The following is a 56,453-nucleotide window of genomic DNA, read 5'->3' on the forward strand; positions in this document are numbered from 1 at the left end:
CAGACGCGTCAGTCCGACGGGGTCGGCCCGGCCCACCACGACGACGACGTCGGCGACCTGCAGCGCGGTGACGGTGGCCTGGTCGCGACCACCTCCCGGACCGTCGGGCGCCTCCAGGCACGCGGCGACGTCGACGACGACGGCGTCGTGCGTGTCGGCCAGGCGTCGCAGCACGCGCTCGAGGGGCGCCGCCCGCACGTGCACCCACATGTCGGGGCGGGGCAGCCCGGTGAGCACGGCGAGGCCGTCGCGGACGACCTGCAGGTGGTCCTCGACCTGCTCGTCGTGGCCCTGGTTCGCCACCCGGCAAGCCGCCATCAGGCCCGACACCTCGTCGAGCAGCCCGAGCTGCTGAGCCTGGGCACCGCCGCTGGTGTCGGCGTCGACGAGCACGCAGCGCCGACCGGCGCGCGCCATCGCGTCGGCCAGCGCGAGGGCGACGGTGCTGCGCCCGGGCGCGCCCTGCGGCCCCCACACGGCCACGACCAGTCCACCGCGCGGCGGCTCCGTCGCGACGCCCGTCCGGTCCGGCGGCTCGTCCGCGACGGGTCCGTCGTCGGGGCGCAGCCGGACCGTCCGCAGCGCCGAGACCACGTCGTCGCTCGCGCCCACGGCGTCGGCGCCCAGGGCGGACGCACGGTCGGCAGGGCCGAGCCCGACGACCCGCACGCCCGCGGCGCGGACGGCGCGCACGGCCTCGACGTCGAGCCCCGGCACCGACAGGTCGACCGCGGCCACGGCGACGTCGCCCGTCTGCGCCACGGCGATGAGCTCCGCGACGTCGACGCAGCGACGGACGAGCTGCAGGTCAGGCGCAGCCTCGACGGCGCGTACCACCGCCGCCTCCCAGCCCGCGCCCGCGGCCGCCAGCACGACGCGTCGCGTCGGGGAGGGGGTCACGAGCGCCGCACGATCGTCACGTGGCCGGACGTCAGTCGGGCCAGCGTCGCACCGTCGAGGTCGGGTCCGACGTCGACGAGCACGGTCCGCGCGCCGCCGGACGCCCCGACGGCCCCGGCCCGCACGACGGGCACGCCCTCGAGCAGCAGCCGCGCCGGACCGGAGTCGGTCGCGCCGGGGTCGGCGTCGGGCGACGGACCGACCCAGACGTCGACCCGCTCCCCCGCACGCAGGTCGTCGGGCGCGGCTCCGAGCGCGACGGACAGCGGCAGCTCGGCGGTGGCCGTCGCGCCGTCGGCGACCAGGTCGGCCCGGCCGACGAGGGCACCCTCGGCACCGGCCCGCGACCACTGCAGCGTCTCGAGCCGGCCCGGGAGCGCCTGGTCGGTGCGCAGCAGGGCGCCGGCCGCGTCGCCGTCGACCCGGGCGCGGGTCTCGACCAGGTCGCCGCGCCGGACCGGGTCGCCCGCCTCCACGTCACGGCTCAGCGCCCAGTACGGCTGGGTGTCGTCGGCGGCGGCGACCACGGACGCGCCGAGCACCGTCGCGCCGAGCACGAGCAGCACCCCGAGGACCAGCCGCGGGTCCGTCCAGGGCTGCTGCCTCAGCCGCGCGGCGGGCCCTCCCGACGCCCCCGCCGGTACCGCTCCGGTCCTGCTCACGTCGCCACCTCGCCGTGGCCCCCGCCCGATCAGCATGGCCCGTTTCTACTGCGATGGCAGCGATGTCGTCCAGCACGGGGGTGTGGATCGGGACGCCCGTCCACAGCCCCGAGACCGTCACGGCCGGTGACACCAGGCCGTGGGACCATGGGCCCATGTCCGACGCGACTCCTCGGTTCCTCACCCTCGCCGACGTGGCCGAGGTGCTGAACGTGACGGTGCGCCAGGTGTACGCGCTCGTGCGCTCGGGCGAGCTCAAGGGCATCCAGATCGGCGGCCGGAACCAGTGGCGGGTCGAGAACGACCAGCTCGAGGACTACATCCGCCGCCAGTACGCCCGAGCCGAGCAGGCGGTCGCCGAGCTGTCGGACGCCGACCTCGCCGACCAGCCCGACGACGTCACGCGCTGACGCCGGCCAGCCCGGCAGGCTCATCGGCCCAGCGGGTCATCGGTCCAGGGTGACGACGGCCAGGGCCCGCAGGGGGACGAGCAGGTCACGCTCGGCGGTGCGCAGCACGACACCCCCGTCGACGACTCGTGCCACCTGCGCGCGCAGCGTCGCGCCGTCGGTCCGCACCACCCGGACCTCGTCGCCGTCGTCCCGCAGCCGTCGGAGCACGTGCGGCCAGCCCAGCCGGGCGTCGACCGTGGACGGCGCCGGGGCGCGTCCGTCGGTGCGCACCCCGGTGACCGCGTCGACCGCGACCACGTGCTCGACGCCGCCGGCGTCGAGGCGCACGAGCCGGTCGTTCGCGAACCCGACCTCCCCGACCAGCCGACCGGCGCCCAGCAGCTCCAGCTCCACGTGACCCCCGAGGAACGAGCGCCACGGCGTCCGTGACCACTCCTCGTCGCGGAGCTCGGCGACCAGCGCGTCGCGCTCGAGGAGGGCGTCGTCGTCGAGCGACGCCTCGAGCTCGGCGAAGAGACGCTCCCAGCGCATGCCAGCACCGTACCTCCGTCCCATCTCCGGCCTCACCTGTGCACGGGGCCTTGACCATGCCCGTCTAGCGACCTTCGATGTCATCAAACGTCGTCAAACGTCAGGAAAAGACATCATGCGTCTTCGATGGTCCGGTCACCTGTGCTGGCTCGTCTCCGTCCTGGTGCTCCTCGTCCGGGGGCCGTCGATGGAGGGCACCCTCGCGCGACTGGAAGCAGCATCGTTCCCGACGGCCCTCACCTCCCTGCTCGAGCTCGTCCTCCTCGCGGTCGCGGCATGGGCCGCCGTCGCGCTCGGCCTCGGTCTCGTCGGTGGCCGTGCGACGCTCGTCGCGGCGCGGCTGCTGCCCCGTGCCGTCCGGGGCGCGCTGGCGGCCGGCGTCGTCACCACGCTGTCGGTCGGCACTGCGCACGCCACTGCGTCGCCCTCCCCCGACCCAAGGCCCGCCGCGACGACGCTCGACGGCCTCGTGCTCCCCGACCGCCCCACCTCGGGGGTCCACGACGCTCCGCCGACGGGACCACCGACGCGACCGGCCCCCGACGCGGACACGGTGGTGGTGGCGCCGGGCGACTCGCTGTGGAGCATCGCCGCCTCGCACGCGGGACCCCGCGCGAGCGTCGCCGACGTCGCCTCGTCTACCGAGCGGTGGTACCGGGAGAACCGCGACGTGGTCGGCCCCGACCCGGACCTGCTCCAGCCAGGACAACGCCTCACGGCACCGCGGGAGTCGGCATGAGGACGTCGACGGAGCTGCGCTCGCCCGCCCGGTTCGTCACGGACGAGGACGCCCTGCCGGCGCAGCTCCCGCTGCCGCTGCCCGGCTCGCCCACCTCCGTCGTGCCGGTGCCGCAGACCCGTGACGGGGAGGAGCTCGCCCGGCAGCTGCGGGCACCGCTGGCCCGCTTCATGCAGGGCGTGACCGAGGTGCTGTGCGGCGGTCGGCCCGCGCGGCAGCTGTCGGCGTGGATGACGCCCGACGCGCACCGCGCCCTGGTGACGGCGCTCGTGCGGCAGGGTCGCGTCCCCACGCGGCAGGACCGCCGCCCCGCGGGCGGTCGGCTCGCGTCGGTGCACCTGTCGGTCGTGAGCGAGCGGGCCGTCGAGGTCACGGGCCGCATGGTGCACCGAGGACGTTCGCACGCGATCGCCGTCCGCCTCGAGCTCGTCACGTCGCCGCGCGGCCGCCCGGTCTGGACCTGCACCGCGCTCGAGTGGGCCTGATCCGCCCGGACGAGACGATGAAGGGCCCGCACCGTGGAGACGGTGCGGGCCCTTCGACGCGGGCGGTGCCGGTCAGCGGTTGCGCTTGCGCGACTGGCGCGCCGCCTTCGACTTCTGCCGTGCCTTCGACTTCTGGTTGGCCTGACGCTGCTTGTCGCCGGCAGGCTCCTCGGTGTCGCTGTGCACCTCGACGTCACCGTCCTCCGAGGGCGCGGAGTAGGACAGCTTCTGCTCGCCCTTCGGCTCCAGGCCCTTGGCCTGCAGGTGCGGGTGCTCCTCGTCGTCGGTCGGGGTCTCCTCGACCTGGACGTCGAGGTTGAACAGGAAGCCGACGGACTCCTCGGCGATGCCGTCCATCATGGCGCTGAACAGCTCGTAGCCCTCGCGCTGGTACTCCACCAGCGGGTCGCGCTGGGAGTAGGCACGCAGGCCGATGCCCTCGCGCAGGTAGTCCATCTCGTAGAGGTGCTCGCGCCACTTGCGGTCGAGGACGCTGAGCACCACGCGACGCTCCAGCTCGCGGGTCACCGGGGCGCCGAGCTCCTCCTCGCGACGGTCGTACGCCGTGAGCGCGTCGGCGGTGATCGTCTCGACGAGCGACTCGCGCGAGAGCGCCTCACGGCCGCCCGCCTCGTCCTCGACCTCCTCGATCGTGAGCGACACCGGGTAGAGCGTCCGCAGCGCGGTCCACAGCTGCTCGAGGTCCCACTGCTCGGGGAAGCCCTCGGTGGCACCGTTCACGTAGCCCGTGACGGTGTCGGTGATCATCGTGCGCACCTGGTCCTCCAGGTCGGCGCCCTCGAGCACCTTGCGCCGCTCGCCGTAGATGACCTCGCGCTGACGGCTCATCACGTCGTCGTACTTGAGGATGTTCTTGCGGGTCTCGAAGTTCTGCGCCTCGACCTGCGTCTGGGCCGACGCGATGGCGTTGGTGACGCGCTTGTTCTCGATCGGCACGTCGTCCGGGATCTTCATCGTCTGCAGGACCCAGTTGACCCAGTCGGCCTTGAACAGGCGCATGAGGTCGTCCTCGAGCGACAGGTAGAAGCGGGTCTCGCCCGGGTCGCCCTGGCGTCCGGACCGGCCGCGCAGCTGGTTGTCGATGCGTCGGGACTCGTGCCGCTCGGTGCCGATGACGGCGAGGCCGCCGGCGGCCTGCACGGCCTCCTTCTCCTCGGCGACCTGCGCCTCGATGCGCTCCAGCGTGGCCGGCCAGGCGGCCGAGTACTCGTCGGCGTTCTCGAGCGGGTCGAGACCCTGCTTGCGCAGCTCGGCGTCGGCCAGGAACTCGACGCTGCCGCCGAGCATGATGTCGGTGCCTCGACCGGCCATGTTGGTGGCGACGGTGACGGCGCCGCGGTGACCGGCGACGGCGACGATCGCGGCCTCGCGCTCGTGCTGCTTGGCGTTGAGCACCTCGTGCGGGATGCCGCGCTTCTTCAGCAGCTTGGACAGCCGCTCGCTCTTCTCGACGCTCGTGGTGCCGACCAGGATCGGCTGGCCCGTGGCGTGGCGCTCCTCGATGTCGGCGACGACGGCGTCGAACTTCGCGGCCTCCGTGCGGTAGACGAGGTCGGGCTGGTCGATGCGCGCGACCGGCTTGTTGGTCGGGATCGGGACGACGCCGAGCTTGTAGGTCTTGTCGAACTCGCTCGCCTCGGTCATGGCCGTACCGGTCATGCCGCCGAGCTTGTCGTACAGGCGGAAGTAGTTCTGCAGCGTGATCGTGGCGAGGGTCTGGTACTCCTCGCGGATGCGCACGCCCTCCTTGGCCTCGATCGCCTGGTGCAGGCCCTCGTTGTAGCGGCGGCCGTCGAGGATGCGTCCGGTGTGCTCGTCGACGATGATCACGTTGCCGTCGATGACGACGTAGTCCTTGTCGCGCTTGAACAGCTCCTTGGCCTTGATGGCGTTGTTGAGGAAGCTGATCAGCGGGGTGTTCACCGCGTCGTAGAGGTTGTCGATGCCGAGCTGGTCCTCGACCTTGTCGATGCCCTCCTCGGTGACGGAGACGGTGCGCTTCTTCTCGTCGACCTCGTAGTGGGTGTCGATCGTCATGGCGCCGACGATGCGCGCGAACTCGCCGTACCACTTGACCTCGTCCTCGGTGGGGCCCGAGATGATGAGCGGCGTGCGCGCCTCGTCGATGAGGATCGAGTCGACCTCGTCGACGATGGCGAAGTTGTGCCCGCGCTGGACGCAGGCCGCGATGTCGTCGGCCATGTTGTCGCGCAGGTAGTCGAAGCCGAACTCGTTGTTCGTGCCGTAGGTGATGTCGCACGCGTAGGCGTCGCGACGCTCCGGGGGCGTCATGTTCGGCAGGATCATGCCGACGCTGAGGCCGAGGTAGGTGTAGACGCGGCCCATCCACTCCGCGTGGTAGCGCGCCAGGTAGTCGTTGACGGTGATGACGTGGACGCCCTTGCCCGACAGCGCGTTGAGGTAGCTGGGCAGGGTCGCGACGAGGGTCTTGCCCTCACCGGTCTTCATCTCGGCGATGTTGCCGAGGTGCAGCGCGGCGCCGCCCTGGACCTGCACGTCGAAGTGACGCTGTCCGAGCACGCGGCTGGCCGCCTCGCGCACCGTCGCGAACGCCTCGGGCATGAGGTCGTCGAGGGTCTCGCCCTGGTCGAGCCGCTCCCGGAACTCGGCGGTCATGCCGCGGAGCTCGTCCTCGCTCATGGCGCGGAACTCGTCCTCGAGGGCGTTGACCTGCTTCGAGATCGCGGCGAGCTGACGAAGGATCTTGCCTTCGCCGGCGCGGAGGATCTTGTCGATGACCTTGGGCACGGTGGACGCACTCCTGAGTTGGTGAGACGGACCTCTCGCAGTGTATGCCGCGGGACCAGCACGGCGGGCACGGGTGGCGCGCCGACGGCTACACGACCGTGCGGACGTCCGCCGCGAGGTCGCCCCGCTCGCCGACCTCGACGGCGCCGAGGCCCAGCCAGCGCGCCATGGTCCGCAGCTCCTCGGCCAGCTCGACCGCGGTGTCGGCCGGGGCGCCGGGCTCGGACCAGGCCCCGTGGACGACGAGCGTGCCGCGCGCACGGTCCGCCTTGAGGTCGACCCGCGCGACGATCGCGTCGCCGAGCAGGAAGGGCAGCACGTAGTAGCCGTACTCACGCTGCGCCTCGGGCACGTAGATCTCGATGCGGTAGCGGAAGCCGAAGAGGCGCTCGGTGCGCTCGCGCTCGAAGACGAGCGGGTCGAAGGGGCTGAGGAGCGTCCGGGCGCGGACCGCGCGCGGGCGCGTGGCCTCGTGGTGCAGCCACGCCGGTCGGTCCCAGCCCTGCACGTGCACGGGCAGCAGCACACCTGCGTCGGCGAGGTCCTCGACGGCGGCGCGGGTCGGCTCCGGCGCCGACCGGAAGTAGTCGCGCAGGCATGGGAGGGTCGCGACGCCGTGGGCGCGGGCCGCGTGCTCGACCATCACGCGGTGCGCCTCGGCCTCGTCGAGGGCGGGGCGCGCGAGGACGTCGGCCGGGATGACCCGTTCAGGGAGGTCGTACTCGCGCTCGAACTGCGCCGTGCGGCGCGCCGACGTCAGGCGTCCGCCGTGGAACAGGAACTCGAGGGCGTTCTTCGTGGCCGTCCAGTTCCAGCCCCAGTGCGACCGGTCGCGCTCGCGCTCCTGCCCGAGCGCGGCGTCGACCTGGCGCGCGGTGAGCGGACCGTGCTCCGCGACGTGCGCCAGCACGGCCTCGACGAGCTCCGGCTGCTCGCGGGCGATGCGGTCGGGCCCGCCCCACAGCCCGCGCCGTGACGCCATGCGGTGCTGCATGGCGGGCCACAGGTCGACGTCGACGAACGTGGCCACGTGCGCCCAGTACTCGAACATGAGCCGCGGCGACCGGCCGGCCGCCCGGTGGAACAGCTCGAGGTCGTAGGGGCCGCACCGCGAGTACAGCGGGAGGTGGTGGGCCCGCTGGAGCACGTTGACCGAGTCGATCTGGAAGAAGCCGAGCCGGCGCAGCGTGCTGCGCAGGTGGGGTCGTCCGACGGCGGTCGGGCGTGCGCGGGTGAACCCCTGCGCGGCGAGCGCGACCCGACGGGCCTGCAGCGTGGTGAGACGTTCGGTCACGTCGAGCATCCTGCCGGGCGGCACCGACACCGGCGCCGCGGCCCTGCCTGGGACCCCAGGACGGGGCTCGGACCGCGGCTCAGACCGGGTCGTCGAGCAGGTTGCTGCGCACGGCGTACATGGCGGCCTCCATGCGCGACTTCATCTGCAGCTTCTCGAGCATGTTGCGGATGTGGTTCTTGACCGTGTTCTCGCTGATGAACAGCTCCTCGGCGATCTCGCGGTTGCTGAGCCCCTTGGCGACGAGCCGCAGGACCTGCAGCTCGCGGGCGGTCAGCTGCGCGGTGGCGGGAGCCGGGCTGCGCGACATCTGGACGAACTCGTCGAGGAGCTTCGTCGCCATGCTCGGGCTGATCAGCGACTGGCCGGCCGCGACGAGGCGGACGGCCTCGGCGACCTGGTCGTAGGTCGAGCCGTCCTTCAGCAGGTAGCCCGACGCACCGCTGCGGATCGACTCGTAGAGGTCGGACTCCTCGTCGCTCGCGGTGAGCATGATGATGCCCGTCGACGGCGAGATCGACTTGATGGTCTTGCAGACCTCCACGCCGGAGCGCCCCGGCATCCGCACGTCGAGGAGCACCACGTCGGCTGGTGTCTCCTCGACGGCCGCGATGGCCTGGTCGCCGTCACCGACCTCGACGAGCTCGAGGTCGGCATCGGCGCCCAGGACCATCGACACGCCGCGCCGGAAGAGCTCCTGGTCGTCGACGAGCAGCACGCGGATGCGGGGCGCCCGAGAAGTCACCCGTGCATCATGCCACGCACGAGCGGCATCCGTCAGGGGGCGACGTCGCCCGACAGGTCGCCGGACTCGTCGACGTCGAGGTGGATGACTCCGTAGTCGTAGCCCTTGCGGAGGTACACGACGCTGGGTCGCATCGAGTCCTTCTCGAGGAACAGGTAGAAGTCGTGACCGACGAGCTCCATCTCGTACAGCGCCTGCTCGAGGGTCATGGGGACACCCTGGTGCGTCTTCTCGCGCACCACGAGCGGGCAGTCGCCCTGCACCTGCACGCCGGCGATCGTGGTGGTCTCGACGTCGGTGTCGTCGCCGGACCCGTCGAGCAGGCCCGACGGCACCTCCGCGGGCATCTCCGCGATCGAGACGGGCCGGCGCTTGCCGTGGCTGATGCGCTTGCGGTCGGCGGCGCGCCGCAGCCGGGCCTCGAGCTTGTCGATGGCCGCGTCGAGCGCGGAGTGCTGGTCGGTCGAGCTGGCCTCGGCCCGGACCGCCGGGCCTCGTGACCGGAGGGTCATCTCCACGCGCGCGGCCTGCTCGTGCTGCCGCGGGTTCTTCTCGTGGGTGACCTCGACCTCGACACGGTTGATCTTCTGGCGCTGGTCGTACTTCTCGACCCGGTGCAGCTTCTCCTCGACGTGCTGGCGGAACCGGTCGGAGATCTCGCTGTTGCGGCCGTTGACGACGATTTCCATGGGGGCCTCCCTGCGCTCGGTCGTGCGTTGTCTACATGCCACCGAACTTAGACCGACCGGCGCGCGGACACCAGAGGAACACGGAGTTCCTCGACCACCTTCAGGAACCGGCCGCCGTCGGGGCGGGTCGCGCGGCGGCGACGGCAGCCCCGAGGACGCTGGTGCCGTCGGCCGCCAGCACCCGCACCGCCTCGGCAAGGGTCGCGCCGGTGGTGACGACGTCGTCGACGAGCACGACGTCGGCGGTCCCCGGCACCGCGCGGCGCGACCGACGCAGCGCGCCGTCGAGGTTGGCCCGACGCTCGCGCGCGCCCAGTCCCACCTGGTCGTGCGGCTGCCGCTCGATGGCGAGGGCGGGCACGACCACGGCCGGCAGGCCGACGTCGGCCAGCACCTTCGCGGCGTGCCCGGCGGCCTGGCCGACGAGGTCGCCGCCGCGACGCCGACGGCTGCGCCGGGTCGTCGGCACGGGCACGAGCACGACGCGGTCCCCGGGGTCGAGAGCGCACACCGACGCGGCGAGGAGCGTCCCGAGCACGGGAGTCAGCCGCGTGTGCCCGCGTCGCTTCCACGCGAGCACCACCTCGCGCAGCACGCCGTCGTGCTCGCCCGAGGCCACGACGGGCACCGGTGCGCCGACGACGAGTCGCGGGCAGGGCCGCAGCGCCGCACGGCACCGGCGGCACAGGTCGAGCGCGACCCGCCCGCACCCGGCGCACGCGGCCCCGAGGGCGAGGTCGGCCGCCGCGAGCCAGGAGTCCATGCAGCCAGCCTCGACCGCTCGGGGCACGGGTCCTCTCCCTCGTCGCGGTCCTGTGGACGGCGCCGCCCCGGAGCCGGCGACGTTCAGGCGCCTGGGGACAGCGACGCGACGCGGGTGATGCCGAGCCGGGTCCAGGTCGAGTCGGGGCCGAGGTACCAGAGCCGGTCACGCCGGTCGACGGCCCAGCGTCGCTCCCCCTCCACGACGAGCGTCCGCGGTGCGACGTCGGGCAGGATCGGCGCCCCGCCCGCGGCGCCCCCCTCGAGGGACGTGCCGTCGACGAGGCCCTCGAAGACCTGACGGCCGAGCTCGGTGTCGCCGAAGAACGCGAGCCGCACGCCGTCGACGAACCCGACCGACGACGGCCGCCCGACCTGCCAGGGCAGGGCGCGGCTGGGTCCGAGCCCGACCAGGGCGTCGTCGCCCGAGCGCCGGACCGCACCCACCCGCACGCGACCGTCGACGCCGGCCGTGGTCACCGCGTACCGCGCGCCGTCGGGAGAGATCGCGAAGGAGGTGACGTCGAGGCCCGCGAGACCGCCGAGCGGGAGCACGCGCGTGGCCTGCGGCTCGACGACCCGGACACGCGGGCCGGCGCCGGGACGGTCGACGACGACGAGCGTGTCGTCCGTGGTCCACCAGGCGGAGACCAGCCGGTCGACGGCCACCTCGACGCGGTCCGTCCCCGACGTGCGACGCACGAGCAGCCGCTCGCGGTCGCGCGAGAGGGTCGCGAGCCGCTCCGGGCCGACCACCAGGTCGGCGGTCTCGTCGGGGTCGACGTCCCAGGCGGCAGGCAGGTCGCGCAGACGGCGACCGTCGAGCTCGGCCGCCTCGCGACGCCGGCCGTCGACCACGACGTACGGCTCGGTCTGCTCACGGGGGCCGTAGCGGGACCAGGAGCCCATCGACTGCACGGCGCCTCCGGTCGGCGTCAGGGTGGTCGACCCCGCGCCGACCCGCACGCCCTTGACGTCGGACACCTGGCGCAACGTCCAGACCAGCTGGGCCGACAGACGGCCCTGGTCGATCGGCGAGAGGTCGGCGGCGGACGTGCCGAGGTCGACCTCGGCCACGCCGTCGCGGTCGACGGGCACCGCCGGTCGCAGGTCGCCCAGCCCGGGCAGGTACGTGCGCTGCTGCGCCCCGGGGTCGGAGGGGCCGCGCGCGAGGGAGGCGACGAGAGCGGTGGCCAGCTGCTCCCCCGCCGGCAGGTGGACGGCCGAGGCCACGAGGCGCGACCCCGTCGGGTCGAAGAAGTAGACCTGGAAGGCCCGGTAGTAGTCGGTGTAGAACTTGTCGGACACGAGCAGCCCGGGCGGCGGCTCGGAGATCCGCCACTCGCCGTCGACCCGCTGCAGGGCGAGGTCCCAGCTCGCCGCGCCGGCTCCCTCGGCGACCCGCCCCGACGGGCCCAGTCGCAGCACGCGCTGCGTCGAGAGGCGGACCCGTGCCGACGTGGTCCCCGTCCGCAGCTCCGCGACCGAGGGGTCCCGGTACACCTGCGTGCCGGCAGCGGGGTTCCAGCGTCGCGCCGCGTCCTCCGTCAGGTAGCGCTCGGCGACACCGGTCGAGGGCGGGAACGCCAGCATCGCGTCGAGGTAGCCCGCGACGACCTGCTGCGGCGTGGCCCCTCGGCTCGGCGGCGCCGGCGCGTAGAGGGCGGTGCTCTGCTCGAAGCCCTCGTTCTCCCGCACCTGCCGCACCGGGCCGCCGGTGGGGATCGCCGAGCACGCGGACACGACGGCGAGGAGCACCACGACGGCGGTCGCGCGGACGGCGCGCGTCACGCGAACACCCGCTGGACGACCGGGGCGGGCGCCGTGCTGCGTCGGGCGGGGTCGACGACGCGCGGGAGCGTCAGCACGAACTCGCTGCCCTCGCCGGGACGACCCCACGCCTGCAGCGTCCCGCCGTGCAGCACCGCGTCCTCGCGCGCGATCGCCAGCCCCAGCCCGGTACCACCCTGGGTGCGGGCCGGGTCGGCCCGCCAGAAGCGGTCGAAGACCCGCAGGTTCTCGTCACCGCGCAGCCCGACGCCGAAGTCGCGCACCGCGATCGACACGGCGAAGCCGTCCTGGGCCACCTCGATCTCCACCACGTCGGAGCCGCTGTACTTCACCGCGTTCGCGAGCAGGTTGCGCACCACCCGGTCGATGCGGCGGATGTCGGCCTGCACGACCGCCGGCCGGTCGGCCCCCACCGTGCGGCCGACGATCCCGGCCCGCTCCAGCAGCGGGTCGCTCGCGGCCGCACGCGCCACCCGCGCCAGGTCGACGTCGGCGAGGTCGAGCCGCGCGGCTCCCGCGTCGAAGCGGCTCAGGTCGAGCAGCTGGGTGAGCAGCTCCTCGAAGCGGTCGAGCTCACGCTTGAGCAGCTCGGCCGAGCGCGCGCTCTGCGGGTCGAACCGGTCGCGGGCGTCGAAGAGCAGCTCGCTGGCCATCTGCACCGTCGTGAGCGGTGTCCGGAGCTCGTGGGAGACGTCGGAGACGAACCGCTGCTGCAGCCGCGAGAGGTCCTCCAGGCGTCGGATCTGGCTCTGCAGGCTGGCCGCCATCTGGTTGAACGACGTGGAGAGCCGCGCGATGTCGTCCTCGCCGCTCACGTGCATGCGCTGCTCGAGGCTGCCGGCGGCGTACCGCTCGGCAATGCGTCGGGCCAGTCGCACGGGCGTGAGCACCTGCCGCGACACGATGAACGCCACGCCGCCCACCATGACCACCATCGCCAGACCGCCGACCAGGAGCGCGTTGCGCACCAGGCTGAGCGTCTGCTGCTGCTCGGTGAGCGGGAAGAGGTAGAAGAGCGCGTAGGTGTCGCCGGTGCCGGGTGCCCGCAACCGGCTGCCGACGACGACGGCCGGACGCGAGCCCGACCCGATGAGCGACAGCTCGGAGTAGCGCCAGAAGACCCCCGGTCGCTCGATCACCTGGCTGCGCAGGTCGGGCGGCAGCGAGCCGGGCGCGAGCCGCCCGGACGCGCGGACCGGCGGTGCCCCGCTGCCCGAGCGGAGCGGTCCCTCCAGCACCAGCTCGTAGGACCGGCTGCCGCTGTCGGTCTCGGTGACCGCGTCGACGAGCTGGGTCAGGGTGGCGGCCTGGGCCTGCGGCTGGGTCTCGACCGCGACGTCGAGCTCGGCCTGCGCCTTCTCGAACCCGCTGCGCGCCTCCGCGACCGCGCTCGCCGTGCGACTGCTCGTGAGCCCGTCGGCGATCTGCTGCAGCAGCGCCCACCCGACGATCGCGACGACGGTGGCCACCAGCAGCACGGTGCTCGTGACCACCCGGGCCTGCAGCGATCGTCGCCACAGCCCGGTAGCCCGCCGGATCACGCCGGCCGGCCCGTCATGGGGCCGGTTCGTCGACGAGCGGCGTGGGCGCGATGGCCTGGTAGCCGACGCCGCGCACCGTCCGGATCACCTGCGGCGACTCGGCGTCGTCCTCGATCTTGGAGCGCAGACGGGTCATGTGCACGTTCACGAGCTTGGTGTCGCCCGGGTGGTGGTAGCCCCAGACCCGCTGCAGCAGCACCTCGCGCGTGAACACCTGGTCGGGGTTGGACAGCAGGCAGGCGAGCAGGTCGAACTCCAGCGGCGTCAGGTCGAGCGCGCGACCCGCCCGGCTGACGGTGTGCGCACCGGGGTCGAGCTCGATGTCGCCGAACACGAGCGGCTCCCCGACGGCGTCGTTGCGGCGCAGCCGGGCGCGCACGCGCGCCACGAGCTCGGTGTTCTTGAAGGGCTTGGTGATGTAGTCGTCGGCCCCGGCCTCGAGGCCCCGCACCACGTCGAGGGTGTCCGACTTCGCGGTGAGCATGATGATCGGCACCCCCGACGTCGCGCGGATGCGACGGCAGACCTTCATCCCGTCCTGCCCGGGCAGCATGAGGTCCAGCAGCACCACGTCGGGCTTGAAGGACGTGAACACGTCCATGACCTCGTCGCCCGTGCGACAGACCGAGGTGGTGAGCCCCTCGGCCTGGAGCACGATGGTCAGCATCTCGGCGAGCGAGGCGTCGTCGTCGACGACGAGGACGCGGTCGCGCTTGCTGCGTCGGTAGCTCATCGCGACCCGCCCCTCACCTGGTGCCGGACCATCGTGCTCCGCTCGGTCGTGCTCAGTAGCGGTAGTGGTCCGACTTGTACGGACCGGCGACGTCGACGCCGAGGTAGGCGGCCTGCTCCTTGCTGAGCTCGGTCAGCTCGACGCCGAGGGCGTCGAGGTGCAGGCGGGCGACCTCCTCGTCGAGGTGCTTCGGCAGCACGTGGACGCCGAGCTCGTACTGGTCGGCCTTCGTGAACAGCTCGACCTGCGCCAGCACCTGGTTGGTGAAGGAGTTGCTCATGACGAACGACGGGTGACCGGTGGCGTTGCCGAGGTTCATGAGGCGACCCTCCGACAGCACGATGATCTTCTTGCCCGGCTGGCCGTCCTCGCCCGGGAAGATCCACTGGTGGACCTGGGGCTTGATCTCGTCCTTGACGATGCCGGGGATCTTGGCCAGGCCGGCCATGTTGATCTCGTTGTCGAAGTGGCCGATGTTGGCGACGATCGCCTGGTTCTTCATCGCCTCGAAGTGCTCGACCCGGATGATGTCGAAGTTGCCGGTCGTGGTGATGAAGATGTCGGCGTAGTCGACGACCGACTCGAGGCGCTTGACCTCGTAGCCGTCCATGGCGGCCTGCAGGGCGCAGATCGGGTCGATCTCGGTGATGATGACGCGGGCACCCTGGCCGCGCAGCGACTCCGCCGAGCCCTTGCCGACGTCGCCGTAGCCGCAGACGACGGCGACCTTGCCGCCGATCATGACGTCGGTGGCGCGGTTCAGGCCGTCGACGAGGGAGTGGCGGCAGCCGTACTTGTTGTCGAACTTGCTCTTGGTGACGGAGTCGTTGACGTTGATCGCGGGGAACAGCAGCGTGTTCTCCTTGAAGCGCTCGTACAGACGCAGCACGCCGGTGGTGGTCTCCTCCGAGACGCCCTTGATCATCGGGGCGCGGTTCGTCCAGCGCTGCGGGTCGGCCTCGAGCGAGCGGGCCAGCACGCGCAGGACCTCCTTGAACTCCTCGTTGTCGGTGGAGTCCAGCGGCGGCACGGCGCCGACCTTCTCGTACTCGACGCCCAGGTGCAGCAGCATCGTGATGTCGCCACCGTCGTCGAGGAGCATGTTCGGGCCGCCCTCGGCAAAGTCGAAGACCTTCTCGGCCTCGTCCCAGTACTCGGCGAGCGTCTCGCCCTTCCACGCGAACACCGGGACGCCCTGCGGGTCCTCGGGGGTGCCGTGCGGGCCGACGACGACGGCCGCGGCGGCGTGGTCCTGGGTGGAGAAGATGTTGCAGGTCGCCCAGCGGATGTCGGCACCGAGCGCCGCGAGCGTCTCGATCAGCACGGCCGTCTGCACCGTCATGTGCAGCGAACCGGCGATGCGGGCGCCCTTCAGGGGCTGGTCGGCGCCGAAACGCTCGCGCATGGCCATGAGGCCGGGCATCTCGTGCTCGGCGAGCTCGATCTCCTTGCGCCCGAACTCGGCGAGCGACAGGTCAGCGACGTTGAAATCCATGGCCCCCATGCTACCCGGCCCGACGAGGCCCCGGGGACCGAGTCACGCCAACGCGCGCGCCTCCTCGACGAGCATCACCGGGATGTCGTCGCGCACCGGGTAGGCGAGCCGGCAGGCCTGGCACACGAGCTCGGACGCGTCCTGGTCGACGAACAGCGACGACCGGCACTGCGGGCAGACGAGGATCTCCAGGAGCGCGGGGTCGAGGAACATGCTGCGCAGTCTACGGCCGGTCAGGCTCGCACGACCGCGAGCACCTCGTCGCGCACGCGCTCCATGGTGGCGTCGTCGACGCCCTCGACGTTCAGCCGCAGGAGGGGCTCGGTGTTGGAGGCCCGCACGTTGAACCACCAGTCGTCGGTGGTGACGGTCAGGCCGTCGAGCCGGTCCTGGTGGTGGTCGGCGTACTGGCGCGAGAGCCGCTCGAGGACGGCGTCGGTGTCGTCGACACGGCTGTTGATCTCGCCGGAGGCGCTGTAGCGCGAGTACTCCTCCATGAGGGCGCTGACGGTGGTGTCGCTCTCCGCGAGCGCGGCGAGCACGTGCAGCGCGGCGAGCATGCCGGAGTCGGCGAGGTAGAACTCGCGGAAGTAGAAGTGTCCGGAGTGCTCGCCGCCGAAGACCGCGCCGGTCCGGGCCATCTCGGCCTTGATGAGCGAGTGCCCGACGGGGGTCCGCACCGGCACGCCGCCGTGCTCGCTGACGATCTCGGGGACGGCGCGCGAGCAGATGACGTTGTGCAGGATTGTCGCGCCGGGCTCCTGGAGCAGGTGCCGGGCGGCCACGAGCGCCGTGATCGTCGACGGCGCCACCACGTCGCCGTGCTCGTCGACGACGAAGCAGCGGTCGGCGTCGCCGTCGAAGGCGAGCCCGAGGTCGGCACCGTGCTCGCGCACGGCGGCCTGCAGGTCCACGAGCGTGCTGTGGTCGAGCGGGTTCGCCTCGTGGTTCGGGAAGGTGCCGTCGAGCTCGAGGTAGAGCCCGATCACCTCGAGGTCGAGCCGGCCGAGCACGGCGGGCACGGTGTGACCGGCCATGCCGTTGCCGGCGTCGACGACGACCTTCAGGCGACGTCCCTCGACGGGCGCGAGGCCGAGCAGCGTGTCGGCGTAGGTCTGCAGGAACTCCAGCGACTCCAGGGTGCCGGTGGGCTGCGGCACGTCGGCGGGGTCGCGGTCGAGCAGCGGGCTGGCCGCCTCGGCCATGGCGGCCAGGCCGGACGACAGGCCGATCGGACGGGCGCCGGCCCGGCAGAGCTTGAGCCCGTTGTCGGCGGCCGGGTTGTGGCTGGCCGTGACCATCACGCCCGGCACGTCGAGCACGCCGGACGCGCAGTAGAGCATGTCGGTCGAGGCGAGGCCGATCTCGACGACGTCGCCGCCGCGCGCGCGGATGCCGTCGGCGACGGCTCCCGCGACCTCCGGCGACGACGCGCGCATGTCACGGCCGACGACGGCCCGCCCGCGGCCGTCGGAGATGCCGACCTCGTCGGCGAACGCCTCCCCGAGCGCCCGCGCGATCGCCGGGTCGAGCTGGTCGGGCACCCGACCGCGGACGTCGTAGGCCTTGACGACAGGGCGCAGCCGTGCGTGCATTCAGTCTTCCTTCGGTGGGGGGACGAGCGTGAGTCCGGGAGGTCCTGCTGCGGGGCGAGGACGACGACGTCCGACCTCGCGCACCGCGTCGGCGAGCGCGAGGAGGTCGTCGTGGCTCGGGCGCACCGTCGACGGGTCGGGCGCGAGCCGCAGCACGCTCCACCCGTTCGGCGCGGACAGCCGGCGGCTGTGCTCCTCGCAGAGGTCGTAGGTGTGCGGCTCGGCCGCCGTGGCCAGCGGGCCGAGCACGGCCGTCTGGTCGGCGTAGACGTACGTCAGCGTCGCCACGGCCGGCTGGGAGCACGCGGACCGCGTGCAGCGTCGAACAGCACCCACGGGCCGAGCGTAGCCCGCCGAGGGGTGCGGTGCGGTTAGGCTCACCGCGTGACCCGACGTCTGCAGCACCTGGACGGGACCGTGAGCGGGCCCCGGCCCGGACGGATGCGGACCCGCCGGCGCGACGCACGAGGTCCGCTGGCCCTCCCGGGGCCCTTGTCGCCGCGCAGCGTGCCGGCGCACCGGACGCCGCGCGAGGCGTTCGACCACCTCGTCGCCGGTGTGCTCGCGCCGCTGGCGAAGCACTTCGACGCCGAGCCCGACCAGGTCGAGGTCGTCGTCGAGGACGTGCCGCTGCTGCCGCCGGAGTGGTCCGAGGACGTGCCGCTCAGCAGCGTCGCGCGTCGCGGCGACGTCACGCTCGTGGTGCTCTACCGGCGGCCGCTGACCGAGCGGTCCGGCGGGCGGGTCGACCTGGAGGAGCAGGTGTGGGACGTCGTCCTCCATCGTCTCGCCGAGGTCTGGCAGGTCTCCCCTGACGACCTCGACCCCCGCTAGGCGCCCGTCCCGTCAGGGGGCGGGCCGGACGCGGGGCGTGAGCACGTCGACCGGCGCTGCCTGCAGCGCGAGGCTCGCCTGGCGTCCGCCGGCCGTGTAGTGCGCCGTGCCGACGACGCCGCCGTCGGAGCGGACCAGCACCGAGGACACGCCGTCGAGGTCGAGCACGCGGCCGAGGTCGACCCGCACGGTCGAGCCCGCCGGCACGGACACCTCGGCGCGGTCGCGGCGCGCGAGGTCGGGGCCGCGGCCCTCCACCACGACGGTGCGGCCGGCGTCGCCCGGCGCCGTGAGCAGGAGGTCAGGCTCGCCGACCGCGCCGCCGACCGGGACGAGCGCCCCGCCCGTCCAGGCGCCGACGTCCTCGAGCACCGAGAGGTCGCCGTCGGACGCGACCGACGCCGACGCCACGACCGGCTCGTCGGAGACGACGCGCAGCGCCGCCGGGCCGTCGCCGACGCTGGCGGGCAGGCTGACCCGCGTGACGCTGCCGGGCCGCACCCGGACCTCGTCGAGCCCCTCCGGTGCGAACGTCCCGTCGGGCCCCAGCACCTCCACGCGTGCCCGCGCCGTGGTCTCGCCCGGGTTGAGCACGCTGAGCGTCCGGGTGCCGCGGCCCACGAGGCCGGCGAGCACCACGCGACGCGAGGGCGAGGCCATGGGACTCACCAGCTCCGAGCCCTGCGCACTGCCCGTCGAGGTGTCGAGGGCGGCGACCGCGACGGCGCCGCGACGCCGGGCCACGTGCACGCCGAGGACGTCCTCGCCCGCGGCGAGGTCGGAGAGCCTGACGGTGCGGGTCGACCCCGCCTCGACGACGAGACCCTCGCCCCCGACGGCGTCGACCGGGCCCTCGGGCGACCAGAGCGTGACGTCGAGGACCGCGGGCGTCTGCGACAGGTTGGTCAGGACGAGGATGCCGAGACGACGCTGCGCGGACCCGAGTCCGGCGAACCAGGCGTCGTCGACGACGCCCGGGCAGCGACCGACGACGAGACCGTCGCCGCGGGCCGCGCCGAGGACGCCGGTGACGAACCCGACCCCGCCGGAGCCCTCGCCGCGCTGGGTCACCAGGAGCGACCGGTCGCCCCGACCGAGGGCACGCGCGAGGTCGGAGCGGACCCAGCGCGCCGGGTCGACGACGTCGGCGACCTCGTCGCCGCCGGGCGACAGCCTGGCGGACGCGGAGCGCCCGGCCTCGACCTGTCCCGTGACGAGCCCCGGACCGCCGGCGCACGCGTACCTCGTCTCCTGCACCGGCACGGCGCGCGGCGCCGCCCCGGGGTCGTCGGAGGTGCCGACCAGCGCGGCCAGCAGCACCAGCAGCGCGGCGACCGCGGGGAGGAGGGCGAGCAGCCCGGACCGTCGACCTCCCGTGCGCGGACGACGACGGCCGGCGTCCGCAGCGGCGCCGGACCGGCGACCGGGCTGGCGACGGGCCTGGCGACTGGGCTGGCGCTCCACGCGTCGTCCCCCGCTCACGAGCGCACCCCGTCCGTGCGGACGCGACGACCGCCGCCCGACGTCACGTCGCCGGAGGCCACGTCGTCGACCGCTGATGGTCGGCGGCGCACCGGCGCGGTCAGCACGACGGCGACGAGCCAGAGCAGCACCTGGCCGGCGGCCAGGAACGGCCGCCACGCGGGCGCCTCGGGTCGCGCAGGCTGCGTCGGCTCGGCCAGCGTCCAGACCCGCGACGTGGGCGACTCGCTGCCCGACGGCTCGAGCCCGGGGGCGGCGTCGAGGGCGCGCGCGACCTCGGTGTCGACGTCGGGCGCGTAGACGGCGTCCACGCCGAGGTCGGACAGGCTGCTCACGGCCTGCGTGCCCGGAGCCGACACCAGCCGCTCCACGGCGTCGACCAACGCACGACGCGACGTCTCGGGCGGGCGCAGGCCCTCGGCCCCCACGATGGGCCCCTCGCCACGCACGACCTCGACCTCGAGGCCGCGCCCGGTCGTGCCGGTGACGACGACGGTGTCGGCGCCCCGGTCGGTCAGGAACGCCGGCACGGTGTCGGGTCGGCCGCGCTCGAGCGGGTCGTCGACGCCGCGCACGACCCACCAGGCAGCCGTGCCGACCGGCAGCAGCAGGGCCAGGACCAACGCCGACCCCACCCAGGCGCGTCCTCGCCCCTCGACGAGCGGCGGCACGCCGACGAGTGCGGCCGTCCCGAGCGCGAGCGCCACGGCAGCGGCCGGGACGCCCACCCACGCGCGCACGTCGACGGACGTCCCCGGGACGCCGCCCGGCAGCACGACGCCGAGCACGGCCACGCCGAGGGCGAGGACCGCGAGGGTCCAGCAGACGACCACGACGGCACGTGCGGCACGGGAGGCCAGGGCGAGCACGGCGAGCACCACGAGACCGACGCCGAGCCAGACCGGGGCCTGCTCGGGGGCACCTGCGCGGCCGACGACGAGACCCAGGGCGGTCCGCCAGCCCGGCTCGCCACCGGCGAGCGGCGACCCGCTCTCCCACCACCACAGCCCCGGGTGGAGGACGCGGCCGACGACCCAGGGACCGAGCAGCAGGACGGCCACGCCGAGACCGAGGAGGAGGCGACGGACCAGGCGCGGGTCGAGCGCCGCGACGACGAGCGCACCGAGCAGCGCGAGCAGCAGGACGACGGGCGCGAAGGCTGCGCCGACGGCCACCCACACGCCCCACCGCACGGCGGTCCGCCACGAGGCGCGCTGCGAGAGCGGGTCGACGCCCGCGACCTGCAGCGTGGTCACGACGACGACGGGCAGCACGACGAGGGCGACGACCGTGCCGAGGCGGCCCTGGGCCACCGCACCCGAGGCGGCGACGGTGAGGCCGTACCCGACGGCCCAGACGATCCGCAGCCGACGGTGGTCGGTCAGCCTGCGACCGAGGCGGTGGGCCGTCAGCGCGGCGAGCGGCACCGAGAGCAGGAGCAGCGCGGCCACCAGCAGACCGGGCGACGGCCAGATCGGTGTGGCCGCCACCGCCAGCAGGAGCACCGCCGGCGACACCAGGCCGGTGCCACCGAGGCCGATCTCGTGGGACCGCTCGAACCACAGGCGCCACCAGTCGCCGGCCGAGCCGGGCGTGACTCCGAGCGCCCCGCCCGTCAGGATGCTGTCGCCCGCACCGGTCAGCAGCGAGCGACCGGCCACGAGCGAGAGGACGACGAGCGCCCCCACCGTGACCAGCCAGGGCCGACGCACCCAGAGGGGCGGCCCGTCGTCGAGCGTGACGACGTCGTCACCGTCGTCGTCGAGGGTCGACCGTCGGCCCGTGGTCTCGACCGCCTCGGGCCGCACCAGGGCGGCGGCCACGTCGCGGGCGGTGTCGAAGCCGTGCCGGTACGGCAGCCAGAACGGCGCGAACAGGTGGCGGACGGCACGGTCGTCGCGCCGGGCCGTGGCCGCCCGCCGACGTCGTGCAGCACGGAGCCGGCCCGGCCGTCCGTACACCGACGCGACCGCCTGCAGCTGGTCACCGGCCGCCTCGGGGTGGGCGGAGAGCACGAGCCCCAGGGTCCGCAGCAGCGAGCCGACGAGCAGCCGCACGTACTGCCACCAGAAGCGGGGGCCCGAGGTGTTGGCGAGCATCGTGTGCAGCGCGGCACGACGCTGCTCGGCGGGCTCGACGTCGCCGGCCGCACGTCGGCGGATCCCGCGGCGCGAGGCCTCGGCGTGGAAGATCACGGCACGCGGGGCGACCCGGGTGCGGTACCCGGCCCGCGCCACGCGCCAGCCGAGGTCGATGTCGTCGAAGTACAGCGGCAGGTCGGGGGACAGCCCGTCGAGCTCGTCCCACACGTCGCGGCGCACGAGCATGCCCGCCGTGTCGACGGCGAGCACGTCCTTCGGCCAGTCGTGCTGGCCCGCGTCGGGCTCCCCCGTCTCCAGGCCGGTCTCGCGGACCCCGGTCGAGGTGACCGTCAGCCCGACCTCGAGCAGGCGCCGCAGCGACGGCCACTCGCGGATCTTGGGGCCGACCACGGCGACGTCGTCGGCCGCGGTCGCCTCGTCGAGGAGGGCGGCGAGCGCCCCCGGCTCGACGATCGCGTCGTCGTGCAGCAGCCACACCCAGTCGGTGCGGGGCATCGCGTCGACGGCGAGCCGCACGGCGGCGCCGAAACCCGTGCCGGCCGGGGCATAGGTCACGCGGTCGGGTCCGAACGCCTCACGCACGAGCTCGGGGCCGTCGTCGGTCGAGCTGACGTCGACCACGCGCCAGCTGGTGGGGGCGTGCTCCAGCGCCGAGAACGACGCGAGCACCTGCGGCAGCCAGCGGCCGCCGTCGTGGGTCACGAGGACCGCGCCCACCGTGGGCGGCGCGGCGCGCCAGGCCGGGAGGGCGGGTGAGTCCTCGTCGGTCACGCGCTCGTCCATGCCCGCCAACCTAGCGGGGCGCGAAAGGGGCCGCCGTCCCGGCGGGGCGGCTCAGGCGCGCTTCTTCAGCTTGCGTCGCTCGCGCTCGGAGAGACCGCCCCAGATGCCGAACCGCTCGTCGTGCGCGAGGGCGTAGTCGAGGCACTCGCCGCGCACGTCGCACGTGAGGCAGACCCGCTTCGCCTCGCGCGTGGACCCGCCCTTCTCGGGGAAGAAGGCCTCCGGGTCGGTCTGGGCACAGAGCGCACGCTCCTGCCACATGAGCTCCTCTTCGGGGGACAGTGGCAGACCCAGATCGAATGACATGTCCGTAATTACACGCCTGGCGCTGCCATACGTCAAGCCGAATTGCACGATCCGCGCCGTCTCCGGCGTGTCGCGCCGCGCGGCAGGGGTCCGGACGGCTCGCCAGGGGCGGGACGGGGCGGTCGGCCGCTCGGGACCCTGGGAGGATGGCACGGTGACGACTCTCGCCGACCTGCTCCCCGCCGTGCGCGAGCCCGGCCGCCCCCTCCTCACCTGGGACGACCGTGGCACCGGCGAACGCGTGGAGCTCAGCGCCACCACGACGGCCAACTGGGTCGCGAAGACGTCGTCCCTGCTGGTCGACGAGCTCGACGTCGAGCCGGGGACGCGGGTGCGCGTGGGCCTGCCGACGCACTGGCTGCGCTTCGTCTGGCTCCTGTCGTGCTGGAGCGTCGGCGCGGTCGTCGTGGAGCACGACGCGGCGGTCGGCGTGAGCGGCCCGGAGCTCCAGGGCGACGAGCCCGTCCGCCTGGCGGCGTCGTTGCGGCCACTCGGGGGGCGGTTCGTCGAGCCGCCCGTCGGCTTCGTCGACCTCGCCACGGTCGTGCCGGGCCAGCCCGACGTCTTCGTGCCGCTCGACCCGCCGACGCCCTCCTCCCCCGCCGTCGACCTCGAGGCCACGGGCGCGCTCGACCACGCCGCCCTCCTCGCCGCCTGCCCGCCCGACCCGCGGCGCCTGGCGGTGCGGCCGGGGTCGCTCGACCGCGACGTGCGACGGCTCGTCTCGGCCCTGCGCGGCGGGGGCTCGGTCGTGGTCGTCGCCGGAGCCGACGACGACGTGCTGGCCCGCGTGGCGGAGCAGGAGCGCGCCGAGATCGTCGCCTGAGCGGATCCTCTACACTTTCGACGGCCGCTCGCAGGTCCCCTCCCCGCTGCCAGACCACAGGAAGGCCCTCCGCCCGGATGAGCCGACAGCGCGTGAACACCAGCCCGCCCTCCGCCGTCCCCGGGCTCACCAAGGTCGGCGGCCGCCCGCCCCTCGGCGCCTACCTCGCCGACGTCCTGCGCCACCGTGAGTTCATCCAGGCGCTGGCGCGGTTCCGGATCGAGGCCGACAACGGGCGGAACCGGCTCGGCATGGCGTGGGTGGTCCTGCGACCGCTGCTCAACGCCGGCGTCTACGGGCTCGTGTTCGGGTTCGTGCTCCAGACCAGCCGCGGTGTCGAGGACTTCGTCGCGTTCCTCGTCATCGGCGTCCTGATGTTCGAGTACTTCTCGACCTCCTTCTCGACCGGGGCGAAGTCGATCACGACCAACGCGGCGCTCGTGCAGAGCCTGGCCTTCCCACGCATGGCGCTGCCCCTGGCCCTGGTGGCCGAGCGGTTCCTGCAGTTCGTGCCGATGGTCGGTGTCATGGCGGCCTTCGCCATCGGCTACGGCAACCTCCCCGACCTGGAGTGGCTGCTGCTCGTCCCCCTGGTCGCGCTGTTCACGGTCTTCAACACCGGCCTGGCGCTGATCACGGCGCGGCTCACCGTGCACTTCCGCGACCTGACCAACCTGCTGCCGTTCATCTCGCGGATGTTCTTCTACACCTCGGGCATCTTCTACAGCATCGACCAGCGCTTCGACCCGGGGACGACGTTCCGGACCGTGGCCGACGCGCAGCCGATCCACGAGTTCCTCTCGCTGGGTCGGGCGGTGCTGCTGGACGGCCCCGACTACGCGATGCCGTGGCACTTCTGGGGCTACGCCGCGGCGTGGTCCGTGGCGGTGCTCGTCCTCGGCACGATCTTCTTCTGGGCGGCGGAGGAGCGGTATGGCCGGACCGACTGACGCCCGTCCCGACGACCAGGCGGGGACCACCGGGACGCGTCGCCCGGTCGTCGTCGTCGACGACGTGCACGTGGAGTACAAGGTGCTCTCCACCGGCAAGCGCGCCGGGCCCGCGGAGACCGGACGCCGCCTGCTGCAGCGCACCGGCGGGACCCGGACCGTCCACGCACTTAAGGGTGTGTCGTTCACGGCCTACGAGAACGACAGCATCGGCGTCATCGGCTCGAACGGCTCGGGCAAGTCGACGCTCATGCGCGCCATCACCGGCCTGACGCCCACGTCGCAGGGCAGCATCCACGCGGCGTCGCGACCCAGCATGCTGGGCGTCGGCGCCGCGCTCATCAAGGACCTGTCGGGCGAGCGCAACGTCATCCTCGGCGGTCTCGCCCTCGGGCTCAGCCGCGCCGAGATCGAGGCGAGGTACGAGGAGATCGTCGACTTCTCCGGCATCCGCGACTTCATCGACCTGCCGATGCGGACCTACTCCTCGGGCATGACCGCACGGCTGAAGTTCGCCATCGCCACGGCCCGCGACCACGAGATCCTCATCGTCGACGAGGCGCTGGCCGTCGGCGACCAGGCCTTCCGCGAGCGCAGCGAGGCCCGCATCCGCGCGATCCGTGACGACGCGGGCACCGTGTTCCTCGTCAGCCACTCCATGCGCTCGATCCGCGACACCTGCAACCGGGTGCTGTGGATCGATCGCGGCGTGCTGGTCATGGACGGCCCCACGGACGAGGTCGTCGACGCCTACGAGCGGTCGCGCTCGAGCTCGTAGTCCCCGACCCGCTCAGCAGGCTGCTGCGAGGTCCTCGACGTTGTTCGCCTGCGCGCCACTCTCGTCGGGCGTGGCGGTCGGGCTCGGCGTCGGGACCGACGGCGTCGTCGGCGTGGGCGTCGTCGGGCTCGCGCCCGGCGTCGACGTCGAGGCTCCGGCGCTGGGGCTGGAACTGGGGCTGGGCGAGGCTCCGCCCGCGCGCTCGCTGGCCCGGATGGCGTCCTTGATCAGCCGGTGGATCTGGGTGTAGTCGGGGTCGACGACCGAGATCAGCGGCGGCACGAGCGAGACGGTGCGGATCTTCGTCGACCGCGCCTTGAGCGCGAGGTCGGCGAACTCGCCCAGCTCCTCCGACGGCATGTTCGTGGAGATGAGCTGCGCGCTCGACTTCGCGAGGTCGGTGGCGTTCAGCAGCACCTTCTGCGGGCTGAGCTGGTCGAGCATGGCGCTCATGAGGCACTTCTGGCGACCCATGCGCGTGAAGTCGTCGGACTGGACCCGGCTGCGCGCGTACCAGAGCGCCTCGTTGCCGTCGAGGCGCTGCAGGCCCGGCTCGATGTAGCGCTGCTGGTCGAGGTCGTCGTGGCCGAACATCGCCAGCCGCGTCCGGACGTCGATCTCGACCCCGCCGACGGCGTCGACGAGGGAGCTGAAGCCGCGCAGGTTGATCATCACGTAGTAGTTGATCGGCAGGTCGGTCACGCCCTCGACGGCGTCGATCGTCGCCTCCAGGCCCGGGTCCTTGGCCCCCGGGTAGAGGTCGGTGCGGTTCTCGGCCTCGGTGTGCACCGCGTTGAGCAGGCACTCCGAGCCGCAGTTGTAGCCGTACGGGAACAGCTCGCGCATCGGCGAGCCCTCACGGAACGGCACGTCCTCGAGGTTGCGCGGCAGCGACACGAGGACCGTGCTGCCGGTCGAGGCGTCGATGCTGACGACCGTCATCGAGTCCGGTCGGATGCCCGTGCGGCCCTTCCCGGAGTCCGAGCCGATGAGCAGGATGTTGTAGCGGCCCTGCAGCGGCGGGCTCGTGGACGTGGCGGTGAAGACCTGCTGGACGGCCTGGCGGCCCGCGTTGCTGACCTGCGACGCGTACAGCGCGACGCCGAGCACGCCGGCCACGAGCGCCGTGTTGACCACGAGCACGACCGCGGCCCGCGCGCGGGTCAGCTGCAGTGGTCGCGCCAGGCGCCAGGCGTCGACGAACAGCGCCGTCCACGCGACGGCGGCCGCGGCGACGCCGAAGCGGAACACCTGGAGGACGTCAGGGTCGGTGACCAGCCCGATCAGGCCCGCCCGGTCGTGGCGGTAGGACAGCGCCAGCCAGCCCAGGGCGACGAGCCCGACCGCGTAGAGGCCGACCGCGACGCGGCCGACCCACCGGTTGCCGACCGCGAGCTGTGCCGACCCGGGCGCGACGGCCGACAGCAGGCACAGACGCAGTGCTCGACGGAACCGGGCCCTGGGGGGAAGCTCGTCGGTGCTCGGGCTGAGCACCTTCGCTCGACGACGGGTCATGGTTCCTCGCGGCTGGGGGTCCTGGCGAAGACCCATGATCCCCCACGGGTCCAAGCCGTACCGACGACCATGCCGACTCAGCAGGTCGCGTCGACGTCGTCGGTCTGGTTCGCCCGCGTCGGGTCCTTGGCCGGCGCGCCGGTCCCGGTCCCGGCCGAGGTCGCGGTCGAGCTCGCGGCAGGCGCCTGCGGCGTCAGGGTCGTGAGCGACGCGGCGAGGATGCCGTCGGTCGCCGGACGTCCGCCGTGTCCCTCGGAGGTGGCGATGGCCCGGCTGATGAGCGTGCGGACCTTGTCGTAGTCGGGGTTGCCGGTGTAGATCACGGGCGGGACGAGCGAGACCGAGGAGACCGGCTGCGACTTCGCCTTCAGCGCGAGCTCCATGAACACGTTGAGGTCGCGCGCCGGGATGTCGGTGTCGAGCAGGGTCTTGCTGGAGTCGGCGATCTTCTCCACGTTCATCAGCACCTTGCGCGGGCTGAGCTCGCGCAGCATCGCGGTCATCACGCACTTCTGGCGTCCCATGCGGGAGAAGTCGTTGTTCAGCACGCGGCTGCGGGCGTACCAGAGCGCCTGCTCGCCGTTGAGCTTGCGCCGACCGGCCTCCACGTACTGCTGCTTCCAGGCGTCGTCGTGGCCGAACATCGGCGTGCGCTCCTGGACGTCGACCGTGACCCCGCCGACGGCGTCGACGAGCTTGGCGAAACCGGCCATGTTGACCAGGGCGTAGTAGTTGATGCGCAGCCCGGTGATCTCCTGGACGGCGTCGATGGTCGCCTGGATGCCGGGCGTGCGCTCGCCGACCTTCTTCGCGCCGAGCTCCTGGGCGTGGTCCTCGGCCCAGGTGTTGACGGCGTTGAGGTAGCACCCCTCGCAGTCGAAGGTCTTCGGGAACTCCTTCTTCATGAAGGAGTCCGACGGGAACGGGACGTCCTCGAGGTTGCGGGGCAGCCCGATGATCACGGTCCGGCCGGTCTTGGCGTCGATGCTGGCCACGTTGAGCGAGTCCGGACGCATGCCGGTGCGGTCGGCGCCGGAGTCCGAGCCCATGAGCAGCACGTTGTAGCGACCGTCGGCCGGCTTGGACGTGGTGGTGGCCGCGAAGACGGTGTCGATCACGCCGGTGCTCACGCTGACGAGGTGCGCCGCGAACACGAGCGCCCCGGCGGTGACCAGGCACAGGGCGCCGTTGAGGCCCGCGACCCACGGGCGGTGGCGACGCGCGAGCCGCAGCGGCTGGCCCAGCCGCCAGGCGTCGACGATGAGCACCGCCCAGAACACGGCACCGGCGAGCAGCAGGAAGCGCAGCAGGGTCAGCAGGCGGGCGTCGGTCATGAGCCCCATGAGGCTGGTGCGCGCGAAGAGCGCGAGGAAGAGGAGCACCGCGCCGGCGACGAGGCAGGCGATCCACACGCGCAGCGCCACCCGGCCGAGCCGCTTGTTCCCGGCCGCCACCTGGGCCGAGCCGGGCACGACGAGCGTCATCAGCGTGAGCGTCAGCGCCCGGCGCAGCTGGATGCGCTCGGACGCGGTCCGGGTCGTCGAGGTACGGGATGAGGTCGGGCGGTCGTCGTGCATGTCGTCCTCGGGGTCGCTGCCAGGGGGAAGAGCAGGGCGAGCAGGTCCCGACGATGGTCACACAAAGTCTCGACCTCGAGTCGAGGGCGCGCCGAGCGATCCACGTTTCCCGAGCCGTCACTGCTTTTCGGCTGAGGATCGGCGTGAACACGTCGTGCGTGGTCCCCGCTCGGCTAGGTTCTGTGCCATGGCACAGGAGCGTCCGGAGGACCGTTACGACTGGCTCTACGGTTCCGACGGCGGACGCGGGGAGCCGGCGCCCACGCGGCAGCAGCCCGCGGCGTCGCGACGCCGGGGCGACGACCTGCCCCCGCCGAACCTGCCGCCGCCGGGCGGCGGACGGGCCGAGCGCGGACGTGACCGCTCGGGTGGCGGGCGACGGCGCGGCAAGGCGCGATGGGTGCTCCTGCTCCTCGTGGCGTGGCTCGTCTTCCTCGTGGGCACGCCGCTGTACGCGTACTCGACGTCGACGAAGGTGCCCTTCGAGCCCGAGGGCGACCGACCCGGCGAGCAGCCCGGCACGACGTTCCTGCTGGTGGGCTCTGACAGTCGTGCCGGCCTGAGCGCCCAGGAGCAGCGGGAGCTCGCGACGGGCGGCGACGGCGGCGGACGGGGCCGCACCGACACGATCATGCTGCTGCACACGGGCGCCGGACCGTCGACGCTCGTCTCCATCCCGCGCGACTCGATGGTGCAGGTGCCGGGCTACGGCACCACGAAGATCAACGCCGCCTACGCCTACGGCGGCCCGGCCCTGCTGACGCAGACGGTCGAGCAGAACACCGGAATCCGGGTCGACGACTACGTCGAGATCGGGTTCGGCGGACTGGTCAAGGTCGTCGACGCCCTCGGCGGCGTCGAGATCTGCCCGAAGGAGGCGATCAAGGACCGCGACTCCGGGCTGGACGTGAAGGCAGGGTGCCAGGAGGCCGACGGCAGGACCGCCCTCGCCTACTCCCGCAACCGGCACAGCTACGCCACGCAGGACATCCAGCGCGTGCAGAGCCAGCGCGAGGTGATCGCGGGCATCGCCAGCAAGGCCGCGTCGCCGTGGACGATCATCAACCCCGTCCGCTACTGGGGCGTGAACACCGGCGCCGCGTCGGCCGTGCAGATCGGCGAGGGCACCGGCCCGTACGCGTTGCTCAAGTTCGCCCTCGGGCTGCGCTCGGCGATGGGCGACGGCGGCCAGAGCTGCACCGTGCCGCTCGCGGACTTCTCGGTGCGCTGGGACCCCGAGCGCAGCAAGCAGCTGTTCGACCTGATCGCCGCCGACCGCACGGGCAGCATCGGCAAGCTCTGCACCCCTGACGGGCTGCCGCCGAAGAGCTGACGCCGGAGCCCGGGTCGGGCGCGGCTCAGACCTGTCGACCCACCGTGCGGTACGTGCGGTCGTGGTAGACGAGCGGCTCCCCGACGGGCCCGAGGCGCACGTCGCGCACCTCGGCGACGACGACCACGGCCTCCCCCACGGGGACGGTCGTGATCGGCACGCAGCGCAGTGACGCGACGGCTCCCGGCAGCGTCGTCCCGTGCTCGTCGACCACCCAGCCCTGCGCCGGGGTGAAGCGCTCCCCTGCCGACCGCCCGTAGGCGTCGGCGACGTCGACCAGGTCGGCAGGCAGCAGGTGCACGTCGAGCACGTCGGCGGCGGCGACCACCTGGGCGGTCCGGCTGCTGGTGAGCACCGAGAACGAGAGGGCCGGCGGGTGGGCGGACACGGAGGCCACGCTCGAGGCGGTGAGCCCGACGGGGCCGTCCGGTCCGAGTGCCGTCACGACGGCCACGCCGGTCGCGTGCCGTCGGAACGCGGCCTTGAGCAGCTCCGCGCGACCGTCACGGTCGGTGCTGCTGGCCGCCGGGCGGTCGTCGTCGGTGTCCGGGCGTCGTGCTGCGTCTCGCGTGTCCACCCTCTCGACGATAGGACCTCGAGCGCACTCGAGGTCAATCGAGGACGCCGCGTCCATCTGGTCCGCGCGTGGTCAGAGGGTCGACTGCACGCCCGCGAGGAGCTGTCGGGCCATGACGATCCGCTGGACCTGGTTGGTGCCCTCGTAGATCTGGGTGATCTTCGCGTCGCGCATCATCCGCTCCACGGGGTAGTCACGCGTGTACCCGTAGCCGCCGAGCAGCTGCACGGCGTCGAGGGTCACCTGCATGGCGGTGTCGGACGCGAACGCCTTGGCGGCGGCACCGAAGAACGTCAGGTCGTCGTCGCCGCGCTCGGAGCGACCGGCGGCCGCGTAGGTGAGCTGACGGGCGGCCTCGACCTTCATGCCCATGTCGGCGAGCATGAACTGCACGCCCTGGAAGTCGCTGATCGGCTTGCCGAACTGCTGCCGCTCCTGCACGTACCCGAGCGCGTAGTCGAGCGCGCCCTGCGCGACGCCGACCGCCTGAGCGGCGATCGTGATGCGGGTGTGGTCGAGCGTCTGCATCGCGAGCGCGAAGCCCTGGCCGACGTCGCCGATGATGCGGTCCTCAGGGATGCGCACGGAGTCGAGGTAGACCTCGCGGGTGGGCGAGCCCTTGATGCCGAGCTTCCTCTCGGGCGCCCCGAAGGAGACGCCCTCGTCGGTCGCCTCGACGACGAACGCGGTGATGCCCTTGCTGCGCTGGGCCGGGTCGACCTGGGCGAGGACCGTGTAGAACGCCGACTCGCCGGCGTTGCTGATCCAGCGCTTGGTGCCGTCGAGCACCCAGTGGTCGCCGTCGCGGACGGCACGGGTCTTCTGGTTGGCGGCGTCGGAGCCCGCGTCGGGCTCGGAGAGGCAGTAGCTGAAGCCCTCGCCGGCCGCGAGCCGCGACAGGTAGTTCTTCTTGAGGGTCTCGTCGCCACCGAGGATGACCGGCAGCGAGCCGAGCTTGTTCACGGCGGGGATCAGCGAGCTCGAGACGCAGACCCGCGCGACCTCCTCGATGACGAGGACCGTGGCGAGGGCGTCGGCGCCGGCTCCCCCGTACTCCTCGGGCACGTGCGGGGCGTGGAAGTCCGCGGCGGCGAGCGCGTCGTGCGCCTCGCGCGGGTAGCGGGCCTCCTCGTCGACCTGCGCGGCGTACGGCGCGACCTTCGCCTCGGCGACGGCGCGGACGGCCTCGCGGATGGCCTGGTGCTCCTCGGACAGCACGAACATGTCGGTCACGGCTACAGCTCCGAATCCCTGGGTGAGACAACGCTCATGTTTAGTTGGACGACCTAGTAATCGTACGTCGCACCACCACGACTCGGGCTGCCGGGTCCGGTGGGGTCGCCCACACTGGTGCGGTGACCACCCAGCGCTTCGACGGACACATCACCGGCCTCGGCACCGCGAGCGGCACCCGCGTCGTCGTGGGGATCTGGGACCGCAGCCCCTACGGCACCTTCGCCGACGCGATGGTGGAGCGGCCCGACGGCCACCGCGTCCTGCTCGCACCGGACGAGCGGATCGCCGACCTCGTCTCGGCCACCTACACGTTCGACGACGTGCAGGTGGTGCCCGTCGCGGTCGACGGGTGGGGCATCCTCGCCGGTCCACTGGAGGCGCACTGGACCCCGGGCGTGCGCGCGCCCATCGGGTGGCTCCTGCAGGCCGTGCCCGGGCCGCTCGGACGGCTCGAGGCGTGGGCCCGGTTCTGCGACCCGATCGCCCAGCGGGTCATGCCGGGCGTGCGCACCCACGGAACCGCGGGCCAGGGCCGGACGGAGTGGTACGCCGCCTCCGACGCGTGGAGCGTCGAGGCCGCGACGACCACCTGGGACGGCGAGGACCTCGGCCCGCTTGCCCCCGTCGACCCGCCGGTCCGCTTCGGCTTCGGCTCGGCGCCCCGCACGCCCACGCTCACCCGCGTCACGTCCTTCATCCGCGACCACTGAGCCCGCCGAGCCGCCCGAGCGGCCCGACCCGGCCCCCCGCCGTCCTAGGGTGGCCCGCATGGGACGCATCCACGACGTCGACGAGCTGCGCGCCGTCCTCGGCACACCGATGCCTCGGGCCGCCGCGAAGGACCGCCAGCGGCTCCACCCCGAGCACGTCGCCTGGCTGGAGGCGTCGCCGTTCTGCCTGCTCGCGACCGCGGGCGCCGACGGCACGTGCGACGTCTCGCCCAAGGGCGACCCCGCCGGATCGTTGGTGCACGTCGTCGACGAGCAGACCCTGGCGATCGCGGAGCGACCCGGGAACCGCCGGGCCGACGGGTACGTGAACGTGCTCGCGAACCCGCACGTCGGGCTGCTGTCGGTCGTGCCCGGACGCGGCGACACGCTGCGCGTCAACGGCACCGCCCGACTGCTGCGCACCGACGACGACCCGCCGGCCTACGTCGACGCCCTCGTCGTGCGCGGGCACCGGCCGGTGCTGGTCTGCGAGGTCAGCGTCGAGCAGGTGTTCTTCCACTGCTCGAAGGCGTTCCTGCGCTCCCACCTCTGGGAGCCGGACACCTGGCACCCCGACGCCGTGCCGTCGCGCTCCCAGATCACCCACGCGCTCGAGCGCTCGGACCAGACGCTCGAGGAGGTCCGCGCCTACTACGAGGGTCCGGGCTACCAGGCGCAGCTCTACTGACGTCGTCACCGCACCCTGCGGCACGGCACGAGCGACGAAGATCACACCCGATGACGACCATGTCACACCGTTTCGACTCGCCCCGTACCCCCGGTACGAGAGACCCTGGAAGGCGCTGCAGACGTCGACCACGTCGGTGCCCCTGACACCAGGAGACCTTGCGTTGAACTCGCCCACCCCCGCCACCCGCCCGTCCGCCACCCCGGAGCGCATCACGACCGACGTGCTCCTCGTGGGCGCCGGGATCATGAGCGCCACGCTCGGCTCGCTGCTGAAGTCGCTGCAGCCCGACTGGTCGATGACGCTGCTGGAGCGACTGGACCAGCCCGGCCTGGAGAGCTCCGGCCCGTGGAACAACGCCGGCACCGGCCACTCCGCGCTGTGCGAGCTCAACTACACGCCGCAGACCGCCGACGGCGGCGTCGACGTCTCGAAGGCCGTCACGGTCAACGAGCAGTTCCAGCTCTCGCGCCAGTTCTGGGCCCACGGGGTCGACAACGGGCTGCTCAAGGACCCGTCGTCCTTCATCAACCCCGTCCCCCACGTCAGCTTCGTGCGCGGCACGGAGAACGTCGACTACCTGCGCAAGCGCTACGACGCCCTCGCCGGCCACCCGCTGTTCGCGGGCCTGGAGTGGGTGCACGACCACGACGAGTTCGCCCGCCGCCTCCCGCTGATGGCCGAGGGGCGCGACCCGTCCGAGGACGTCGCGGTCAGCTGGACCGACCACGGCACCGACGTCGACTTCGGCTCGCTCACCGCGCAGCTGCTCGGCAACCTGACGACCCAGGGCGCGGACATCCGCTACCGCCACCAGGTGAAGAACCTCAAGCGCGACACCGACGGCACGTGGCGCGTCAAGGTCAAGGACCTCGACGACGGCCGCACGATCTGGATCTCCGCGAAGTTCGTCTTCGTCGGCGCCGGCGGTGGAGCCATCCAGCTGCTGCAGAAAGCGGGCATCGAGGAGATCAAGGGCTTCGCCGGCTTCCCCGTCAGCGGCGAGTTCATCCGCTGCCTCGACGAGACGGTGACCGCCAAGCACGAGGCGAAGGTCTACGGCATGGCCGCGGTCGGTGCGCCGCCGATGTCGGTGCCGCACCTCGACACGCGCGTGATCGGCGGACAGCGCTCGCTGCTGTTCGGTCCGTACGCCGGCTGGACGCCGAAGTTCCTCAAGGAGGGCTCCTTCACCGACCTCCCGCTGTCGGTGCGCCCGCACAACCTGATGCCCATGGCCGCCGTCGGCGTGACGTCGTGGGGCCTCATCAAGTACCTGGTGCTCGAGCTCGCGAAGTCGCGCGGTCGCAAGGTCCAGGACCTGCAGGTCTTCGCCCCGCTCGCCGAGGAGGGCGACTGGGAGCTGATCACGGCCGGCCAGCGCGTCCAGGTCGTGCGCAAGAAGGGTCGCTTCGGCGGCTCGCTGGAGTTCGGCACCACGGTCGTCAACGCCTCCGACGGCACCATCGCGGGCCTGCTGGGTGCGTCGCCGGGCGCCTCGACCGCGGTCGCGGCCATGCTCGACGTTCTCGAGCGCTGCTTCCCCGGCCAGATCGACGGCTGGCGCCCGCAGCTGAAGGAGATCGTGCCGTCGTACGGGGTGTCCCTGGGCGACAACCCGACGCTCTACTCGGACCTGAAGACCTGGACGGACCGCTCGCTGGGTCTCACCCCGGCCTGAGCCTCTCCGGCGGTCCCCAGGTCTCGTCCCGAGGCGTGGGGACCGAGCAGGGTCAGCGGTCGCGGATGGCGGCGCCCTTGGCGCGGGCGGCCTCCGCGAGCGCGTCCTGGAAGTCGAGCACGCGCTGCGTGAGCTCGGGGTCGCCGACCGCGAGGATGCGGGCGGCGAGCAGGCCGGCGTTGCGCGCGTTGCCGATGGAGACGGTCGCGACGGGCACGCCGGCGGGCATCTGGACGATCGACAGCAACGAGTCCATGCCGTCGAGGTACTTCAGGGGCACCGGCACGCCGATGACGGGCAGCGGTGTGACGGCCGCCAGCATGCCGGGCAGGTGCGCAGCGCCTCCGGCACCGGCCACGACCACCTCGAGGCCACGGGTGTGGGCGTCGCGCCCGTAGGCCAGCATCTCGTCGGGCATGCGGTGCGCCGAGACCACGTCGGCCTCGTAGGCGATCCCCATCTCCTGGCAGGCGAGGGCCGCGGCCTCCATGACCGGCCAGTCCGAGTCCGACCCCATGACGATGCCCACGCGGGGCTGAGCGCTCATGCCGCCGACCCTACCGTCGGGCCTCCTCCCCCCACGAGGTGACTTCTCCAGCGAACGGGCCGCGCGGTGCGTGTTCCGTCGGTCTTGTCCTGCTGCTGCGCTGCCGCGGAGGGCCTGGGCTCGGTGCTGCGCTGCCGCAGGGGGTCTCGTCGTGCTGGTGCGCTGCCTCGGCCTTCGCTGGGTCTGGTCTCCGCAAGGGCCTCGACCGGGCGGTTGGCGACGGCGCTGGTCTGGGGTCTCGGGCTGCGGGCTGGTGCAGGGGTGGGGAGACGGAACTTTCTGCGTTCGTGTCGCCAGGGCGACACAAACGCAGAGACTTTCGCGCCGACAGCCCACTATCGGTGGATCTGCAACCGCAGAAGCGCTTCTGCGGGTGCAGGTCCACCGATAGGACGCGCCAACGCAGAACGGTGGGTCAAGAACGCAGAAACGAAGAATCGTGCGTCGAGGGCGGACCAGACCAGACCCCGAGACCCGAAGCCAGCCCCGGGCCCGCTGCCGGTCGAGGCCCTTGCGGAGGCCGCCCCCAGCGAATGCCGAGGCAGCGCAGCGGCAAGTACAGACTCACTGCAGCAGCGCACCAGCAAACCCAGCCCCCCCCCCTGCGGCAGCCCAGCAGCGAGGTCACGACGACCGCAAGCAGCACAGGTAGAGAACCCACCGCGCACCCTCGACGACTCCCGCACCGCGGAGACGTCCCCGCCCGGGACCGGAGGGCTCAGCCGTCCTGCAGCAGGGCCCCGGCGCGGCGGGCGTCGGCCAGGACCTCCTCGAGGTCGTCGCCGGTGACGGTGACGTGCCCGACCTTGCGTCCGGGCTTCACGCCCTTGCCGTAGAGGTGCACCTTGGCGTGCGGGACGGCGGCGAGCACGACGGCCTCCTGGGCCTCGAGGTCCTGGACGGCGCCGCCGAGCACGTTGACCATGACGGTCCAGGCGTGGTGCGGGGTCGTGGGTCCGAGGGGCAGGTCGAGCACGGCGCGCAGGTGGTTCTCGAACTGGCTGGTGGCGGCACCGTCGATGCTCCAGTGGCCGGTGTTGTGCGGCCGCATCGCCAGCTCGTTGACGAGCACGCGTCCGTCGGCGGTCTCGAACAGCTCGACGGCGAGCATGCCGGTGACGCCGAGCTGCTCCGCCACCCGGACGGCGACGTCGGTGGCCTCCTGCGCGAGCGCAGGGTCGAGGTCGGGGGCCGGTGCGACGACCTCCTTGCAGATGCCGTCGACCTGGGTCGACTGCACGACGGGGTAGGCGACGACGTCGCCGGACGGAGTGCGGGCCACCTGGGCACTGAGCTCGCGGCGGAAGTCGACGAGCTCCTCGGCCAGGATCTCCCGTCCCTCGGCGAACGCCGTGGCGAGGACCTCGGACGCGTCGTCGGCGCTGCGCACCACCCACACGCCCTTGCCGTCGTACCCGCCGCGGGTCGTCTTGAGCACGGCCGGGTAGCCGAAGTCCTCGAGCTCCTCGAGCGCCTCCTCGACGTCACCGGGCAGGAGCAGGAACAGCGGGCACGGCAGCCCGAGGACGCTCAGCCGCACGCGCATCTCGCCCTTGTCCTGCGCGTAGAGCAGGGCGTCGGGCCCGGGTCGCGGCGCGTGGCCCTCGGCCTCGAGCGCCCGCAGGTGCTCCGGCGGGACGTGCTCGTGGTCGAACGTGACGACCGGGCTGCCGGCGCAGACGGCGCGCAGGTCGTCGAGGTCGGTGTGGTCGCCGACGAGGTGGTCGGGGACGACCTGGGCGGCGGAGACGTCGGGCCCCTCGGCCAGCAGCCGGATCCGCAGGCCCAGCGCGACGGCCGGGACCTGCATCATGCGGGCGAGCTGGCCGCCCCCGACGACGGCGAGGTGCGGTGTCAGCGGCATGCCCGCAGGATATCGACCGCCGGTCGCGGTGCTACCAGCGCCTGACGGTGCGGGGCCGGAACGCGCGCCGCCGGCTGACGGTGATCGGCGAGACGTTGCCGAACCCGCGCAGCGGCCGCGGTGGCAGGGTCCGCATCTCGAACTCCTCGTCGGTCAGGTCGGCCGCCGTGGCGTCGTCGACGAGGACCCGGTTGCTGCGGGCGACGTGCGAGAGCCGCGCGGCGAGGTTGACCGGAGGACCGAACACGTCGCCCAGCCGGCTGATGACCGAGCCGGTCGCCAGGCCGACGCGGACGTCGGGCAGGTCGTCGCGCGACCCGATGTTCGCCACCAGCTCCAGGGCGGTGAGCGTCGCCTCGCGCGGGTCGGGATTGACGAAGAGGACGGCGTCGCCGAGCGCCTTGATGACGCGACCGTCCCGCGACGTGACGACGTCGGTGCACCGGGTCTCGAAGTTCTCGACCAGCTCGCCGAGGCGCACGTCGCTCAGCGTGTTGGTCATGGCCGTGAAGCGGGAGAGGTCGGCGAAGCCGATGCTCATGGTGGTCGACAGCAGCTCCGCGTCGACCGCGCCGAGCGCCTCGAGGCGGCCGGCCGCCGCCGCGAGGTGACGCCGCCACGCGTAGAGCAGCAGCCGGTCGAAGCCGGGGGCGACGTGCTCGGCGATCGCGACCGCGCTCTCGAGCCGGCTGCTCGCGCGACCGGCGTCGACGTCGGCCTCGACCTGGTCGACGATCGTCTGCACCTCCCAGTCCGCGAGTCGGGCGAGCGTCTGGCCGAGCGCCCGCGTCATGCGGAAGATGGTCCGCTCCTCGAGCAGTCCCTCGTCGAACGCGGCGGCGGCGAGGCGCGCGGCCGCGACGTCGTGCTCGCCGTAGGCGGGGACGTCGCCGCTGTCGGCGAAGCCGAGCGAGCGCCAGAGCCGCTCCGCGCGGTCGAGGTCGAGCCCCGCCTGCTCGGCGACCTGCTCGCCGGTGAGGTCCATCCCCTCGTGCAGGATCAGCCGCGCGAGCTCGTCCCGCAGGTCAGACCGACTCATCGCTCCCCCGGTGCGCGGCGAACACCAGGTCGCTGACCTGGCGGTGGAAGGACTCGACGTGCGGGATGTCGCGCAGCTCCAGCCCGGCCTCCTCGCTCGCGTTGTGGATGATGAGCGTGCCGCAGCCGAGGATCCGGTCGTTGAGGTTCTTCTCGTAGGAGACGTCGTTGATCCGGCTGAGCGGGATGACCCGACCCTCGCGCGTGAGGATGCCCTTCTGCTCGACGAGGCGCTGCGTGGTGAGGCTGTAGGTCCACGACAGCCAGCGCAGGAACGGCAGCACGCTCCCCCACAGCACGACGACGACCGCGACCGCCACGACGGCCCACCGGACGTAGCCGTCGCCGGAACCGCCCGCCCTGGCCGCGAGGAAGCTGCCCGCGAACGCGACGGCGAGCAGGATGACCAGCGGGACGAACAGGACCTTGACGTGGGTGCGCGTCGTGGTGACGACCTGTTCGCCGTCCATCATGAACTTGCGGGAGAGCGCCATGCCCGAATCCTCCCACGGCGGGCCCGGGCACCGGGAGGGATCACGGCGCCCAGGCGCGCGGGTCCCCGGCTGCTCAGGGCGCGGGCCGCACGTGCGTGACGTCGCCGGCGCTGATCGCACGTCCGGCGACCACCAGACGCCCCAGCGGGTCGACGTCGTCGGCACGTCCCCGCAGCACGGAGCCGTCGGGCAGGTCCACCTGCACCGTGGAGCCGAGCGTGACGCAGCGCTCGAGGTAGTCGGCGCGCAGCAGGGTCGGGTCGCCGGCACCGGCGACCCAGCGCCGGTAGAGACGCTCCAGGTGGCCGAGCAGGATCTGCAGCACGACGCCGCGGTCGGTGGTGGCCGCGCCCGCGAGCGCGAACGACGTGGCCGTCGGCACGGGCAGCTCCTCCTGCGTCAGGGTCAGGTTGAGACCGATGCCGAGCACGGCGGCGGCGCCGGCGGGTCCCTCCGCGCGCTCCACGAGGATCCCGCAGAGCTTGCGACCGTCGACCAGCACGTCGTTGGGCCACTTCAGGCCCGACGCGACCCCGCAGTCGCGGGCCGTGAGGTCGACGGCGATGCCCGCCAGCAGCGGGAGCCACGTCCACTGCGGCAGCGCGACGGCGTCGGGGCGCAGCAGGACGGAGACCACCAGGCCCGAGCGCGGGGGTGCCTCCCAGCGTCGGTCGAGCCGCCCGCGCCCGGCCGTCTGGTGCTCGGTGGTGACCACGAGACCCTCGGGCGCACCCTGGGCGACGGCGGCGACCACGTCGGCGTTGGTGCTCGCGGTGGTGCTCGACACCTCGACCGCGGTCCACAGCCCGCCGCCGACGAGGAGGGCACGCCGCAGCTCCTCGACGTCGAGGGGCGGCCGGTCGGGGGTCGGCGTGCCGGCAGCCGAGGCAGGTGTCGGGGCGGAGGTCGAGGCGTCCATGCGGCAAGCCTCACACAACGCAGAAGGCCGTCCCTCGCTACTCTGACCCTCGTGAGCGAAGCAGAGATCGAAGAGCGTCCGGAGCTGCACACGACCGCGGGCAAGCTGGAGGACTTCCGGCGACGCCGTCACGAGGCCACCGTCGAGGTCGCCGAGCGTGCCGCGGAGAAGCAGCACGCCAAGGGTCGTCAGAGCGCCCGCGAGCGCATCGAGCAGCTCTTCGACGAGGGCTCGTTCGTCGAGCTCGACGCCCTCGCGCGTCACCGCTCCACCAAGTTCGGCCTCGAGAAGAACCGCCCGCTCGGCGACGGCGTCATCACCGGCTACGGCACGATCGACGGCCGCCAGGTGTGCGTCTTCAGCCAGGACTTCTCCGTCTTCGGCGGCAGCCTCGGCGAGGTGTACGGCGAGAAGATCACGAAGGTCATGGACCTCGCCATCAAGACGGGCTGCCCGATCATCGGCATCAACGAGGGTGCCGGCGCCCGCATCCAGGAGGGTGTCGTCTCGCTCGGCCTCTACGGCGAGATCTTCACGCGCAACGTGCACGCGTCGGGCGTCATCCCGCAGATCTCGATGATCATGGGCACGTGCGCCGGCGGCCACGTGTACTCCCCCGCCGTCACCGACTTCACGATCATGGTCGACGAGAAGTCGAACATGTTCATCACCGGCCCGGACATCATCAAGACGGTCACCGGCGAGGACGTCACGATGGAGGAGCTGGGCGGCGCGCGCACTCACAACACGCGCAGCGGCAACGCCCACTACCTCGCCTCCGACGAGGAGGACGCGATCGAGTACGTGAAGGCGCTCATCTCCTTCCTCCCGCAGAACAACATGGAGGAGGCACCCGTCTACGACGAGGTCGCCGACCTCGAGCCGACCGAGACCGACCTGGCGCTCGACACGCTCATCCCCGACTCGGCCAACCAGCCGTACGACATCCGCACCGTCATGGAGGCCGTCCTCGACGACGGCGACTTCCTCGAGGTCCAGCCGCTGTTCGCCCCGAACCTCGTCATCGGCTACGGCCGCGTCGAGGGCCGCGCGGTCGGCGTCGTGGGCAACCAGCCCATGCAGCTCGCCGGCTGCCTCGACATCGACGCGTCCGAGAAGGCCGCGCGCTTCGTGCGCACCTGCGACGCCTTCAACATCCCGGTGCTGACGTTCGTCGACGTTCCCGGCTTCCTGCCCGGCACGGAGCAGGAGTGGAACGGCATCATCCGCCGCGGCGCGAAGCTGATCTACGCCTACGCCGAGGCCACCGTCCCGCTCGTCACGATCATCACGCGCAAGGCCTACGGCGGCGCCTACGACGTCATGGGCTCCAAGCACCTCGGCGCCGACGTCAACCTGTCGTGGCCCACCGGCCAGATCGCCGTGGTCGGCGCGTCCGGCGCGGTCAACATCCTCTACCGCCGCGAGGTGGCGGCGGCCGACGACCCCGACGCCAAGCGCGCCGAGCTGATGACCGAGTACGAGGACACGCTCTGCAACCCGTACGTGGCGGCCGAGCGCGGCTACATCGACGGCGTCATCGAGCCCTCGCAGACCCGCGCGGAGGTCGTGAAGGCCCTGCGCCTGCTGCGCACGAAGCGCGAGACGCTGCCGCCCAAGAAGCACGGGAACATCCCGCTGTGATGGCCGGCGAGACGACGCCCCAGGACGAGGGCACCGAGACCACCGCGGCGCCGGCCAAGCCGGTGCTGCGGGTGGTCCGCGGCGACCTGACGCCCGAGGAGCTTGCCGCCCTGGTGGCCGTCGTCGCGGCGCGCAACGCCGCCGCGGCGCACGCGGCGGCGGACGCCGCGGGCCCGAAGCCCCGCAGCGAGTGGGGCCACCCCTCCCGCGCGGCCCGCACGCCGCTGCGCGTCGGGCCGGACGCCTGGCGACGCTCCGCCTGGGCCTGACGGCCGCCGCATGACCCTGCGCCACGAGACCGCCCTGTCCGTGGCGGACTGGGTCGTGCGCGCCGACGGGCCGTGGCCGGTGCTGGCCACCCAGGGGCCGCCGGGTCTCGACGCGTACGCCACGGTCCACTTCGACGGCGAGGACGCCGACCCCTACCGTCCCGACCCGGACGTCGTGGCGCTCGTGACCCGCCTCGCCGCCGAGCACACCACGACGCCGGAGCGCTGCTGGTTCGCCCTGTGGGAGGGGTGGGGCGAGCTGGAGGGCGGCGGGAGGATCTACGCCGAGATGGACCCGCACCGCCTGTTCGGGCGCCTGTTCCGCCAGCCGCCGCCGCTCGCGGTCGCGCCGGCCTTCGACCGTCCGGTGCTCGACGCGCCGCGCGCCGACCTCGCGGGCGAGCGCGCGTACCTGCTGTTCACCGGCACGGTCGCCGACGTCGGCGACTGGGGCGCCCGACCCCCGCGTCCCGGCTGGCCCGCCGACCTGCCGCAGGCGTCGTTCACGTGGCCTGCCGACCACGCCTGGTGCATCGCCTCCGACGTCGACCCGTCGTGGTTCACCGTCGGTGGGTCCCGGGGCCTGGTCGACGCCGTGCTCGCCCACCCCGACCTGCGCGCCGAGCCCGCCACGTACGGCTCTCCTCCCCCCGCCTGACCGGCGCCCCCTCACCGTCATCGGTGGACCGGCAACCACAGGGGGGCTGCAGACGTCCCCCAGCCACCGATGCCGCCCCGTCGCGGCGCTGATGTTGCGCATCCACCGATGGGGGGCGGGCGTCGGGCCTGCCACGATGGGGGCATGGTGCGCATGGTCCTGGCCTCCCAGTCCCCCGCCCGGCTCGCGACGCTACGGGCCGCGGGCATCGAGCCGGAGGTGGTCGTCTCCGGGGTCGATGAGTCGCAGGTGACGACGCACGACGCCGCCAACCTCGCGGCAGCGCTCGCCCAGCTCAAGTGCCGCGCGGTCGCGTCCGGCGTCGACGACCCTGACGCGCTCGTCGTGGGATGCGACTCCGTGCTGGCCTTCGAGGGCGAGATCCTGGGCAAGCCGGGCGACGCCGACACCGCGCGGGCCCGCTGGCGGCGTCTGCGCGGACGGTCGGGCGTGCTGCACACCGGGCACTGCGTGCGCCGCAGCGGGCGCGAGGTCGTCGACAGCGCGTCGACGGTGGTGCACTTCGCCGACGTCAGCGACGCCGAGATCGACGCCTACGTGGCCACCGGCGAGCCCCTGCACGTCGCCGGTGCCTTCACGATCGACGGCCTTGGCGGTGCCTTCGTCCGTGGCATCGAGGGCGACCACCACTGCGTGGTCGGGATCAGCCTGCCGCTGCTGCGCGACCTCGTCGCCGACCTCGACGTCGTCTGGACCGACCTCTGGAACCGGCCGCTCGACTGAGAGCGGCTCGCCCGATCCGGTCCTGGACGGGGTCGGCACGTGGGACCATGGATGATGCCCACCTCGCGCCGCTACCACGCATCCAGCCCCTTCCAGCGTCCGGCGGAGGTGCCGGACGAGGTCTACGAGGTCGACGCGCGCGTCAGCCACGACACCTGGGGCCTCGGACGCATCGTCAGCCTGCAGGGCACCCGCTCGGCCCAGGTCGACTTCGGCGACCAGGTGCGGCACGTGCCGCTGCCCTGCCGCGCGCTCGTCACCCTCTGACGCGGCCGCAGCACGCCGTCACTCGACGGGCAGACCCAGTCCGCGCGCGATGAGCATGCGCTGCACCTCGCTCGTGCCCTCGCCGATCTCCAGGATCTTCGCGTCGCGGTAGAAGCGCGCCACCGGGTACTCCTCCATGAACCCGTACCCGCCGAACACCTGCGTGGCGATCCGCGTGCCGGTGACCGCCGCCTCCGTCGAGTGGAGCTTGGCCACGGAGGCGGCCTGCTTGACGACCGCGTACGGCGCCCCGGCGTCCTTCAGACCGGCTGCCCGGTAGGTGAGGGCGCGCGCCCCCTCGAGCAGCACGGCGAGGTCGGCCACCTGGAACGCGACGCCCTGCTTCGCCCCGATCGGCACGCCGAACGTCTGCCGCTCGCCCGCGTACTGGACACACAGGTCCAGGCAGGCCTGCAGGCAGCCCACCGACAGCGCGGAGATCGCGATGCGTCCGTCGTCGAGGGTGGCCAGGAACTGCGCGTAGCCGCGTCCCCGCTCCCCCAGCAGGTGGTCGGCCGGCACGCGGGCCTGCGTGAAGGTCAGCGGGTGGGTGTCGGAGATGTGCCAGCCGAGCTTGTCGTAGGCCGGCTCGGCGACGAAGCCCGGCGTCCCGGCCGGGAGCATGATCGCCGAGATCTCGGGTCGTCCGTCGGGGCGCTCCCCCGTGCGGGCGGTGACCGTGACGACGGACGTCAGCTCGTTGCCGGAGTTCGTGATGAACTGCTTCGAGCCGTCGACCACCCAGGTGTCGCCGTCGAGCACGGCCCGCGTGCGCGTGGCGCCGGCGTCGGACCCGGCACCGGGCTCCGTGAGCCCGAACCCGGCGAGCGTGCGCCCGGCCACGAGGTCGGGCAGCCAGCGCTCCTGCTGCTCGGGCGTGCCGTAGGCGACGATCGGGTTGATCCCGAGACCGACCCCCGCCTGGAGCGTGATGCCCATCGACTGGTCGACCCGGCCCAGCTCCTCGATCGCGACGCACAGGCTCGTGAAGTCGCCGTCGGCCCCGCCGACCGCCTCCGGTGCCGTCAGGCCGAACAGCCCGAGGTCGCCCATGGCGCGCACGACGTCGACCGGGAAGTGGTGGTCGCGGTCCCACTGCGCCACGTGCGGCGCGATCTCGGCCTCGGCGAACTCCCGGACGGTACGGCGGAAGTCCTCGTGCTCGCGGGAGAGACCTGTCATCGATGCGGCGACCATGGCGCGAGCCTAGCACCGCCGGTTAACGGTCGTTAACCTGTGCGGAAGGACGCCGCGACACCGGCGTGACGTACCTCATCCGGCCGTGGCCGCGCGATCCCCCTAGACTCAGCACGCGGTGCGGCCCCCCGCCCAGCCTGTCCATCCCGAGGAGAGTGTTCGTGAGCAAGCCCCTGCAGAAGGTCCTGATCGCCAACCGTGGCGAGATCGCGGTCCGCGTCATCCGAGCCTGCAAGGACGCCGGCATCGGCAGCGTCGCCGTCTACGCCGAGCCCGACCGCGACGCGATCTACGTGCGCATGGCCGACGAGGCCTACTCGCTCGAGGGTGCGACCCCGGGCGACTCCTACCTCTCGATCGAGAAGATCATCGCCGTCGCGAAGCGCTCCGGCGCCGACAGCGTCCACCCCGGCTACGGCTTCCTCGCCGAGAACGCCGACTTCGCGCAGGCCGTCATCGACGCCGACCTCGTCTGGATCGGCCCGCCGCCCTCGGCCATCGACGCCCTCGGCGACAAGGCCAAGGCCAAGCAGATCGCCGAGCGCGCCAACGCACCGCTCGCACCCGGCACCAAGGAGCCCGCGAAGGACGCCGACGAGATCGTCGCCTTCGCCGAGGAGCACGGCCTGCCCGTCGCGATCAAGGCCGTCTTCGGCGGTGGCGGACGCGGCCTGAAGGTCGCCCGCACGATCGAGGAGATCCCCGAGCTCTTCGAGTCGGCCACCCGCGAGGCGGTCGCCGCCTTCGGCCGCGGCGAGTGTCTCGTCGAGAAGTTCCTCGACAAGCCGCGCCACGTCGAGACCCAGTGCATCGCCGACCAGCACGGCAACGTCGTGGTCGTCTCCACGCGCGACTGCTCCCTCCAGCGTCGTCACCAGAAGCTCGTCGAGGAGGCGCCCGCGCCGTTCCTGTCCGACGACCAGCTCAAGCGTCTCTACGACTCCTCGAAGGCCATCCTCAAGGAGGCCGGCTACTACGGCGCCGGCACCTGCGAGTTCCTCGTCGCCCGCGACGGCACCATCAGCTTCCTCGAGGTCAACACCCGCCTCCAGGTCGAGCACTGCGTCTCCGAGGAGGTCACCGGCATCGACCTCGTCCGCGAGATGTTCCGCGTCGCCGCCGGCGAGGAGCTCGGCTACGGCGACCCCGAGATCATCGGCCACTCCATCGAGTTCCGCATCAACGCCGAGGACGGCGGCCGCGGGTTCCTGCCCGCCCCTGGCACCCTCACGAAGTGGGCTCCCCCGTCGGGCCCCGGCGTCCGCCTCGACGGCGGCTACGAGGAGGGCCAGACCGTCCCCGGCGCCTTCGACTCGCTCGTCGCCAAGCTCATCGTCACCGGCCGCACCCGCGAGCAGGCCATCGAGCGGTCGCGCCGCGCGCTCGACGAGTTCGTCGTCGAGGGCATGCCGACCGTCATCCCCTTCCACCGCGACGTGCTCGACAACCCGGCCTACAACGCCACCCAGCCCGACGGCACCCCCGGGTCCTTCGACGTGTACACCACGTGGATCGAGACCGACTACGACAACCAGCTCGAGCCCTACAGCGGCCCGTCCGAGACCGCCGAGCCCGGCGAGCGCGAGCGCGTCGTCGTCGAGGTCGCCGGCAAGCGCGTCGAGGTCGTCCTGCCCGGCGGCCTCGGTGCCGTCGCCGCCTCCGGTGCCGCGGGCGGCGCCAAGAAGCCGAAGCGCGCGGGCGGCAAGGCTGCCGGCGCCGCCGTCTCCGGCGACTCGCTCACCTCGCCCATGCAGGGCACCGTCGTCAAGGTCTCCGTCGAGGAGGGCCAGGAGGTCGCCGCCGGCGACACGATCCTCGTCATCGAGGCCATGAAGATGGAGCAGCCCATCACCGCGCACAAGGCCGGCACCGTCACCGGCCTGTCCGCCGAGATCGGCGCCACCATCGGCGCCGGCGAGGTCGTCGCGACCATCGCCGACGCAGCCGCCGCCGAGTAGCACCGCACCACCACCCAGCGCCGGTGGCCTGCCCCTCCGGGCAGGCCACCGGCGCTGTGCTGTTCTTGCCGCCCGTCGCCCGGCACCCCCGCCGAGGCCGTGCTGTTCTTGCCGCCCGTCGCCCGGCACCCCCGCCGAGGCCGTGCTGTTCTTGCCGCCCGTCGCCCGGCACCCCCGCCGAGGCTGTGCTGTTCTTGCCGCCCGTCGCCCGGCACCCCCGCCGGGTGCCGGGCGTCAGGAGGCGACGGGCGGCACCTCGGCGGGTGCCTGGGTGTCCACCTCGCCGTACGCCACACCGGCGGCCCACACGAGCAGCACCGTCACGACCCAGGCCACCGGGCCGTGCAGGTCGAAGCCGTCGCCGGGCACGAGCGCGTCGGTGAGCACCAGGGCCACCGCCGTGAGCACCAGGCCGCCGAGCACCGCCGACGGGCGCGCGAGCCGCGGCGCGAGGGTCGCCGTCGCACGACGCAGTGCCACGGCCAGGACCGTGAAGACGAGCACCGCCACGAGCAGCCCGCCGAGCCGGACGGAGAACCCGTCGAGGAGGGCCGCGGCGAGACCGAGCGACGCGACGTTCGCGAGCGCCGCGAAGCCGAGGGACCGGAGGATCGACAGCATGTCGAGCAGTATCGCCGACCCGCTCCGACGTCCCGGCGCCGGTGCCCCGCCGTCGTCACCTGCAGGCGACGACGGCGAGGCAGCCGGGCTCAGCCGAGCCGGAAGTAGTGCGACTTCAGGCCGAGCGCGAAGCGCAGGTCGGGTCCGGAGACCGTCTGCGTTCCCTTCGAGCCCGTGAGCCGGATCGAGACGACCCGACCCTTCCAGTCGCCCGTCCCGTCACGCTGCGTGACCGTCAGGCTGCGCAGCGTGCCGACCTTCGGGAACGCCCGCTCGATGGTCGAGGCCTTCACCACGACCCGCCACGACCGGTTCGCGTTGCCCGACCAGCCGTCGAACGGGTCGAGGTGCGCCTTCAGGTACGGCGCGCTGCCGGGTGCCGACGCGCCGCCCGAGGAGGACGAGTACTGCGTCAGCGCCGGCTTGCCCTGGTAGGTGAGGATCGAGCCACGCGTCGCCGCGACGGCCTTGTCGGTGTTGGCGGTCTCCCCGCTCAGGCCCTTGAACACCTGGCAGGAGGTCGTGTCGCACACGTCGTAGTACCGCGACGGCATGAGCGTGCGCACCGCGTAGGTCCGCGCGGCGACGGCCTGCGCCTTCAGGGCCTCCTGCTGCCAGCTCGACGGCATCTCCGAGGCCACGACCCCGCGGGTGTAGTCGTCGAGCGACAGCACGTTGACCGTCTTGCGCTCCTTCGAGCCCGACGCGGGCAGCGCCGACCGGATCGCCGTGCGGTACTCGCGCACCGAGCCGTTCGGCAGGACGAGTCCGAGCGACGAGGCCTGGAACTGGGCCGAGCCGCGCCAGATCCGGTCGCGGAAGACCCGCCAGCGCGACCCGGCCCGGTACTCCAGCACCGACTTCGTCGCGTCGGCCGTGCTGACGCGGATGCGCCAGTTGGTGATCGGCGTGCCCGACGACGACGTCGGCAACGTGGTGCCGCTGCTGGAGGCGAGGGTGCGGAAGACCAGCCCGGACCGCGCGCGGACCGTGACCGTCGACGACGTCGCGTCACCCACGAGCACGCGGATCGAGCCGCTGCGCTGCGCCAGCGACGTGCCAGGGTAGTAGGACGCCAGGATCTGCTTGAACGTCTTGCCCTGCCGCGCCGCGCCCTGGGCACCGTACTGGCTCATGCCGATCCCGTGGCCGAAGCCGCGTCCGCTGATGACGACCGACCGGTCGCTCGGCACGGTCAGCTGGTCCGGGCTCGAGCCGTTCTTGTACCAGGTGCTCACGGCGCGCGAGCCCTCCGAGTACTCCATGTACCCCTTCGCGAACGTCACCCGCTGGTAGCCGGTGCGGTCGCGCAGCACGGTCGAGGTCGGGGCGCCGAGCGGGCCCGAGGTGCCCTTGACGGTCTTGTAGGACTCGAAGATCGGGCCGTAGATGGCGTACGCCTTCGTCGCCGAGCCGGTGCCGACGATGTAGACGCTGCCCTTCTGGAAGCGCTGGTACTTGACGTTGGCGTCACCGGTGCTGCTGCGGCTGCTGATCGGGAAGCCGAGGCGTCCGCCCTGCTCGCCCGTGCGGTGCCACTCGCGGCGCACGACGCTGGTCACCGAGAACGCACCGGCGGCCTTCGTCCAGAGCAGGTCCATGTTCTGGTAGATCGCCCGGCGCTGGACCGAGTTGCCCCACTCCTTGCGCACGAGCTTGCCCAGCTTCTCGCTGCCGATCGCTGCGGCGAGGGACTTGATGTCCTTGCCCGACGTCGGCGTGGTCGTGGGCGGCGTCGGGGTGCTCGGCGTCGACGACGACCCGGCGAGACGTCGGGCCACCTCCTGGCGCAGACCGGTGGAGCCGGACGACGTCACCCAGGCGTAGGCGGCGGCACCGGGGCACTCGGTCGACAGGACGTCACGGTGGCCGACGATGCGGTTCAGCCGCAGGCCGCCGAGCGTGTAGGTGCCCGTGGCCTTGAGCTTGGCCAGCGAGAAGCGCCACGCGACGAGGTCGGCGACGGCCTTCTTCGTGGCGGCGGTCGGCGCGACCTTGGAGTAGGTGCCCATCATCGAGATGCCCACCGTGCGCTCGTTGACCGGACCGTTGCCGGAGTGGGCGGCGCGGACCTGCTTGGCGATGCCGCCGCGTCGTCCCTCGAAGATCTGGCCGTACTTGTCGACCAGGAAGTTGTAGCCGATGTCGCACCAGCCCCGCGCGCCCGTGTGGTACGCCTGCGTCGCTCGGACGATGCCGGCCGACTGGGCCTTCGTGTAGTCGTTGTTGCCTGCCGTGTGGTGGATGACCGCGCCCAGCGTCGAGGCGCCGTAGACCGGCGCGGAGCACTCGTTGCCCTTCGTCGGGCCCTTCGCCCCCCAGGAGGAGCGCGAGATGATCTTCGGCTGGCCGACGGTCGCGGCGGCCGGGGCGACGTCGCTGCCGCGGCCCGGGTCGATGGTGGCGACCTTCAGGTCCGCCGGGCGCTCGCCGCTGGGCGACGTGACGCGCACGGCGACACCGTCGGCGGACCCGACCCACAGCGGGTCCGTCCCGGCGCGACCGACCTCGGGGCCGGCGTCGGCCTCGGCGTCACGGTCGGTGTCGAGCGTCTGGAACGCACCCCACGTGCCGTTCTTGCGCAGCGCGACCTTCACGTCGAAGTCCTCGCCGCCGCGTGCCCAGGTGACACCGACCATCGAGAACGGGCGCACGGTCGTGCGCGGCAGGGTGGCGACCTCGTCGGTCCCATCCTTCTCGGGCCCAGACTTCTGGGGCCCAGCCTTGCCGGGCGCCGTCGTCGCCGGCGGGACGGCCTGCTGGCGGACCTCGCTGCGCTCGGGCGTGGAGGGGCTGGGCGACGGCGTCGCCGGTGCCGCGGAGGCCGCGGGGACGTCAGGGGCCTGCGTCGCCGGGACGTCGAGCTCGTGCAGCGTGGCCGGTCGCGGAGCCGCCGCCTGCGACGTCTGGGTCGGGGCGGTGTCGGGCGTGGCGATGAGGGCGGACACCGCGACGGCGGTGACGACGGCGAACGGGAAGGCTCGCCGGACCAGGGTCCAGAAGCGCATGTGGGGAAGTCCGATCCTGTGACTCATGGGGCGGATGTGACGATGGTGCTGGGCTACTGCATCACACATCCGGCGCGATATCCACCGGAGTCGACGAACTACACGCCTGTCATTTCCGCAGGTCAGCGCGGGTGCAGGCTGCGTGCAGCCTCGGCCACGGACCCCGACATCGAGGGGTACACGGTGAAGGCGTCGGCGACCTGGTCGACGGTCAGCGAGGCGGACACCGCGAGCGAGACGGCGTGGATGAGCTCGCTGGCCCGTGGGCCGACGACGACGCCACCCACGACCACGCCCATCCCCCGGCGGGAGAACAGCTTCACGAAGCCGTGCCGCACGCCCTGCATCTTCGCGCGGGCGTTCGTCGCGAGCGGGAGCATGACGACGTCGACGTGCAGCCCGGCCTCGTCGATGGCTCGCTGGGACAGGCCCACCGTGGCGATCTCCGGGGACGTGAAGATGTTGCTCGAGACCTTCTGCAGGTCCAGCGGGTGCACGGCGTCGCCGAGCAGGTGGGCGACGGCGATCCGGCCCTGCTGCGCCGCCACGGAGGCCAGCATGAGCACGCCCGTGCAGTCGCCGGCCGCGTAGACACCCGGCACGCTCGTGCGCGACACGCGGTCGACACGCACGAAGCCGGCGTCGTCGAGCGCGACGCCCACGTCCTCGAGGCCGAGGTCGGCGGTGTTGGGGATGGAGCCGAGCGCGAGCAGGCAGTGCGACCCGACGACCTCGCGACCGTCGGTCAGCGTGACGACCACCTGGTCGCCCTCGCGACGCACGGAGGCCATGCGCGACTGGCCCATGACGGTCATGCCGCGCTCGCGGAAGACGTCCTCGATGAGCTCCGCGGCGTCCTCGTCCTCGCCCGGGAGCACGCGGTCGCGGCTCGAGACGAGCGTGACGTGCGCGTCGAGGCCGTTGTAGGCGCTCGCGAACTCGGCCCCGGTGACACCGGAGCCGACGACGATCATGTGCTCGGGGATCTCGCGCAGGGCGTAGACCTGCTCCCAGGTGAGGATGCGCTCGCCGTCGGGGAGCGCGTCGGGGCTGACCCGCGGATGCGCGCCCGTCGCGAGGATCACGGCGTCGGCCTCGACGACCCGGGGCGCGCCGCTCGCCTCCTGGTCCGACGAGGACGCCTCGACGACCTCGACCTCGCGGGCCGAGAGCAGACGAGCGGTGCCGCGGACGACCTCGATGCCCTCGCGGTCGAGCCGGCCGGCGATGTCGGCCGACTGCGCCAGCGCGAGTCGCAGCACGCGGTCGTTCACCGCCGCCAGGTCGGCACGCACGTCACGGGGCACCTCGACGCCGAGCTCGGCGGACGACTCGACCTCGGTCAGGAGGTCGGACGTCGCGATGAGCGTCTTGCTGGGCACGCAGTCGGTGAGGACGGTCGAGCCGCCGAGCCCGTCGCGCTCCACCACGGTGACCTGCGCCCCGAGTCGCGCGGCGACGAGAGCCGCCTCGTAGCCGCCAGGTCCGCCTCCGATGATCACCACGTGCGTCACGTCGCCATCCTCTCACCGCGAGGGCCCCGGACGGCAGCCGGGCGCGCGGGCCGACGGCTCCCGCACCCCCCTGGCCATACTGAGGTGAGCCTTACTATGCTGAGGCAAACCTGAGTTAGCCAAGCCTTGCCTCATGACGTTCGAGACGGGCGCGATCGAGAGGTGTGCCCCCGGTGCCCCAACCCCACCCGACCGCCCACCCGACCGCCCACCCGACCGCCGAGCCGACCGCCGAGCCGACTCCAGGGCCCACCGCCACCGCCCTGACGCGGACTCCGACGGCGCGGCGACGCCTGCTCGCGCTCGCCGTCGTCGCGCTCCTGCTGTCGTCGTGCGGGCTCCGGCCGGGCGGGCACGACGACGCAGGCGACGACGTCGCGACGCCGCCGCTCAGCGAGGCGAAGGTGCTCGACGACCCGCGCTCGTGGGAGGGGGCGGTGCACGCGGCGCTGCCCGACGAGCCGGTGGACCCGGTGGCGGACTCCCCCACCCAGACCCTGCCGGTCACCCTCACCGACTCCCAGGGCACGCGCGTCACGGTCACCGACACGAGCCGCGTGCTCGCCCTCGACATCTACGGCACGCTCTCGCGCACGGTCTACGAGCTCGGCCTGGGCGACTCTCTCGTCGGGCGCGACATCTCCACCCAGTTCGACGAGGCCGAGGACCTGCCGCTCGTCACCAGCAACGGGCACGACCTCAACGCCGAGGCGATCCTCGAGCTCGACCCGACGCTGATCATCACCGACACCTCGCTCGGACCGTGGGACGTGGTGCTGCAGATGCGTGACGCGGGAATCCCCGTGGTCGTCGTCGACAGCACCCGCAGCGTCGACAACGTCGGCAGCCTCACCCAGGAGGTGGCGCGGGCGCTCGGTGTCCCCGACGTCGGGAGCCGGCTCGCGGACCGCCTGGAGAAGCAGACCCGCTCGACCCTGGCCGAGATCGCCGCCGTGGCGCCGAAGCGGGTGCAGGACAAGCCCCGCATGGTCTTCCTCTACGTCCGCGGCCAGGCCGGCGTCTACTACATGTTCGGCGAGGGCTCGGGTGCCGACACCCTGATCACGGCGCTCGGCGGCTACGACGTGGCCGGCGAGATCGGCTGGAACGGCATGAAGCCCGTGACCGACGAAGGCATCATCGACGCGCAGCCCGACGTCGTCCTCATGATGACCAAGGGCCTGGAGTCCGTCGACGGCGTCGACGGACTCCTCGAGCGCCTGCCCGCGCTCGCGCAGACGCCGGCCGGCCAGAAGCGCCGGATCGTCGACATGTCCGACGCGCAGATCCTCGGCTACGGCCCGCGGACGGCCGCCGTGCTGGAGGCGCTCGCCGTGGCCGTCTACGCACCGGGCTCCGCCGCGCCCGCGGCCGGGGAGCGCCGATGACCGCCGTCGCCGGGCGGCACCGGCTCCCCGACGTCGGGCCGGCCGACGAGGTGCCCGCGCCGTCGCTGCCCCCGGTGCGCCGCGGCCGGGCCGGGCTGCTGCTCGGTGCGCTCGGCGTGGGTGTCGTCGTGTCGACGCTGGTCTCGGCCGGGCAGGGACAGCTCGACGTCCCGGCCGACCAGGTGCTCGGGTCGGTGCTGCACCGCGTGGGCCTCGACGTCCTGCCCCTGCCGACGCACCCCCAGGGCGACAACACCCTCTGGCAGGTCCGCTTCCCGCGGGTCGCGCTGGCGCTGCTCGTGGGCGCGGCGCTGGCGACCGCCGGGGCGCTGATGCAGGGCGTGTTCGGCAACCCGCTCGCGGAGCCCGGCGTGGTCGGCGTGTCCGTGGGCGCCGCCCTCGCCGCCGCGTTCGTCATCGTCTTCCAGGTGACCCTGCTCGGCGCGTGGACCGTGCCGGCGTTCGCCTTCGTGGGCGGCCTGGTCACCACCCTCACGGTCTACGCCCTGTCGCGGGCCGACGGACGCACCGAGGTGGTCACCCTCGTGCTCACGGGCATCGCCGTCAACGCGGTGTGCAGCGCGGGCCTGGCGCTCATGCTGTTCCTCGGCGACACGTCGGCGCGCGAGGAGATCGTGTTCTGGCAGCTCGGCAGCCTCAACGGCACCCGCTGGGCGCACGTCGCCGTGGTGGCTCCGTGCGTCGGGATCGGCCTGGTGGGCGCGCTGGCGCTCTCGCGGCGCCTCGACGTGCTGGCCCTCGGCGACCGCGCCGCCCGCCACGTCGGCGTCGACGTCGAGCGCGTGCGCGTGGCGGCCATCGTGCTGGTCGCGCTGCTCACGGCGGCCGCCGTCTCCTTCGCCGGCATCATCGCCTTCGTCGGCCTGGTCGTGCCCCACCTGGTCCGGATGGTCGTCGGTCCCGGCCACCGGGTGCTCGTGCCTGCCAGCGCGCTCGGCGGGGCGCTCCTGCTGCTCTGGGCCGACCTCTTCGCCCGCACCGCCGTCGCGTACGCCGACCTGCCGATCGGCATGCTGACCTCGCTGGTCGGCGGGCCGTTCTTCTTCTGGCTGCTGCGTCGCACGCGTCGGACCGCGGGAGGCTGGGCGTGAACGCCCCCCTGGTCGCGTCCGGCATCGGCGTGGAGCTGGGCGGCACGCCGGTCCTGCACGACGTCGACCTCGAGGTGCGCCTGGGCGAGCTGCTCGTGCTCGTCGGGCCGAACGGTGCCGGCAAGTCCACGCTCCTCGGCGTCCTCGCCGGCGACCAGGTCCCCCAGCGGGGCTCGGTGACGCTCGACGGCCGCCGCGTCGCGAGCCTGCGCGCCGGCGAGCTCGCCCGCCGACGCGCCGTGCTGCCGCAGGAGAACCGGCTCGCGTTCGGGTTCCGCGTCGTCGACGTCGTCCGCATGGGCCGGGCGGCGTGGGCCGGACGTCCCGAGGAGGACCGCGACGACGTCGTCGTCGCCGCGGCGCTGCGCCGCAGCGACGTCGAGCACCTCGCCGAGCGCGTCTACCCCACGCTGTCGGGCGGTGAGCGCGCTCGCACCTCGCTGGCACGCGTGCTCGCGCAGGAGACCGCCCTCGTGCTGCTCGACGAGCCCACCGCGGCGCTCGACGTCCGTCACGTCGAGCTCGTCATGGCCCAGGCCCGCGAGCTGGCCGCCGCCGGCCACGCGGTCGTGGCCGTGCTGCACGACCTGACCCTCGCCGCTGCGCACGCCGACCGGGTCTGCGTCCTCGCCGACGGTCGCGTCCGCGCCGTCGGGGCACCGCGTGCCGTCCTCACCGCCGAGCTGCTCTCCACCGTGTACGAGCACCCGCTCGAGGTCGTCGACCTCGACGGTCGGCTGCTCGTCCTGCCCCACCGACACCCCCAGGAGGCCCCGTGCTGACCGGACCGTCCCCCGCCCCTGCCGCACTCCCCCGACGCACGACCGCGGCCCTCGTCGCGCTCTCGCTCGCGCTCGCCGGGCTCGTCGCCGTGGTCACGGCATCGCCTGCCGCGGCCGAGTCCCGGGTCGGCGTGGCCAACGCCCAGGGGTCCGCCGTGGTCGACCCGACGTACGCCACGACCCTCACCCTGCGCGGCCAGGGCTTCCAGTCGATCAAGAACGGCCACGGCGGCATCTACGTCTTCTTCGGCACGGTCTCCGGGACCTGGCGTCCGTCGCAGGGCGGCCAGACCGGGCGCAACCTGCTGTACGTCCCCGACAGCGAGACGAAGGACAACCAAGGCTTCCAGAAGTTCGTGGCCTTCCCCGGCAGCGACACCGCGTCCGCCGCGAACGGCGGCACGCTGGCCGCCGACGGCTCGTGGTCGACGCGGATCGTCGTCCCGGGCGCAGTGTTCAAGGCTCGCGACCGCAGCAACAGGGTCACGAGGGTCGACTGCCGCCGCGTCCGGTGCGGCATCATCACGATCGGCGCGCACGGCGTGAAGAACGCCCGCAACGAGACCTTCACCCCCGTGTCGGTGGCCGACCTGACCGCCGCGGCCCGCGGAGGGGCCGCCACGTCGTCGCCCTCGTCGTCGGACGGCGACGGCGCCGCAGCGGCCGGTGGCGACGCCCCGACCGCGGACGCGCGGGAGGCCGAAGGCAGCGCGGCGAGGACCGCGACGCGACGGACCAGGCCCGTGCTCGCCGTGGACCGCGAGACGGCCGTGGCCGGCCACGTGCTCTCCTTCAGCGCCACCGGCCTGCGGCCCGGGGAGCAGGTGACCGCCACCCTCGACGACGGCGTGGCCGCCGTGGGTCCGCTCACCGCAGGCGCCGACGGCCAGCTGGCCGGTGCGCTGGCGCTGCCCGCCGACGTCGGCGTGGGCACCCACGAGCTGCGGCTCAGCGGCGGCACGGCGACCCCCAGCGTCTCCTTCCCGGTCGCCGCCCCACCGCCCTCGGCGGCGTCGACCGTCGACCCGTCCGGCGGCGTGCCGTCCTGGCTGCCGATGGCCGCCGCGGGCCTCGCGCTCCTCCTGCTGGTCGGCGCCACGGTGTTCGCCGTCCGGCGCCTGGTCACCTCCCGTCGGAAGGAGGAGCGTCGTGCTGCGGCCCTGGCGTGACCTCGTCGCGGCCGGCCTGGCGCTCGGGCTGGCGCTCCTGCCGTCGGCCGCCCTGGCCGACCAGCCCGGCACCGGCGACCCCGACCCCTCGGCCCAGGAGGCGTCCGGACCGCGCGCCGTCGACGACGCCGTCCTGCGCTGGGGACTGAACGACGAGTCCAACAACCGGGCCTTCGCCCCGGGCACCATCAACTTCCTCTCGGCCGGCAAGGTGCCGGACCCCGGACGGGGCGGCACGATCATGCCGGCGTCGGGCTGGTCGGCACGCACGGGCGACGTCGCGGTCGAGAAGTGGGACGGGTCGGCGTACCGGCCCGCTACCTGGGCGGGCCTGCGCACCGACGCCACCGGCGCGGCCATCGGCGGGGGCCGGTTCTCGGGCCACCAGCTGGTGTTCTCGGGCGGCGAGGGCACGATCGACGCCGCCCGCCGGCGACGCGACGATCAGCTGGGACGGCGACGCGAGCGTCGTCTATTACTCCGGCATGGCGTTCTTCTACCTCAGCGACCCGGAGCTCGTGGTCGAGGACGGCGTCGGGCAGGTGACGGCCGAGCTCGGCGGGTTCGCCTCGTCGATGGAGGACCTGACGGCGTGGGGACCGGTCGCGCCGGAGCGGGTCGTCGTCGCCGACCTGGGCCGGGTCGACCTCGGGTCGGCCCAGGAGGAGGCGGGCGGGTTCACCGCCACCCCGGCCTACGACGGCGTCCAGGTCACGG

53 protein-coding genes (2 of these 53 only partly in view) are annotated in these 56,453 nt (G+C 73.1%); 22 read left to right on the forward strand and 31 right to left on the reverse strand.

The features are described 5' to 3' along the window. Nucleotides 1-900: the 5' portion of a hypothetical protein gene (locus QE370_RS17625; RefSeq protein ID WP_309635161.1), read on the reverse strand. It extends 300 nt beyond the left edge of the window; 900 of the gene's 1,200 nt are visible here — the first part of the coding sequence; the start codon lies at nucleotides 898-900; the stop codon falls past the left edge of the window. Then, nucleotides 897-1,562 carry a hypothetical protein gene (locus QE370_RS17630; protein ID WP_309635162.1) on the reverse strand — a complete coding sequence of 222 codons (666 nt, stop codon included), beginning with the start codon at nucleotides 1,560-1,562 and terminating at the stop codon, nucleotides 897-899. Before QE370_RS17630 ends, QE370_RS17625 begins: the two co-directional genes overlap by 4 nt. Before the next feature lie 155 nt (nucleotides 1,563-1,717). Here QE370_RS17630 and QE370_RS17635 point away from each other — a divergent pair, with 155 nt between their 5' ends. Beyond that, a complete protein-coding gene (locus QE370_RS17635; protein ID WP_286689691.1) occupies nucleotides 1,718-1,972 on the forward strand; it encodes a helix-turn-helix domain-containing protein in 255 nt (84 codons plus the stop codon). A 36-nt stretch (nucleotides 1,973-2,008) separates the two neighbouring features. Here QE370_RS17635 and QE370_RS17640 read toward each other — a convergent pair whose 3' ends face one another. Continuing rightward, the gene (locus QE370_RS17640) at nucleotides 2,009-2,506 is read right to left on the reverse strand and encodes a hypothetical protein (RefSeq protein WP_309635163.1); all 498 of its coding nucleotides are present in this window, start codon (nucleotides 2,504-2,506) and stop codon (nucleotides 2,009-2,011) included. Between the two features lie 115 nt (nucleotides 2,507-2,621). Between QE370_RS17640 and QE370_RS17645 the strand changes: the two genes are divergently transcribed. Both QE370_RS17645 and QE370_RS17650 read left to right on the forward strand, forming a co-directional pair. After that, nucleotides 2,622-3,245, forward strand: a complete 624-nt coding sequence (locus QE370_RS17645) for a LysM domain-containing protein (RefSeq protein ID WP_309635164.1) — start codon at nucleotides 2,622-2,624, stop codon at nucleotides 3,243-3,245. Beyond that, complete coding sequence (locus QE370_RS17650; protein ID WP_253027063.1) at nucleotides 3,242-3,730, forward strand: Rv3235 family protein; 489 nt, start codon at nucleotides 3,242-3,244, stop codon at nucleotides 3,728-3,730. Before QE370_RS17645 ends, QE370_RS17650 begins: the two co-directional genes overlap by 4 nt. Nucleotides 3,731-3,802: 72 nt before the next feature. Here QE370_RS17650 and secA read toward each other — a convergent pair whose 3' ends face one another. From secA to QE370_RS17710, 12 genes are all read right to left on the reverse strand, one after another. Then, entirely contained in the window at nucleotides 3,803-6,508 is a 2,706-nt protein-coding gene (secA, locus tag QE370_RS17655; RefSeq protein WP_309635280.1) for a preprotein translocase subunit SecA, read from the reverse strand. A 100-nt stretch (nucleotides 6,509-6,608) separates the two neighbouring features. Then, entirely contained in the window at nucleotides 6,609-7,814 is a 1,206-nt protein-coding gene (locus tag QE370_RS17660; protein ID WP_374208338.1) for a winged helix-turn-helix domain-containing protein, read from the reverse strand. 79 nt (nucleotides 7,815-7,893) lie between these two features. Then, complete coding sequence (locus QE370_RS17665) at nucleotides 7,894-8,559, reverse strand: response regulator transcription factor (protein ID WP_236749822.1); 666 nt, start codon at nucleotides 8,557-8,559, stop codon at nucleotides 7,894-7,896. Nucleotides 8,560-8,591: 32 nt separating this feature from the next. Next, nucleotides 8,592-9,248: a ribosome hibernation-promoting factor, HPF/YfiA family gene (gene hpf / locus QE370_RS17670; RefSeq protein WP_286689695.1), complete on the reverse strand. Its 657-nt coding sequence runs from the start codon at nucleotides 9,246-9,248 to the stop codon at nucleotides 8,592-8,594. Between the two features lie 100 nt (nucleotides 9,249-9,348). Then, nucleotides 9,349-10,011: a phosphoribosyltransferase family protein gene (locus QE370_RS17675; protein WP_309635165.1), complete on the reverse strand. Its 663-nt coding sequence runs from the start codon at nucleotides 10,009-10,011 to the stop codon at nucleotides 9,349-9,351. 83 nt (nucleotides 10,012-10,094) lie between these two features. Beyond that, nucleotides 10,095-11,801, reverse strand: a complete 1,707-nt coding sequence (locus tag QE370_RS17680) for a GerMN domain-containing protein (RefSeq protein WP_309635166.1) — start codon at nucleotides 11,799-11,801, stop codon at nucleotides 10,095-10,097. Beyond that, entirely contained in the window at nucleotides 11,798-13,342 is a 1,545-nt protein-coding gene (mtrB, locus tag QE370_RS17685) for an MtrAB system histidine kinase MtrB (RefSeq protein ID WP_308207081.1), read from the reverse strand. The genes QE370_RS17680 and mtrB overlap by 4 nt, the downstream gene beginning before the upstream one ends. Nucleotides 13,343-13,355: 13 nt before the next feature. Next, the gene (gene mtrA, locus QE370_RS17690) at nucleotides 13,356-14,075 is read right to left on the reverse strand and encodes an MtrAB system response regulator MtrA (protein WP_067855469.1); all 720 of its coding nucleotides are present in this window, start codon (nucleotides 14,073-14,075) and stop codon (nucleotides 13,356-13,358) included. 52 nt (nucleotides 14,076-14,127) lie between these two features. Further along, nucleotides 14,128-15,570: an adenosylhomocysteinase gene (gene ahcY / locus QE370_RS17695; protein WP_309635167.1), complete on the reverse strand. Its 1,443-nt coding sequence runs from the start codon at nucleotides 15,568-15,570 to the stop codon at nucleotides 14,128-14,130. Between the two features lie 42 nt (nucleotides 15,571-15,612). Then, a complete protein-coding gene (locus QE370_RS17700; protein ID WP_253026704.1) occupies nucleotides 15,613-15,783 on the reverse strand; it encodes a Trm112 family protein in 171 nt (56 codons plus the stop codon). Between the two features lie 20 nt (nucleotides 15,784-15,803). Further along, nucleotides 15,804-17,165 carry a phosphomannomutase/phosphoglucomutase gene (locus QE370_RS17705; protein ID WP_309635168.1) on the reverse strand — a complete coding sequence of 454 codons (1,362 nt, stop codon included), beginning with the start codon at nucleotides 17,163-17,165 and terminating at the stop codon, nucleotides 15,804-15,806. Continuing rightward, nucleotides 17,166-17,501 carry a DUF3499 domain-containing protein gene (locus QE370_RS17710; RefSeq protein WP_067861366.1) on the reverse strand — a complete coding sequence of 112 codons (336 nt, stop codon included), beginning with the start codon at nucleotides 17,499-17,501 and terminating at the stop codon, nucleotides 17,166-17,168. Nucleotides 17,502-17,549: 48 nt separating this feature from the next. On the opposite strand from QE370_RS17710, the gene QE370_RS17715 reads away from it, so the two are divergent. Beyond that, a complete protein-coding gene (locus QE370_RS17715; RefSeq protein WP_144433670.1) occupies nucleotides 17,550-17,999 on the forward strand; it encodes a metallopeptidase family protein in 450 nt (149 codons plus the stop codon). Nucleotides 18,000-18,011: 12 nt separating this feature from the next. Here the strand turns inward: QE370_RS17715 and QE370_RS17720 are convergent, their stop codons facing one another. Genes QE370_RS17720 through QE370_RS17730 form a run of 3 tightly spaced genes read right to left on the reverse strand, consistent with a single transcriptional unit; the run spans nucleotide 18,012 to nucleotide 22,672 of the window. Further along, a complete protein-coding gene (locus tag QE370_RS17720; RefSeq protein WP_309635169.1) occupies nucleotides 18,012-19,481 on the reverse strand; it encodes a DUF5719 family protein in 1,470 nt (489 codons plus the stop codon). After that, nucleotides 19,478-22,366: a glycosyltransferase gene (locus QE370_RS17725; RefSeq protein ID WP_309635170.1), complete on the reverse strand. Its 2,889-nt coding sequence runs from the start codon at nucleotides 22,364-22,366 to the stop codon at nucleotides 19,478-19,480. The genes QE370_RS17720 and QE370_RS17725 overlap by 4 nt, the downstream gene beginning before the upstream one ends. 51 nt (nucleotides 22,367-22,417) lie before the next feature. Next, a complete protein-coding gene (locus QE370_RS17730; RefSeq protein ID WP_067855452.1) occupies nucleotides 22,418-22,672 on the reverse strand; it encodes a WhiB family transcriptional regulator in 255 nt (84 codons plus the stop codon). A gap of 154 nt (nucleotides 22,673-22,826) precedes the next feature. Here QE370_RS17730 and QE370_RS17735 point away from each other — a divergent pair, with 154 nt between their 5' ends. The 3 genes from QE370_RS17735 (at nucleotide 22,827) to QE370_RS17745 (ending at nucleotide 25,226) form a co-directional block, all read left to right on the forward strand. Further along, nucleotides 22,827-23,498: a TIGR03089 family protein gene (locus tag QE370_RS17735; protein ID WP_309635171.1), complete on the forward strand. Its 672-nt coding sequence runs from the start codon at nucleotides 22,827-22,829 to the stop codon at nucleotides 23,496-23,498. A 92-nt stretch (nucleotides 23,499-23,590) separates the two neighbouring features. Next, entirely contained in the window at nucleotides 23,591-24,448 is an 858-nt protein-coding gene (locus tag QE370_RS17740; RefSeq protein WP_309635172.1) for an ABC transporter permease, read from the forward strand. Further along, a complete protein-coding gene (locus QE370_RS17745) occupies nucleotides 24,432-25,226 on the forward strand; it encodes an ABC transporter ATP-binding protein (protein WP_309635173.1) in 795 nt (264 codons plus the stop codon). Before QE370_RS17740 ends, QE370_RS17745 begins: the two co-directional genes overlap by 17 nt. Nucleotides 25,227-25,238: 12 nt before the next feature. Here the strand turns inward: QE370_RS17745 and QE370_RS17750 are convergent, their stop codons facing one another. Both QE370_RS17750 and QE370_RS17755 read right to left on the reverse strand, forming a co-directional pair. Next, entirely contained in the window at nucleotides 25,239-26,741 is a 1,503-nt protein-coding gene (locus QE370_RS17750) for an LCP family protein (RefSeq protein ID WP_309635174.1), read from the reverse strand. 77 nt (nucleotides 26,742-26,818) lie between these two features. Further along, on the reverse strand, nucleotides 26,819-28,318 hold the full coding sequence (locus QE370_RS17755; RefSeq protein ID WP_309635175.1) for an LCP family protein: 1,500 nt from the start codon (nucleotides 28,316-28,318) through the stop codon (nucleotides 26,819-26,821). A 187-nt stretch (nucleotides 28,319-28,505) separates the two neighbouring features. Between QE370_RS17755 and QE370_RS17760 the strand changes: the two genes are divergently transcribed. Continuing rightward, nucleotides 28,506-29,651, forward strand: coding sequence for an LCP family protein (locus QE370_RS17760; protein ID WP_309635176.1), 1,146 nt, complete (start codon nucleotides 28,506-28,508; stop codon nucleotides 29,649-29,651). 25 nt (nucleotides 29,652-29,676) lie between these two features. On the opposite strand, the gene QE370_RS17765 is transcribed toward QE370_RS17760, so the two are convergent. Together QE370_RS17765 and QE370_RS17770 are read right to left on the reverse strand one after the other, a co-directional pair. Beyond that, nucleotides 29,677-30,228 (reverse strand): flavin reductase family protein, encoded by a 552-nt coding sequence (locus QE370_RS17765; protein ID WP_309635177.1) that lies wholly within the window; start codon nucleotides 30,226-30,228, stop codon nucleotides 29,677-29,679. Nucleotides 30,229-30,300: 72 nt separating this feature from the next. Further along, on the reverse strand, nucleotides 30,301-31,452 hold the full coding sequence (locus tag QE370_RS17770) for an acyl-CoA dehydrogenase family protein (protein WP_309635281.1): 1,152 nt from the start codon (nucleotides 31,450-31,452) through the stop codon (nucleotides 30,301-30,303). A 131-nt stretch (nucleotides 31,453-31,583) separates the two neighbouring features. Here QE370_RS17770 and QE370_RS17775 point away from each other — a divergent pair, with 131 nt between their 5' ends. The 3 genes from QE370_RS17775 to QE370_RS17785 all read left to right on the forward strand — a co-directional run bounded on the left by QE370_RS17775 (nucleotide 31,584) and on the right by QE370_RS17785 (nucleotide 34,543). Beyond that, on the forward strand, nucleotides 31,584-32,174 hold the full coding sequence (locus tag QE370_RS17775; RefSeq protein WP_309635178.1) for a hypothetical protein: 591 nt from the start codon (nucleotides 31,584-31,586) through the stop codon (nucleotides 32,172-32,174). 58 nt (nucleotides 32,175-32,232) lie between these two features. After that, nucleotides 32,233-32,862 (forward strand): MSMEG_1061 family FMN-dependent PPOX-type flavoprotein, encoded by a 630-nt coding sequence (locus tag QE370_RS17780; protein WP_309635179.1) that lies wholly within the window; start codon nucleotides 32,233-32,235, stop codon nucleotides 32,860-32,862. A 163-nt stretch (nucleotides 32,863-33,025) separates the two neighbouring features. Next, nucleotides 33,026-34,543, forward strand: coding sequence for a malate:quinone oxidoreductase (locus QE370_RS17785; RefSeq protein WP_309635180.1), 1,518 nt, complete (start codon nucleotides 33,026-33,028; stop codon nucleotides 34,541-34,543). A gap of 52 nt (nucleotides 34,544-34,595) precedes the next feature. Here the strand turns inward: QE370_RS17785 and purE are convergent, their stop codons facing one another. The 5 genes from purE to QE370_RS17810 form a co-directional block, all read right to left on the reverse strand. Further along, nucleotides 34,596-35,090, reverse strand: a complete 495-nt coding sequence (gene purE, locus QE370_RS17790) for a 5-(carboxyamino)imidazole ribonucleotide mutase (RefSeq protein WP_309635181.1) — start codon at nucleotides 35,088-35,090, stop codon at nucleotides 34,596-34,598. A 718-nt stretch (nucleotides 35,091-35,808) separates the two neighbouring features. Then, nucleotides 35,809-36,954: a 5-(carboxyamino)imidazole ribonucleotide synthase gene (locus QE370_RS17795; RefSeq protein ID WP_309635182.1), complete on the reverse strand. Its 1,146-nt coding sequence runs from the start codon at nucleotides 36,952-36,954 to the stop codon at nucleotides 35,809-35,811. 31 nt (nucleotides 36,955-36,985) lie between these two features. Beyond that, the gene (locus QE370_RS17800; protein ID WP_253026254.1) at nucleotides 36,986-37,993 is read right to left on the reverse strand and encodes an adenylate/guanylate cyclase domain-containing protein; all 1,008 of its coding nucleotides are present in this window, start codon (nucleotides 37,991-37,993) and stop codon (nucleotides 36,986-36,988) included. Further along, entirely contained in the window at nucleotides 37,980-38,486 is a 507-nt protein-coding gene (locus QE370_RS17805) for a PH domain-containing protein (RefSeq protein WP_253026256.1), read from the reverse strand. Before QE370_RS17805 ends, QE370_RS17800 begins: the two co-directional genes overlap by 14 nt. Nucleotides 38,487-38,559: 73 nt before the next feature. Beyond that, nucleotides 38,560-39,405, reverse strand: coding sequence for a biotin--[acetyl-CoA-carboxylase] ligase (locus tag QE370_RS17810; protein WP_309635183.1), 846 nt, complete (start codon nucleotides 39,403-39,405; stop codon nucleotides 38,560-38,562). Nucleotides 39,406-39,456: 51 nt separating this feature from the next. On the opposite strand from QE370_RS17810, the gene QE370_RS17815 reads away from it, so the two are divergent. From QE370_RS17815 to QE370_RS17835, 5 genes are all read left to right on the forward strand, one after another. Next, nucleotides 39,457-41,049 (forward strand): acyl-CoA carboxylase subunit beta, encoded by a 1,593-nt coding sequence (locus QE370_RS17815; RefSeq protein WP_253026260.1) that lies wholly within the window; start codon nucleotides 39,457-39,459, stop codon nucleotides 41,047-41,049. Beyond that, nucleotides 41,049-41,318, forward strand: coding sequence for an acyl-CoA carboxylase subunit epsilon (locus tag QE370_RS17820; RefSeq protein ID WP_309635184.1), 270 nt, complete (start codon nucleotides 41,049-41,051; stop codon nucleotides 41,316-41,318). The genes QE370_RS17815 and QE370_RS17820 overlap by 1 nt, the downstream gene beginning before the upstream one ends. 10 nt (nucleotides 41,319-41,328) lie before the next feature. After that, a complete protein-coding gene (locus QE370_RS17825; RefSeq protein WP_309635185.1) occupies nucleotides 41,329-41,976 on the forward strand; it encodes a hypothetical protein in 648 nt (215 codons plus the stop codon). 144 nt (nucleotides 41,977-42,120) lie between these two features. Beyond that, complete coding sequence (locus tag QE370_RS17830) at nucleotides 42,121-42,720, forward strand: nucleoside triphosphate pyrophosphatase (protein ID WP_309635186.1); 600 nt, start codon at nucleotides 42,121-42,123, stop codon at nucleotides 42,718-42,720. A 54-nt stretch (nucleotides 42,721-42,774) separates the two neighbouring features. Beyond that, nucleotides 42,775-42,987, forward strand: coding sequence for a hypothetical protein (locus QE370_RS17835; RefSeq protein WP_253027232.1), 213 nt, complete (start codon nucleotides 42,775-42,777; stop codon nucleotides 42,985-42,987). Between the two features lie 18 nt (nucleotides 42,988-43,005). Here QE370_RS17835 and QE370_RS17840 read toward each other — a convergent pair whose 3' ends face one another. Beyond that, nucleotides 43,006-44,184 carry an acyl-CoA dehydrogenase family protein gene (locus tag QE370_RS17840; RefSeq protein ID WP_309635187.1) on the reverse strand — a complete coding sequence of 393 codons (1,179 nt, stop codon included), beginning with the start codon at nucleotides 44,182-44,184 and terminating at the stop codon, nucleotides 43,006-43,008. 173 nt (nucleotides 44,185-44,357) lie between these two features. Between QE370_RS17840 and QE370_RS17845 the strand changes: the two genes are divergently transcribed. Beyond that, nucleotides 44,358-46,142: an acetyl/propionyl/methylcrotonyl-CoA carboxylase subunit alpha gene (locus tag QE370_RS17845; protein ID WP_396127840.1), complete on the forward strand. Its 1,785-nt coding sequence runs from the start codon at nucleotides 44,358-44,360 to the stop codon at nucleotides 46,140-46,142. Between the two features lie 234 nt (nucleotides 46,143-46,376). On the opposite strand, the gene QE370_RS17850 is transcribed toward QE370_RS17845, so the two are convergent. The 3 genes from QE370_RS17850 to QE370_RS17860 all read right to left on the reverse strand — a co-directional run bounded on the left by QE370_RS17850 (nucleotide 46,377) and on the right by QE370_RS17860 (nucleotide 51,285). Beyond that, a complete protein-coding gene (locus QE370_RS17850; protein WP_067855397.1) occupies nucleotides 46,377-46,763 on the reverse strand; it encodes a phage holin family protein in 387 nt (128 codons plus the stop codon). A gap of 89 nt (nucleotides 46,764-46,852) precedes the next feature. Then, nucleotides 46,853-49,798 (reverse strand): SpoIID/LytB domain-containing protein, encoded by a 2,946-nt coding sequence (locus tag QE370_RS17855; RefSeq protein WP_309635189.1) that lies wholly within the window; start codon nucleotides 49,796-49,798, stop codon nucleotides 46,853-46,855. Between the two features lie 95 nt (nucleotides 49,799-49,893). After that, entirely contained in the window at nucleotides 49,894-51,285 is a 1,392-nt protein-coding gene (locus QE370_RS17860) for an NAD(P)H-quinone dehydrogenase (protein ID WP_309635190.1), read from the reverse strand. 173 nt (nucleotides 51,286-51,458) lie between these two features. Here QE370_RS17860 and QE370_RS17865 point away from each other — a divergent pair, with 173 nt between their 5' ends. The 5 genes from QE370_RS17865 to QE370_RS17885 form a co-directional block, all read left to right on the forward strand. Further along, nucleotides 51,459-52,673 (forward strand): ABC transporter substrate-binding protein, encoded by a 1,215-nt coding sequence (locus QE370_RS17865; protein WP_309635191.1) that lies wholly within the window; start codon nucleotides 51,459-51,461, stop codon nucleotides 52,671-52,673. After that, nucleotides 52,670-53,785: an iron ABC transporter permease gene (locus QE370_RS17870; RefSeq protein WP_286689606.1), complete on the forward strand. Its 1,116-nt coding sequence runs from the start codon at nucleotides 52,670-52,672 to the stop codon at nucleotides 53,783-53,785. The genes QE370_RS17865 and QE370_RS17870 overlap by 4 nt, the downstream gene beginning before the upstream one ends. Continuing rightward, nucleotides 53,782-54,567, forward strand: coding sequence for a heme ABC transporter ATP-binding protein (locus QE370_RS17875; protein ID WP_309635192.1), 786 nt, complete (start codon nucleotides 53,782-53,784; stop codon nucleotides 54,565-54,567). Before QE370_RS17870 ends, QE370_RS17875 begins: the two co-directional genes overlap by 4 nt. After that, complete coding sequence (locus QE370_RS17880) at nucleotides 54,561-55,736, forward strand: hypothetical protein (RefSeq protein ID WP_309635193.1); 1,176 nt, start codon at nucleotides 54,561-54,563, stop codon at nucleotides 55,734-55,736. The genes QE370_RS17875 and QE370_RS17880 overlap by 7 nt, the downstream gene beginning before the upstream one ends. A 485-nt stretch (nucleotides 55,737-56,221) precedes the next feature. Next, nucleotides 56,222-56,453, forward strand: the start of a protein-coding gene (locus QE370_RS17885; RefSeq protein WP_309635194.1) for a hypothetical protein. Its footprint extends 542 nt past the window's final position; 232 of the gene's 774 nt are visible here — the first part of the coding sequence; the start codon lies at nucleotides 56,222-56,224; its stop codon lies beyond the right edge, outside the window.

The sequence above is a fragment of the Aeromicrobium sp. SORGH_AS_0981 genome (genome assembly GCF_031453195.1).
In the GTDB taxonomy this organism is placed as follows: domain Bacteria; phylum Actinomycetota; class Actinomycetes; order Propionibacteriales; family Nocardioidaceae; genus Aeromicrobium.

What these genes read in the sequence shown, in the direction of transcription:
- QE370_RS17635 (WP_286689691.1), top strand. Translation starts at nt 1,718, where the DNA reads ATGTCCGACGCGACTCCTCGGTTCCTCACCCTCGCCGACGTGGCCGAG.
- QE370_RS17640 (WP_309635163.1), bottom strand. Translation starts at nt 2,506, where the DNA reads ATGCGCTGGGAGCGTCTCTTCGCCGAGCTCGAGGCGTCGCTCGACGAC.
- QE370_RS17645 (WP_309635164.1), top strand. Translation starts at nt 2,622, where the DNA reads ATGCGTCTTCGATGGTCCGGTCACCTGTGCTGGCTCGTCTCCGTCCTG.
- QE370_RS17650 (WP_253027063.1), top strand. Translation starts at nt 3,242, where the DNA reads ATGAGGACGTCGACGGAGCTGCGCTCGCCCGCCCGGTTCGTCACGGAC.
- hpf (WP_286689695.1), bottom strand. Translation starts at nt 9,248, where the DNA reads ATGGAAATCGTCGTCAACGGCCGCAACAGCGAGATCTCCGACCGGTTC.
- QE370_RS17675 (WP_309635165.1), bottom strand. Translation starts at nt 10,011, where the DNA reads ATGGACTCCTGGCTCGCGGCGGCCGACCTCGCCCTCGGGGCCGCGTGC.
- mtrA (WP_067855469.1), bottom strand. Translation starts at nt 14,075, where the DNA reads ATGAGCTACCGACGCAGCAAGCGCGACCGCGTCCTCGTCGTCGACGAC.
- ahcY (WP_309635167.1), bottom strand. Translation starts at nt 15,570, where the DNA reads ATGGATTTCAACGTCGCTGACCTGTCGCTCGCCGAGTTCGGGCGCAAG.
- QE370_RS17700 (WP_253026704.1), bottom strand. Translation starts at nt 15,783, where the DNA reads ATGTTCCTCGACCCCGCGCTCCTGGAGATCCTCGTCTGCCCGCAGTGC.
- QE370_RS17705 (WP_309635168.1), bottom strand. Translation starts at nt 17,165, where the DNA reads ATGCACGCACGGCTGCGCCCTGTCGTCAAGGCCTACGACGTCCGCGGT.
- QE370_RS17725 (WP_309635170.1), bottom strand. Translation starts at nt 22,366, where the DNA reads ATGGACGAGCGCGTGACCGACGAGGACTCACCCGCCCTCCCGGCCTGG.
- QE370_RS17730 (WP_067855452.1), bottom strand. Translation starts at nt 22,672, where the DNA reads ATGTCATTCGATCTGGGTCTGCCACTGTCCCCCGAAGAGGAGCTCATG.
- QE370_RS17745 (WP_309635173.1), top strand. Translation starts at nt 24,432, where the DNA reads ATGGCCGGACCGACTGACGCCCGTCCCGACGACCAGGCGGGGACCACC.
- QE370_RS17750 (WP_309635174.1), bottom strand. Translation starts at nt 26,741, where the DNA reads ATGACCCGTCGTCGAGCGAAGGTGCTCAGCCCGAGCACCGACGAGCTT.
- QE370_RS17755 (WP_309635175.1), bottom strand. Translation starts at nt 28,318, where the DNA reads ATGCACGACGACCGCCCGACCTCATCCCGTACCTCGACGACCCGGACC.
- QE370_RS17760 (WP_309635176.1), top strand. Translation starts at nt 28,506, where the DNA reads ATGGCACAGGAGCGTCCGGAGGACCGTTACGACTGGCTCTACGGTTCC.
- QE370_RS17770 (WP_309635281.1), bottom strand. Translation starts at nt 31,452, where the DNA reads ATGTTCGTGCTGTCCGAGGAGCACCAGGCCATCCGCGAGGCCGTCCGC.
- QE370_RS17780 (WP_309635179.1), top strand. Translation starts at nt 32,233, where the DNA reads ATGGGACGCATCCACGACGTCGACGAGCTGCGCGCCGTCCTCGGCACA.
- purE (WP_309635181.1), bottom strand. Translation starts at nt 35,090, where the DNA reads ATGAGCGCTCAGCCCCGCGTGGGCATCGTCATGGGGTCGGACTCGGAC.
- QE370_RS17795 (WP_309635182.1), bottom strand. Translation starts at nt 36,954, where the DNA reads ATGCCGCTGACACCGCACCTCGCCGTCGTCGGGGGCGGCCAGCTCGCC.
- QE370_RS17800 (WP_253026254.1), bottom strand. Translation starts at nt 37,993, where the DNA reads ATGAGTCGGTCTGACCTGCGGGACGAGCTCGCGCGGCTGATCCTGCAC.
- QE370_RS17805 (WP_253026256.1), bottom strand. Translation starts at nt 38,486, where the DNA reads ATGGCGCTCTCCCGCAAGTTCATGATGGACGGCGAACAGGTCGTCACC.
- QE370_RS17810 (WP_309635183.1), bottom strand. Translation starts at nt 39,405, where the DNA reads ATGGACGCCTCGACCTCCGCCCCGACACCTGCCTCGGCTGCCGGCACG.
- QE370_RS17820 (WP_309635184.1), top strand. Translation starts at nt 41,049, where the DNA reads ATGGCCGGCGAGACGACGCCCCAGGACGAGGGCACCGAGACCACCGCG.
- QE370_RS17825 (WP_309635185.1), top strand. Translation starts at nt 41,329, where the DNA reads ATGACCCTGCGCCACGAGACCGCCCTGTCCGTGGCGGACTGGGTCGTG.
- QE370_RS17830 (WP_309635186.1), top strand. Translation starts at nt 42,121, where the DNA reads ATGGTGCGCATGGTCCTGGCCTCCCAGTCCCCCGCCCGGCTCGCGACG.
- QE370_RS17835 (WP_253027232.1), top strand. Translation starts at nt 42,775, where the DNA reads ATGCCCACCTCGCGCCGCTACCACGCATCCAGCCCCTTCCAGCGTCCG.
- QE370_RS17840 (WP_309635187.1), bottom strand. Translation starts at nt 44,184, where the DNA reads ATGGTCGCCGCATCGATGACAGGTCTCTCCCGCGAGCACGAGGACTTC.
- QE370_RS17850 (WP_067855397.1), bottom strand. Translation starts at nt 46,763, where the DNA reads ATGCTGTCGATCCTCCGGTCCCTCGGCTTCGCGGCGCTCGCGAACGTC.
- QE370_RS17855 (WP_309635189.1), bottom strand. Translation starts at nt 49,798, where the DNA reads ATGAGTCACAGGATCGGACTTCCCCACATGCGCTTCTGGACCCTGGTC.
- QE370_RS17870 (WP_286689606.1), top strand. Translation starts at nt 52,670, where the DNA reads ATGACCGCCGTCGCCGGGCGGCACCGGCTCCCCGACGTCGGGCCGGCC.